Origin of the sequence: Paenibacillus montaniterrae (assembly GCF_018403185.1) — a bacterium.
In the GTDB taxonomy this organism is placed as follows: domain Bacteria; phylum Bacillota; class Bacilli; order Paenibacillales; family Paenibacillaceae; genus Pristimantibacillus; species Pristimantibacillus montaniterrae.
In genome coordinates this window covers 57672-115342 of the sequence record NZ_BOSE01000003.1, presented here as the reverse complement: position 1 = coordinate 115342, position 57671 = coordinate 57672, and the positions used below count along the sequence as shown (strand labels likewise).

The window sequence follows — 57671 nt, the reverse complement described above, 5'->3', positions numbered from 1 at the left end:
ATGGCCGCGCTCGATCATGTTGTGCGCCAAGGCAAAGCGCTATATGTAGGCTTATCCAACTACAGCGCTGAGCAAACCGCAGCTGCCTCCAAACTATTAAAGCAGCTAGGTACTCCATGCCTGATACATCAGCCAAGCTACTCGATCATCAATCGCTGGATCGAAAACGGGCTGCAGGACGTGCTTGCCGAGGAAGGCATTGGCACGATTGGCTTCCTTCCGCTCGCTCAAGGCATTTTGACCAATAAATATTTAAACGGCATTCCGGCCGATTCACGCGCTGCCGGGCATTCCGTCTTCCTGAATGAAAACAACATCACAGACAAGCATGTGCTCACAGCCAAAGCGCTTAACGAGCTTGCTGCCGAGCGTAGACAAAGCTTGGCGCAAATGGCGCTAGCGTGGGTGCTGCGTGACGGCAAGGTGACCTCCGCTCTAATTGGCGCCAGCCGTGTTAGCCAAATTGAAGAGAATGTTGCTGCGCTGCAAAATTTAAGCTTTACAAGCGATGAATTAGCCCGTATCGACCAAATCGTTGCCGAGCATCTTGGCAATAACTAATGAAGGAGCATAAAGGTGGATAAATTTATAGAATTTCTGCCGCAGCATCTTCACCAGCTTGATCTTTATCTCATCCAATATGGCCGTGAGGCTTGCGAGCCCGGGCATTCCTTCGGGCCGGCCATGCGCGAATATTATAAGTTTCATTATATATTGGACGGGAAAGGAATTTATGAAACAAATGGACAGCGCTACGAGCTTCATAAAGGCCAAGGCTTTCTCGTTACGCCGGGCACGATTTGCTACTACGAGGCGGACGCCAACGAGCCCTGGACATATTGCTGGGTTGGCTTTGATGGCATTAAAGCATCTGCTCTGATCAGACAAGCACAGCTGTCGGACGAATCGCCAATTTATACGTGGGAGAAAAGCGAGTTTTTCGAGCATAGCATTCAGCAGATGAAGCAGTCGAAGGCAATGAAGGCAGGGCGTGAATTAAAGCTGACTGGCCTGCTCTATTTATGGCTGTCAGCGATGATCGATTGCCGCGGCTCAGAGCTGAAGGATAAGGCGAAGGAAAACAGCAAGGAGCATTATATTGCGCAGGTCGTGCATTTTATTGAAGTCAACTACGCCAATAAAATTACGGTGCAGTCAATTTCACAATTCGTCGGCTTGCAGCGCAGCTACTTGAGCGCTTTATTTAAAGAGGTAATGGGCATCAGCCTGCAGGATTATCTTATCTCCTACCGCATGCGCAAAGCATGCGAGCTGCTGAGTGGAACCACGCTGATGGTTGGCGATATCGCCCGCTCCGTAGGCTATGAAGACCCGCTGCTGTTCTCAAAAATGTTCAAAAAGTCGATGCAGCTTTCACCTACCCAATATCGTGAACAGAAATTGACTTAGCTGAATAAAGAAGCATCCAGCTCCACCCGCTAGCGAGTGGTCTGGATGCTTCTTTTCGTACATGTTCGTTCGATATCGTACAACCTACTTATGCTTTAGTCGATGCAGCCATAGACGGTGTTGCGTACGCGAAGATGATGCTCGCGCTCCAGGTTAGGCAGCCGTTGATGCATATATACGATGGAAAGCTGCTCTTCTGGATCAATCGAGGCATAAGTGCCGCTCATGCCTGACCAGCCAAATTCACCTAATGAGCTATTGCCGTTAGAGGGACCGAGATTTAACAAGGTACGCACGCCTAATCCGTACCCATAGCCTTCCGAATACGGTCCGGTAAACTGGGCAAGCTGTTGTTCGTTCAGCTGATTGGCGCGCATCAGATCAATCGTCTTGCGCCCGATGATGTGGTTGCCCTCATGCTTGCCGCCATTGGCGAGCATTTGAGCAAAAACTGAATAATCGCGCGGCGTTGAGAACAGACCTATGCCGCCGCCGCGATATGTAACGCCTGGCTCAAACATTTCGTCGCCAAGTCCTGGAATCATCGGCTTAATGCCGCCTTGACCATCCTCTACGTACAAGGTCGCCATGCGCGCTTTCTGATCGCCTTTAAAGGTAAAGCCAGTATTGTTCATGCCTAGTGGCTCAAACAGCTCCTTATGCAGAAACTGCTCAATGCTCATGCCGCTAACCACTTCAATCAGCCTCGCCAAAATATCATGCCCGTAGCCGTAATTCCAATTGCTGCCTGGCTCAAACAGCAGCGGCACGCCGGCGATCTTCTTAATTAACTGCTCCAAGGTGTAGTTGCCCTGTGCCTTGAGCTCTTCATTAATTTGCTTCAACGCTTTTTCCGTCGGCGAAATGCCAAAATCGTAAGGAATGCCCGCCGTCATCGAAAATAAATGCTTAATCAAAATTGGAGATTTGGCCGGTCTGATCGAAAAGTGTCCATTGCTTTCAGTATGAGCGACCTCCATATCGCGAAATTCTGGCAAGTACTCGTCAAGCCGATCATTAAGCAAAAAGTGTCCACGCTCAAAAAGCAGCAAGGCTGCGGTGCATACAATAATTTTAGTCGTTGAAAACAGGCGGTGAATGCTGTTCTCGTCCATGACCCGCTTGCTTTCCCGATCCGCGTAGCCATAATACCCTTCGTAAATAATTGTACCGCGTTGTGCCACCACACAGCCGCAGCCAACAATTTGCTTTTCAACAAAGCCTGCCAACAGCTCGTCCAAATGTTTAAATGCACTCATGCGCGCTTACCTCCAATATATTTGGTCTACTATTATGCTTTTGTTTTTAGACACACCCTAGCTTTAGTATAATATACGTACCACGCACAAGCCTACGGTATAAATTATAGATAAAATCCTCTCATCATCCGTTTTTTCGAGTTATTAAACCTGCACAGCTCTACGATGCCAGGATGCTAATCAGCTAAAAGTCTGGCAGCGCTTGTTATCCAGGAGCTTAACTCATTTACATCCAGAGTAGTTGGAAACTGCTGCAACATATCATCAACCTCAACGATGACTTCATCCTCCAATTGCTCCGTCTCTTTCAGCATTACCAGCTCGTCTCGCTTCAATAATGCATTATGCAACGCAAAGCCCATTTGAATAATTAGATGATCCTCATTATGTCGCGCGAACTGTCCTTTAAACTGTTTAACGAGCGGGTGGTCGGCATATGTGTTTAGATCCAGGTTCAGCGTCTGCTTCGTCCGCAGCTCGAGCAGCTTTCTTTCTCGGGCACTTTTAACTCGCGCTTCCTGTTCGATTCTACGGCGAATAAGGCCAGTATTGACTTTCGCTTTCTTGAAGCCAAACTCGGTATAGGTCCCGCCAAGCTCTTGAATCCCGCCTTTTATCGCCTGATTTTTGTTTCTAATGCTTTCCAACTCATCCCCCATAATGCCTGTAAAAAAATTCGTTGTCAGCTGCTCGCGTTTTTTCATGCCGCCTTTCAAGGTGCTTGGCATATGCTTATCCCCGTATCGGCGCAGCTTTTGGCTCCAGCTATTTTTTACACGAGTTTTCTCATTGGCAAAGATGCTTCTCTCGTTTTTCAAATAGCCGCCATACTCGCTAAAGTAAGGATTGTCCGAGCCGCTCATCACTTCAAGCGGGTCAAGTGAATCATACAGCACCTCGTAAACAAACAGCTTCGTTTCCCAGCCGCTGCCGTCCTTATCATAGATATGAGTCTCTGAGCCATCGCTCGTAATATCGATCCAGGCAATTTCCTGAAAATTGTTAAACACTACAATATCAGGTCGAGTATGCCCATGCGAAATCTGAAAATTGACGTTATAAGGCATAAATGAATACTTGGCAAGCGCTTCGCAGGCTAAAGTCTCTACGGCATAGCCAAAATTCGCCCAAAAATATGATGGCAAATTGCTTTGGTCCTCACAGTAGGCTCTGGCTGTTCCATACCATTGCTGCAAATGCCCTGAATCCTGCCTGCTTTCAAGGTCGCTCCATTGCAGTGCCTGCTGTCTGGACTGCTCAACTATAGTGACAATCGTATCTACAATTCTTGTAATGGCATCATTATGCCTTTTACGCTCTTCTTTGTCTTTGTTTTTGGAATAGTTCTCCGTTTTTCTTGCCAATTGTGTGGCGGAGTTAGAAGGGAATGATGAGAAACCAGTTTGCGAGGGGAGGTACTGGTTTTCAAGCTGTTGATTGCTTGCTGCCAAGCTTCCCATTGTCGTCGCTTCATGCTCCAAATGGGATTGGTCATTGATCTTGATATCGCCAAGCTGGGAGGTTGGTTGTACTCGGCCTTGCCGCTGTTGAACAATATGCCAGGCTTCATGCGGAAGATGCCTTTCCTGACTTGGCGCAAGATGAATTTGGTTGCCTTGCGCAAACGCATGGGCGCCAAGCTGATCGGGCTTGTTGGAGCCATAAAATACTTGCACATCGTCAAGCGAAAAGCCTGAAATCCTTTCAATTCGCTGCATTAAAGGCTCTGGCAATGCGGTAGATCGTTCATAATGCGGTTCGTTGGTGCTGTCCTTGGCAAGCCCCGCCTGCATAAGCTGAGCGGTAGCCTGATTGCCTATCGTTTGCTGCAAAAGCTGACCGGGCGTTTGCCGCAGCTGGACCGTAGGGCGAACACGCTTTGGCGTGCTATTTACCATCTGTGATGAAGCAGCCTGTTGATATTTGTGCATAATCAACCACCTATTTTTTTGGATTACTATAATGATAGCCCTGAGCGAAATGATCGTCAATCTTTTCCAGCACTCTGCATCATATTTTGGGACATGGGCGTATTGCCGTTACCGAATGTCCTGTACTGCTCATAGTATAAAGTGCAGCCAAAGCTTTCGAGTCATCCTGAAAAATGACGAAGCGGCGGCGAAATACATGATGTAATGTTGTAGGAGGTGAAGACGATCACTTATAACAGCTCATCCCACAAAAATAAATGGGTAAAAACAAAGTGGCTAATGAAAGATGAGCGTGTGAAACGTTATATTCCGCAAACGAGACCATTTAATAAAAAAAATCTATCTCTTATGCTTAAACGCTACAAAACTGTTTTTTTCAAGCCAACTGACGGCTCTGGCGGCGCAAAAATTGTGAAAATTACGAAGCAGGATAAGCAATTTATCGTAAGGCATGCAGCTAGAAAAAAAGTATTTTCAAGCAAAAAAGCGTTGTACCAATGGATGCGATCGTTTGCAGGCAAACGCTCCTTCATTTTGCAAAAAGGTGTTGCGCTTGCCAAGTCTAATGGCAAGCCATTTGATATTCGCGTCATGGTGCAGAAAACGAAGGACGGCAGCTGGAAGCCTACTGCACTATTTTGCAAGGTAGGCCATTCAGGCAAAGTAACGACCAACTACAATCAGGGAGGCTCATTGCAGTTTATTAACTCGACCTTAGAGGGAGCTGGCTTTGATGCTTCCAAACGCACAAAAATTAAAGCTGACCTTCGTAAGCTGGGACTGTTTGTCGCAAAGGTATTCAACAAGCGCAGCAAGGGCTTTAAGGAGCTTGGCCTTGACGTTGCAATTGACTCCAAGGCCAGATTATGGATTCTTGAGGTGAACACACGGCCACAATTTTACCCGTTGAAGGACATGAAAAACAAAGGTCTGTATCTTAAAATTTTATCCTACGCCAAGCAGTATGGACGCAAAAAATAGCATGGCAGCATAGAAGCAAAGCGGAAATACAGCTGTCTGCTAAGCTTGACTGGCTGTGCTGGCATAAGCAGCTGCAGCTAGGGCGTGTCTGAGAACTCCGAGGACACGCCCTAGTCAAGCTTCAAGCTGCCACTTTTCCATAGCTAGGCATAGCTAGGCTTGCCGTACAGGGTAGCCCATCGTTGACATTAGTGCATTTTCCGCTTGTGTGGAATCAAGTCTGCTGTACTGGACTACAACCGGAATATCGCTTTCAATATAGATCGCATACGGTACGCCTGTCGGGATATGCTCGCCATCTCGCTCCAATGATGATGTGCGAATATGCTTAGTCCGTTGCCCAGGCACCACATATGTAATATTGCTAAGCGGGTCGCGATCCTCGAAATAAATTGAAATTGTTAACGTCGCGTCCTCCGCTGAACAGTTCAGCACGCAAATGGATTCATGGCTAAGCAGACTGCCCGAGCTTTCCGGCGGAATATAGCCGTCTGGTATAACCCAATTTGTTTCACCGATTGCCTTGTTCATTAACATTCCCCTCCATGCTTCTGGTTCGATTTGAAAAGCACGATGATGTCAGCATATGCATGATGTAGATATATTGATTATACCGTATGTTTGGCAATAATTGATGACGCTTAACTCAAAAAAAATTGGACGGAAACATCTCCGCCCAACTTGTTTCTTACCTATGAATTTTACTCTTCCCCCGTTGCCACAGGATTGTCAGGATTCGCGCTCCATTCGCTCCAGGATCCTGCGTATAGCCGCACATTGCGGTAGCCAGCCTCCTGCAAGGCAAAAACATTAGGCGTCGCTGTGACACCTGAGCCGCAATAAACGATAATGCTGGCGTTTTTATCAATGCCCGCAAAACGCTCTGCCTGCTGCTCTGCCGATTTCCACGTTCCGTCGGCATTTTTGCCTTCCTGCCAGAAATGATTGATTGCTGTAGGGATATGCCCTGCTGCGCGATCAATCGGTTCAAGCTCGCCGCGGTAGCGTGCGCCATCACGCGAGTCGATAATGATTGTGCCTCCCTCGGCAATCGCTTGCTTGACCTGCTCTTGCGCAACAACCATATTATGCTGCAGCTTTACAGGCAATATCGCATCCTCGAGCCGCTGCGGAATATTAACAGATATCGGCAATTGAGCCTCTACCCAGCCCTTGTAGCCGCCTTCGAGCACATAAGCCTCGCCTTCAAAGCCGATCCATTGCAGCAGCCAGCGCAATCTCGATGCCATCGCTCCTCCCTGGTCATCGTAAGCTACAACAGTCGCACCAGGACGAATGCCAATTGAAGCGAAAAACGCTGCTACGGACTCAGGGCTGGGCAGCGGATGGCGCCCGCCAACGCCATCGGGACGCTTGCCGCTCGATAAATGATGGCTGAGGCTTGCATAATGTGCGCCTGGAATGTGGCCTTCACGATATGCAAGCTCGCCCGCATCCGCATCCATCAAATCATAGCGTGCATCGACAATAACTAGTCTGCCCTGCTGCTCCTCTTCTTGCTGCATGCGCTGCAACAGCCATTTGTTCGAAACAAAGTACGACATCTGTATCCTCCTCTATATGCTGTCATTATCATTAGTTTACTCCAATACTGCAAAATGCACTAGCTTAGGCAAGGGCGCTGCTTATTCGCTTTTGCAACAAAGCATTAGTTTAATCTTCTAGTCGTCTACAGGCTTGGCAAGGCTTGATTTGACGTTAACAGTCTTAGCTATAAACGGCTTTGGTTCACTTGACCTTGCAGAATTGGCTTTAGCAATGCTCGCCTTGGCCTCGCTTGGCTTGGCTGGCTCGGATTTTCCGCTGCTAGCCTTGGCCTCGCCTGACTTTGTCTGGCTGGGCTTGCGGCTCCCGGAGCTTGCTTCACTTGACTTTGCCGGGCTGGATTTCGCTGTGCCGGTCTTTGCTACGCTTGGCTTTGCCGCAGTGCTTCTCGCGTTGCTTTGCTTGGCTGGCAAAGCAGTTAGCAGCAGCGGCTCGCCATTCGTTATCGCAATCGTATGTTCAAATTGCGCAGTTAACGCATGATCGACCGTAAGAGTTGTCCAGCCATCCTGTGCAGTGTAGATATTGGCTGAGCCGGCCGACAAAATCGGTTCTATCGTAATGACCATTCCTTCCTCGAGCATAATTCTTGGCTGAGGCTTCCCTGTATGCAGCACCTGCGGTCTTTCATGCATTTGCCTGCCTATCCCATGACCGGCAAATGCCGATACAACCTTAAATCCATCCTGCGCCGCACTCTGCTCTATCGCTTGACCAATAGCAGAAAGCGCATTGCCAGCCTTGGCAGCTTTAATGCCGGCATTCATCGCCGCCTTTGCCGCGCGCACTAATTTGCGGGCCTCTTCAGAAACATTGCCAATCATGTACGTCCATGCCGAATCTGCTTTCCAGCCATTTAAATCCGCTACAATATCGACCGTAACAATATCGCCTTCCTTTAGCTCGTAGTCGTTAGGAAAGCCGTGACAAGCTACCTCATTGATCGAAATGCAGCTCGTATAAGGATACCCCTTGTATCCTTTTTGCGCAGAAGTAGCTCCACGCTCAGTCAAATACCAATCAATAAAACGGTCGATGTCCTTTGTTTTCTTGCCAGGAACAAGACGCTTGCGCAATTCCTGATGGCAGCCTGCCACAATTCGCCCCGCTCGCTGAATGAGCTTTATTTCCTCCGCTGTTTTCGTTAATGCTGATGGCATCACGCTCACCTCCTAAAAATATGATCGAGAAGATCAAGCAATAGTCTAATACACGTCACATTAAATGTATTCAGCTGCAACACGTCCAATACGTGCCGCATGACACGACAAAGAAAAAAAGCCTGATGGAATCATAAATTCCATCAGACTTTTAGATAAGCTGATCTACACCGCAGAGGAGTTAATCCTTCCAAGCTCATCCTCTACAAGAGAGGTTAGTTCATCCTCATAGCCGCCAGTAATTCGATACTTGCGAACATAATCCTTCACAAATTTCCTCGGATCCTTAGGTTGGAAAATTCTCGTCAATTCCCTTAAACTTTCCTTGACTTCATTCTGGCTGTGCTTTGCCATGAAATCGCCTCCCTTACACTACGGATGGTATCCCTATAGATAACTCGAGCGCATCAGCATATTCAGCTGCTGCCGATACTCCCTTTTGGCCAATACTCTGCGAGGCAGATCAAATGTTATAAATTTTCTTACTATTATAACATTTCAGATAAGAATATAAAAGTGCGGGCAACATTAGAATATTTTATTTTTCGCCCTATCAATGGTCAGGGGGTGAATCCTGTGACTGCGACTGATTTTGCTGTTGCTGCTTGCGATACATTCGCAAATAGACAACTACACCTACAACCGCAACAATAATGCCGAAACCTAATAATATCGCGGCAGCTACGCCTTGCCACACCTTGGATCCCTCCCTACAACATTGATAGCGCGTCTAAGTTAATAAGCGATATGAACCGCTTGCATAGGCAAGACGCTCATTGCTGTCATCATAAATTGACGCCGTCATTGTTATAGTACGTTTTGTCCTATGCAAAAGTTCCGCTTTACAGTAAATTGTTCCTTTTGAAATATTAGTTAAAAAATATGTGTTCATTGTAGCCGTCACGGCACGCAAGGTTGGATCATGCATAATGACAAGACCCATTGCATTATCCAGCATCGTCATAAATACACCGCCATGTACGATGCCCAGCAGGTTTAGATGATGCGGCTGCAGCTGCAGCGATATCGTTGCTGAAGCTTCGGATAGCTGCTCCAGCTCAAAGCCGACATATCCCCAAAACGTTGCTTGCGCTTGCTCAGCAAGCTCTTCAAAGGAATTACTCATGCTGCTGCTCCTCTTCTTCCAATAGCTGACGCTTCAGTACCTTGCCGACCATCGTTTTCGGCAAGGAATCGCGAAACGTATAGATATGCGGTACCTTGTAGGCAGCCAATCGCTCGCGGCACCACAAATTGAGCTGCTCCTCCGTCACCGCCACCTTATCCTTCAGCACGATATAGGCTTTCACCGTTTCTCCGCGATATGGATCCTTGACGCCTACTACCGCCGCCTCGACGATGGCAGGATGCTCATACAACACTTCCTCGATTTCACGCGGGTAAATATTAAAGCCGCCTGCAATAATAACATCCTTGATGCGATCCTTAATAATGAAATAGCCATCCTCATCCATTAGCGCAAGATCGCCTGTGCGCAGCCAGCCTTGATGAAATGCAGCCTCCGTTGCCGCTTCATTGTTCCAGTAGCCTTTCATCACCTGCGGTCCTTTGACGACTAGCTCGCCGATTTCTCCAGGCGGCAAAAACTGACCCGTCTCGGGAGAAAGTATTGCTGCCTCTGTATCGGGAAAAGGAAGGCCGATCGTTCCAATTTTGCGCTTGCCCCAAATCGGATTGGCATGCGTGACCGGCGAGGCCTCCGTCAAGCCATAGCCTTCAATCAGCCTGCCGCCTGTCAGCTTCTCAAATGTTTCCTGCACCTCTAAAGGCAGCGCTGCAGAGCCGCTTATGCAAATTTCAATGGATGACAGCTCAAGCGGCTTTGCCAGCTTGCTCGCCGCATTAATGAGCGCAATATACATCGTTGGCGCGCCAGGGAAAATCGTTGGCTTCATCCTGTCGATCGTGCGCAGCACCTCCTGCACCTCGAATTTGGGCAGCAGCACAAGACAGCCGCCTGAGCAAACCGACATATTCATTAGCACCGTTAAGCCAAAAACATGAAACAGCGGCAGCGCGGCCAAATATTTTTCCTCGCCCAGCCGTACTCGCTCAAACCATTCCATGCTTTGCAGCGTATTGCTGACCAGATTGCGATGCGTTAGCATCACTCCTTTAGGCGTGCCTGTTGTGCCGCCAGTATATTGCAATGCGGCAATATCCTCATGAAGCGGCAGTGTAGGCCGTTCAAACGATAGCGCCGTTCGACTTTGCAGCGATTTCCACGAAATATAGCCGTGCATGCCATAAGGGATATTGGCCTTGAAGCCTTCTCGGCGCTGCTTGATTGGATACAGCATGCTTTTCGGAAACGGCAGCCCATCCTTAATCGAGGTAATGACGACCGTACGCAGCTTCGGCACCGGACCTTCCTCCGGATTTTCTCCGCGCAGCTTGGCAATTCGCGGATACAGCATATCCAGCGTAATAAGCGCGATAGCGCCGCTGTCTCTTATTTGATGCTTCAGCTCCCGCTCCACATATAGCGGGTTGGTTTGAACGACAATCGCTCCTGCGAGCAATACACCGTAATAGGAAATGACCGCCTGCGGGCAGTTGGGCAGCATAATCGCTACACGGTCTCCCTTTTTCACCCCCAATCTGCCCAGCCCCCGTGCCAGCAAATCGGCCGACGCATAAAGCTGCTCATAGGTGATCGTTTTGCCCATAAAGTACAGCGCTGGTTTTTTCGGGTAGTTTGTTGCGGCATCAATTAAAAATTGTGCGATATTAATTTCAGGATAGTCCAGCGTGTGCCTGATCTGCTCGGGGTAATGGTTCAACCATCTTTTTTCTGACAAATCTACTAGTTGTTCAGTTTCGCTTTGCACTGTTTCTTGCTCGTTGGTCGGCTGTTGATTAGGTGTCTCCATAACCCAATCACGCTCCTTTATACAGAATAGTGCTCACTTCCGATAACCTTTGCAGCGATTTGTCGTTTCAATGTAATGACATCTGTGAGTGTTGCCTTCATCAGCTTTTTGACGATTGACAGCTGCATACGCTGCATATCGCCAGTTTCCATGCGAACGACTACCTGACGCGCATCGCCTTCGAGCTGCTCCATCGCCTCCTGCACATATACTTTGGTCATCATCGAAGCCAGGCTGCGCTCATCTGTATCGAGACCGAGTGCAAGTCGCTTTTGTGCTCGCAAATAGGCGCTCTCCATGGCAAAGATGGCAATCATCATGTTGGCAAGCAAAACCAATATTTCCTGCTCCGCTTCCAGCTTCGTGCCATAGCGCTGCACTGCGGCGCCGCCCAGCATTAAAAACAGCTTTTTTGCCTGCTCAATGCGGTACCCCTCCAGCGCCAGCGGCGCATCAAGAGCTGGCGGCAGCTGCGGCTCAAGCAGCGTAGCTTGAAGCTCCTCAATCTTCTCAAGCAGCGGCAGATCTCCCTTAAGCGCCTTTTTCACCAAAGTACCAGGGATAAGCAATCGATTGATCTCGTTCGTTCCTTCAAAGATCCGATTGATTCGCGAGTCGCGGTAAATGCGCTCGACTTTGTATTCCTTAATAAAGCCATAGCCTCCGTGAATTTGCACAGCTTCATCGCTAACAAGATCAAGCGCCTCAGAAGCGAATACTTTAACCATCGAGCATTCCATCGCATATTCGCCAATCGCCTTCGCTGCTTGACGACCCGCTTCTACATCGCCGGTATCGGTAATCGTAGACAGCTTCTCATCCATCCAGCCGGCCGTGCGGTACACAATGCTTTCCGTTACGTAGGTGTGCACATTCATATCGGCGAGCTTGCCTGCTATAAGCGGGAAGGAAGAGAGCGGCGCATTGAACTGCTTACGCACATTGCTGTAGGAAGCAGCCAGCCCAATCGCTTCCTTGCAGGTGCCAAGACAAGCGGCACCAAGCTTGAAGCGACCAATATTTAATATATTGAAGGCGATCAGATGCCCTTTGCCGATCTCGCCAAGCACGTTCTCAACGGGCACATGCACATCCTCAAAATAAAGCGGGCAGGTAGAAGAGCCTTTAATGCCCATCTTATGCTCCTCTGGCCCGACGCTAAAGCCTTCCATCTCGCGTTCCACAATAAAAGCGGTAAATTTGTCGCCATCCACCTTGGCATACACGATGAAAAGATCAGCAAAGCCTGCATTAGTAATAAAAATTTTCGAGCCATTTAATATATAGTGCTTCCCATCCTCGCTCAGCCTCGCTGTACTTTTGGCGCCTAGCGCATCGGAGCCTGAAGCCGGCTCTGTTAAACAGTAGGCGGCGATTTTCTCGCCAGTAGCAAGCAGCGGCAAATATTTCTCCTTCTGCTTGCTGCTGCCGAAAAAGACGATTGGCAGCGTGCCAATTCCCGTATGGGCGCCTACCGACAAAGCAAAGGATGAGCTTCTGGCCAGCGTCTCTGCCAGCAGCGTTGTGCTAACCTTGTCTAGCCCCAGCCCGCCATATTCCGCTGGAATATCGGCTGCCAAAAATCCCTGCTCTCCTGCCTTGCGCATCAGTTCCACAGTGAGCTCATAATTTAGCGCTTCTATGTCGGCATCCTTGGGCAATAGCTCTGCTGCAATAAACTGCTCTGCCGACTCCAGCATTAAACGCTGCTCACTGTTAAAATCTTCAGGAATACAGATTGCTTGCGGATCACTTCTTTCTATAATAAAGCGACCACCTACCGCAGATGCTGCTGACATATGCTTCACTCCCTATCTTCAATAAACTTCGATCAGTCCTGCTGCTCCCATACCGCCGCCTACGCACATCGTAACGATGCCAAGGCCGCCGCCGCGCCGCATAAGCTCATGAATAAGCGTTACTGACAGCTTCGAGCCTGTGCAGCCAAGCGGATGACCGAGCGCGATCGCGCCTCCGTTCACATTTACCCGCTCCAGCGGCAGCTTAAGCTCCCGAATAATGGGCACGCATTGCGCAGCAAACGCCTCATTCAGCTCGATCAGATCGATTTGCTCCAGGCTGAGTCCAGCCTTGGCAAGCAGCTTTGGAATCGCGTGGATTGGCCCTACGCCCATAATTTCCGGAGCAACTCCAGCTACAGCATAGTGACGGAACGCAGCTAGCGGCTTTAAGCCCAGCTCATTGGCCTTGGCGCGGCTCATCAGCATAAGCGCAGCGGCGCCATCGCTCATTTGCGAGGCGTTGCCTGCTGTTACCGTGCCGCGCTGCGCAAATGCCGGCTTAAGCTTGCTTAATGCTTCCAGCGAGGTTGTTACCCGCACGCCTTCGTCCTGCTTGAATTCGAAGCTTCGCTCATCGAATCTTCCCTGCCCGTCAGGCACAGAGCGCGTTACAACGAGTGGAACAATTTCATCCTCAAATGCGCCTGAGGCAATCGCCCAAGCAGCCTTCTGATGGCTGGCTACGGCAAACTCATCCTGCTCCTCGCGCGATACATTGTAGCGCCGCGCCACTTCCTCAGCTGTATGACCCATGCTCATATAAACCTCGGGCATTTGCTCGACGATGTCCGGATGTGGAGACAAGCGCCAGCCCGTCATCGGCACGTGGCTCATGCTCTCTACCCCACCCGCAATAATAACATCGTCCTCGCCTAGCCTGATTCGCTCGGCTGCATAAGCGATCGACTGCAAACCTGAAGCGCAAAAGCGGTTTATTGTTACAGCCGGCACAGTGTTCGGCAGACCGGCATAGAGGGCAATCGCTCTTGCCATATTAAGCCCCTGCTCCCCTTCCGGCATGGCGCAGCCGATAATGACATCGTCTATACTGCTTGCATCAAAGCCAGGCAGCCTGGCAAGCAAGCCTTCGATGACGGCCTTGCCCATGTCTTCAGCCCTCACCTCAGCCAAGCTTCCTTTATTCGCTTTGCCTACAGCAGTGCGTACGGCGGCCACAATTACTGCATCCCGCGGATGCTGTTCAAAATATTCGCTCATGTTTACCCTCCCTTCCGTTGTTCGCTAATTGCGAAGCGGCTTGCCATGACTAAGCATATAGCTCATGCGCTGCTGTGTTTTCGGCTCGCCGCACAAGCTTAAAAATGCCTCGCATTCAAGCTGCAGCAAATATTGCTCGCTAACGAGCGAGCCTGAAGGCACATCCCCGCCGCATAGCACATGCGCCAGCTTGCCTGCGATTTTCTCATCGTGCTCACTAATATAGCCGCCCAGCTTCATGCTTTGTATCGCCAGCTTGAGCACCGCCTTGCCCTCCCTGCCTGCTACAACGACCAGCTCCTCCTCTGGTGGCTGATAGCCGGCTGCATCGAGCCTGAGCACCTCCTGCTTCGCCTCGTATATTCTCGCTTGATCGCGCGCAAGCACACGATCCCGCGGCCTTGCATAGCCAAGCCGGGCAATTTCATGGCCGCTGTTTGAGGTTTTGCCGAGTGCAATGCTTTCAAACAACGTGTTCAAATGCGGCTGCAAATCGCCGGCGAGCAGCTTTTTCTCAAGGCGTAAGCTAGGTCCCGCGCCAAATGCTGCTCGCTGCATCGCCAAAACAGCCGCCTCCTTGCTGCCGCCTCCCGCTGGAATCAAGCCGACGCCTGTTTCCACCAGACCAAAGTATGTCTCAGGCGAAGCAACGATGACATCTGCAGGCAGGCAGGCCTCCACCCCGCCTCCCAGCGTCATGCCGTGAGGAGCGGCAACGACTGGCCGCGGCAGCACTTTTAGCTGCTTCATCGTTTGCTGGAATAAGCGAATGATATCTTCAACCTCGTCCCATTCCTCATTCATCGCCTCCATAAGCAGCAGCATCAGATTGGCTCCAACAGAGAAATGCTTGCCTTCATTGGCAATGACAAGCCCGCGCCATTGACGCGCCGTCTCATGACAGGCATAGCGGATCGCCGCCAGCACCTCCGAGCCGATTGCATTGCTCTTGGAATGAAATTCAAGCGCCAGCACCTCATCCCCGATATCTATCAGGCTTGCATCTCGATTGCTCCATACTGTGCCTTTCTCTTCCTTTACTCTCGCCAGCTCTATCACGTTCTGCTCCTCTTCCTGTTCAACAAAGCGTTGGCTATGAACAAAGAAGCGCTTGCCCTGCTCCTTCTTGTAGAAGCTTTCATGACCAGCAGCAAGCCAGGCTTCAACCCATTGGGGCAGCTGCTCGCCCTCAGCTCTCATTCGCTCAGCTGTTGCTGCCACACCGATTGTGTCCCATAGCTGAAATGGCCCCAGCTCCCAGTTGAAGCCAAGCCGCATCGCTTTGTCGATGTCGGCGATATGGTCAGCTATAACACCTGTCAAGGATGCCGCATACAGCAGCGTCGCTTTTAATGTTTGCCAGACGAATTGAGTATGCGGATGCTCAGGGGCCGCAGTTAGCAGCGCATGCAGCTTCGCTTGTGTGCCTTTGGCTTGCTTTGCCGCTTCAATGACTGGCGAGCTGGCTTTAATAGACGGTGCATACGTTAAGCTGTCAAGCTGCAGCGCTTCAATTACCGTTTGGCCTTGCTCGTTTTTCAGCTTGCGGTAAAAGCCGGCTCCGCTCTTTTGACCGAGTGCGCCACGCTGCACAAGCTGCTCAAGCTGGGCCGGGCGCGCAAACATCGCCTGCTCGGCCGGGTCCTCGCTGCGCGCACGAACATTGTCTACGACGTGAAGCAGTGTATCGAGTCCGACCAGATCGAGCATGCGGAAGGTTGCTGTTTTCGGTCGTCCCATTGCCGGGCCGGTTAAAGCATCAACCTCATCAATCGACAGCCCGTAATCGAGCGTCGCCTGCAGCGTGGCCAGCATACCGAAGGTGCCGATGCGGTTGGCGATAAAGTTGGGGGTATCCTTGGCCAGCACAACGCCTTTGCCAAGCCGCTGCTCGCAAAGCGCTCTGAGCGTGTCCAGCACGTCAGGCAAGGTTTCATCCGTTGCTACCAGCTCAACAAGCTTCATATAGCGCGGCGGATTGAAAAAATGAGTGACGGCAAAATGCTGCCTCATATTTTTCGAGCAATGACGAATCATGTCCGCTGCCGACAAGCCTGATGTATTGGTGCTGACGAGCGAGCCTTGCCTGCGATGAGCATCGATCCAGCCCAGCACCTGCTGCTTAATATCAAGCCGCTCCACAACAGCCTCAACGATCCAGTCGCATTCATGCAGTAGCTTGGCGTCATCCTCCATATTGCAGGCATGAATGCGCTGGGCGAAGCTTGCCTCGTATAGCGGAGCGGGCTTTTGCTTCGGCATTGCCGCAATGGCCGCAAGCGGCAGTCGATTGCGCACTTCAGCCGATTTCAGCGTCAAGCTCTGGGCCTGCTCGCGCTCTGTTAACGTGCTCGGCACAACATCATACAGCGATACCTCATAGCCTGCGTTGGCCATATGCGCAGCAATGCCAGACCCCATCACGCCAGCACCGATTACTGCAACCTTGCGAATCGATTGCATGCTAATTTTGCGATCTGCTTCCAATTTCATCTCCCCTTTCCTTTTCACCGAGCACGCTGGCAGCGAGCAGCTCGGCAAAGTCACGCGTTGCTACTGTCCTGTCGTCTGCCAAAGCCCTTACGCCATCCTCAAGCATTGTCAGGCAATATGGGCAAGCGGTACTGATGATCGAGGCATTCGTTTCAAGCGCTTGCTGCGTCCGAGCATAATTGACTCTCGTTCCGCTTTGCTCCTCCATCCACATCATGCCTCCCCCGGCGCCGCAGCACATCGCATTTTCACGCGTTCTGCTCATCTCAACAAGCTGCAAGCCTGGAATGCTGGACAATATGTTCCTTGGCGCATCGTAGATGCCGTTGTATCTGCCCAGATAACACGAGTCATGCACGGTTACCTGCTCCGTCAATTGGAATTTCGGAACAAGCTGCTTTTCGGCGACAAGCCGCTCTAACAGCTCGGAATGGTGCAGCACTGTAATTTCACCAGGCAAGCCAAGCTCTATATATTCATTTTTGAACGTATGAAACGTATGCGGACAAGGTGTTACGATCGTTGACACGCCATAGCGCAGGATTGTCTCGATATTTTGGCTCGCCAGCTCCTGATACAGCATCTCGTTGCCAACGCGTCTGGCTGTATCGCCAGAGCTGAGCTCCTCTGCTCCAAGCACTGCAAAGTCCTGTTGCGCATGGTCAAGCAAGCGGACGAGATCATAGAGCAGCTTGCGGCTGCGATTGTCGTAGGAGGCCATTGAGCCAGCCCACAGCAGCAGTGATGGCGTCGTTCCCTGATCGGCGCATTCCTTCATCGTCCGCACCTTGATTCCTGTGCGCTCGTAGCAATCTGCAATCCAGTCGCCTCGCTGACTGCGGCTAATGCCCCATGGATTGCTCTGCCGCTCAATATTTTGCAAGGCGCGCTTGGCTTCGCTTGGCAGGCTGCCTTCCATCAGAACGAGATGCCGCCGCATGTCTACTATTTTGTCAACATGCTCATTGCCGACCGGGCATTGCTCTTCGCAATTGCGGCAGGTCGTACAGGACCACAGCTCCTCCTCGGTTATGACGTCGCCAATGAGCGACATATCGGCAAGCTTTTGCTGCGGCTCCCATTGCCAGCGCTCTGCCTGCATTTGCATCGTCAAGGAAATATCTGTGCAATGCTGATCGCTGGCGTTGCGGGAAGCGTTTCCACTTGATTTCATTGCTGTAATTTGCTGCTGCGCCTCCTGCCTCTCATCATGCTTGACGCTAGCGGCAGTGCCTGCAGCCGTCATGACATGCGCGCCAGCTGAAAAGTCACCCACGCCCCATGGCGGCTTCTCCCATATCCCTTTCGGCAGCCAAGGCGATTTGGAGGTTAGCGCAGCTCCTTGCTCGGTCAGGTGATCGCGCAGCTTGACAATCAAGTGCATCGGCGACAGCAGCTTGCCTGTACTTGCGGCTGGGCAAACCTGAGTGCAGCGCCCGCACTCTACGCAGGCATACAGATCGAGCAATTGCTTTTGATTGAAATGATGGATATGTCCTGCGCCGAACCGCTCCGCCTCCTCGTCCTCCAGGTTCAGCGTAGACAGCCTGTGAGCGGGCTCTTCACGACGCAGCCACAGATTGACAGGCGCCACGATCAAATGAAAATGCTTGGACTGCGGCACATAAACGAGGAAGCTGAGCAAAATGAGCAAATGCAGCCACCAGCTGATTTCATAGCCAACAGCAGCCGCTTGACTGCCTGATTCGATGCCGAAATAGCTCCAAGCGGCAGCCAGCGATGAGCTGACCGGGGTATACTGCGAGGCCAGGCCGCTATCGTTATGTAATAATCGTTCAAAGCTTAAGGTGAACAGCACGGACAGCATTAGCGAGCCGATAAACCAATAGACAATCGACGACTTGAGTCCTCGCTTCAGACGCTTCAGCTTCTCGCCGTATCTGCGAATGGCACCCAGCGCTACTGCAAGCAGTACAGCTACAACGATCCATTCCTGCGACCAGCTGAAGTAGCCGTACCAAGGCTGCCACGGGATTAGCGCAATTTCCCACAAGCCCTGCAGCATAATATCAATCGCGCCAAGCTGCAGCATAATAAAGCCGTAAAAGTAGACGAGATGCAGCAGTCCGCTGCGCATATCATTCAGCAGCCGCTCATGCAGCAGCATCTCCCTGCCCAGCGTCGCCATTCGCAAACGCTTGGACCGCTTCCAGCTTGTCTGCGTGCCCAATGACAGATAAGCCAGCCGTCGCCTCACTACCTCAACAAACATCCAGATCGCTGCTCCTGTCACGATAACGGTAATCAGCAGCTTGATCGATAAAGCAGCAGCCATGCCCTCTCTCCTTTCTTGTATTCCTACTTTCCCTGGTTCATTTATATGTAGCTCAGCAGATGTTCATGCTTCTTGAAAAGGAAGTTCAAAAAGCTCGACTTTGATGACGATGTAATTGCGTTGTTGTGTATTCGACGGCGAATATGTCACGCTACCGAAAGGTTATGCTTCCGAGGCATGTTTCCTGCGGAAACATTTGAGGTGCTCACGTAGCTTTTGCCTACGCTGCGCTCCTCGCCTTCTAGTATCGTGCCATCTTCTTGGTCCTGAAAGCCAAGCTTTTTGAACACTCATTTGACTCACGGTCTAATTTGGGCGAAATAATCATATGGTAGCACTAGCTATTTGTGACTTCGAGAAGAAAGAATACAAAGAAGGCAAAGAAGACAAAGAGTAGAAAGGAGCTGCATAACGTTGAAAATCGTTGTTCTTCTTAAGCAAACATTCGATACAGAGGAAAAAATTGATATTGCAGATGGACGCATAGAAGAGTATGGCGTGAAGTTTGTCATTAACCCCTACGATGAATTCGCATTGGAGGAAGCGCTGCGGCTGAAGGAAGCCAACGATGCAGAGGTGATCGCGATTACTGCAGGTCCAGAGCGAAGCAGCATCGCACTGCGCACTGCGCTGGCACTTGGCGTGGACCAGGCGATTCTCGTTTCGGAAACCGAGCAATTGGATCATAGCTATCATATTGCCGCCTTGCTTGCAGAAACGATACGACCGCTAAAGCCGGATCTTATTCTGGCAGGCCTGTTTGCTATAGATTCCGGCAGCGGCAGCGTAGCACTGCAGGTTGCAGAGCTGCTCGATCTGCCGCATGCGTCTGCCGCCGTTAAGCTTCAGCTTGGCACAGCTGACGAGCTTGCGCTTGAGCAGGCGCCATGGAACGGACAGCTTGCGCTCGTCGAGCGCGACGTTGAAGGAGATAGCGAAATAGTGCTGCTGCCTCTGCCCGCGCTTATTACGGCGCAGCAAGGCTTGAACGAGCCGCGCTATCCTTCCTTGCCTGGCATAATGAAGGCGAAGAAAAAAGCGATTATTGAGCGCTTCCCTGCCGATTTGCTTAACGAACCGCTGCAAGCGAGCATTGCCTCCAGCGCTACGGTTCGTACTGCCATTACTCCTCCTCCAGCTCGTCAGACTGGAAGACTGCTGCAGGGCAGCAGTGAGCAGCAAACAAAGGAGCTGCTGCATATTTTACAGCAGCTAAATCTTGTAGAAAGCGAGGAGAGCTAATATGAGCCAACCGATTCTCGTTGTAGCAGAGTGCAAGGGGTCGTCTATTCGCCGCGTTACCTTTGAAGCGATTGCAGTAGCACAGAAGCTGTTGCAGCAGCGAGCCGGAGCTGTTCATTGTTTTTTGGCAGGTCCAGGCGAAGGCGCAGAGCTGCAGCAGGCAGCACGGGAGCTGCTGACCTATGGCGCTAGCGAGGTACATCTGGCAAGCAGCAGCGAGCAGACTGAATCTAATGCACTAGCCTCGCTTAAGCCGTTGCAAAGTCTTGTTCAGCAGCTTCAGCCCCAATTCGTCATAGCTGGACATACAGCTTACGGACGCGAGCTGGCTCCTCGCCTCGCTGCTTCACTCGCTTCTGGCTATATCGCCGATGCAACCGCGGTTGAGCTGCTTGATGACGGCTTTGCTTTTACTCGTCCGCTTTATGCCGGCAAGGCGTTTGAAACGAGAAGCTTTACAGGCGCAGCGCCGCATATCGTAACGATTCGTCCAAACAATCATGAGACTGCAGCACCGCTAGAAGCAGTTGCCGCTGCAAACGAATCCGCTATTAATACGCTGCCTGCCTCAGCTTCCCCGCTGCGTTCAATTGTGAGAGAGGTCGTATCGCGCGTAAGCAGCGGCATTGACTTAACAGAAGCCGACATCATTGTTGCCGGCGGACGCGGTGTACGTGGAAGCGAAGGCTTTCAGCTGCTGCAGCAGCTTGCCGATCAGCTGGGAGGGGCAGTTGGTGCATCGCGCGCTGCCTGCGATGCTGGCTATTGCGATTACAGTCTGCAAATTGGCCAAACAGGCAAGGTCGTGACGCCGCAGCTTTACATTGCCTGCGGCATTAGTGGAGCAATTCAGCATCTCGCTGGCATGAGTCAGTCGCGCACCATTATTGCGATTAATAAGGACCCTGAAGCTCCGATCTTCTCTATTGCCGATTATGGTATCGTCGGCGATCTGTTCGAAATCGTGCCGCTGCTTACAGATGAGCTGAAAAAGCTGGGCAGGCAAGCGTAAAAAAGTAGTTGCGCGGTTTAAATAGGTTGTGGTATTATATTCCTTGTCTCTCGCGGACAATGAATATGGAGCTGTGGTGTAGAGGCCTAACATGCCTGCCTGTCACGCAGGAGAACGCGAGTTCGAATCTCGTCAGCTCCGCCATCATATTTCAACACAAGTCGATTGCTGCTGCAATCGGCTTTTTTTGGTCTTATCAATGAGTAAAGCGCCGCACGGAGCAAATCTGGCAGAGCATATCGCTTCTGCTCTTGATTTGCACCGTTGCGGCGCTTTAGCTTTATATGCTGTTTATTACAGCATCAGCGGCGTTAACCGATTAAATTTTGAAGCGAGAAATCCGTTCCATCAGCTCCTGCACCATCGACGATAGTGATTCTGAAGAAGTGGCAACCTCCTGCATCGATGCCAGCTGCTCCTCGGATGCTGCGGCAACCTCGGCAGCGTCCGTCATCGTTCTGCTTGCATTGCTGGAGAACTTCTCTACTGTAGCAGCGACACCGATGGAGCTGGCATGCAGCTGTTCAGCAGCCGCTGAAACCTCGGAAATTTGTTCATTTACGCGCTGTACTTCAGCATTAATAACAGAGAAAATCTGTCCCGCCTCGTGCACAGTCGTAATGCCCGTAGCCATCTGCTTCGTGCCTGCTTCCATCGCCTCAGAAGCAACCTGTGTGCCTTCATATACTTCTTCAATCAGCTCTGCGATATCAGCAGTTGCCTGCTTGGTTTGATCGGCCAGATTGCGAATTTCAGAAGCAACGACGGCAAAGCCCTTACCGTGCTCGCCAACACGCGAAGCTTCAATTGCCGCATTAAGCGCAAGCAAATTCGTTTGCTGACTGACCTTGGCAATAAGGTTTGTAATTTGCTTGATTTGATTCGATTTCGCAGCAAGCGACGTAATCGCTTGATTGGATTGGTCGACCGCATTTTTCAGCTCGCTCATTTGCTCGACAGTTTGCTGCATTTTTTCATGTCCGACAACTGTATTCTGCTCGGCAACCTGCGAGGAGCTTGCTGCAATGCTTGAAGATTCTGCGATTCGTTCAATGCCCTGCGCCATTTCCTTCATCTCGGCTGCAGTTGTGATCGCGTAATCATGCTGAGTTTCAGCACCGTTCGCAACACGTTCAATCGCGCTGGCGATATTTTCTGATGCAGTTGCCGTTTGCTGCGAGCTGGCCGACATCTGCTCAGACGTTGCGCTGACATTCAAGCTCAAATCAGTGACATGGCGGAACATATCACGCAAATGATCACCCATTGTATTAAAGTTGGTCGCCATTGCGCCAAACTCGTCCTTGCTTTTAATATCAAGCCGTTGAGTCAGATCACCGCTTGCCATATGACCTAGGCTGACATTCAGCTTATTAAGCGGAACAAGCACCCAACGACGAATCAATACGAAAATAATGACGATAAATACAATCGCTGAGCCAATCGAAACGATCAGTGTAACCATTCTACTGTTATAGTAGTCTTTCAATACGGTATCAATTGGGGTCATAACCTCTACATACCAAGTATCCTCAGCGCTTGCAAACGGAAGCGGGATAAAGTGATGCAGCGTGCTTTCTTCCCTGACTTCAACCGTTTCTCCCTGGGTCAGCTTGCCCATTACTTTTTCGTCAATACGCGAGTTTTCAATTTTCTGACCTAAGCTTTCACTGTTGATTCCATTCGCAACGTAATAGCCGCTTTGCGACAATAAGGCTACGCTGCTTGCTTCTGATGAATATTGAACTGCAATATCCTGCAGCGCATTTAATGAAATCATATAGCCGACCACGCCAATAAATTCATCTTGCTTATTATAAATCGGAGCATTGATCGACGTATAAAGCAGAGGATTATCCGTTGTCCCATAGTTTACAGGGTCCAGCCTCGTTAATTCTCCACGCTCTTTTGTTTTCACATAAAATTGGGCAATGTCGCCTTCCTCCAAATTAACAATCGGGGAACGAACAGTGCTTGAACCAGAGGCAATGATGCTGATTGCAAAGCGCCCTGGATCCTTCTCCTGGCTATACAGCTGCAAATTTTTATATTCAGCGTCCTTGTTGTCGAAAGCATTGGGGTCAAACGCAACATTTACATAAAAGACTTGATCGTTAGTATGCATGTAGGTTTCAACCATAGCGATTAATTCCTCACGCGTTACCTTTCCAGTTCCCTGCATTTCTTTAATCATGTTCGATAGTGTTAGCAGTGAACCAGACTGTTGATCAATTAACGTTTGAAAGGATGAAGTAAATTCTTTGCTGGCATCTACTGCCTCCAAGCTAGCCTTCTCGTAGCCCAAGTTCTCCAGCTGCGTAAGGTTAATCATCATTAACAGCAGGTTTGCAGCCAAATAAATCGAAATTAATGCTGCGATAAGTTTTTGCGATAGTTTCAGTTTCAAACTGGTTGCTCTCCTTTTCTGTGTTATAAAGCAATGTCTTAGATTATATCGACATAATGTTTCGTATTTGTTAGAAATTGTTTAGAATTAAAATAAAGGGAGTGCCAGGAAGGTCGATTCAAACTGACCTTCCTGGCACTCCCTTTTCATGCTATCTGCTTGCTTTTCCTGTTGAAGGGCGTTCTATTAATGTTGCTGAAAATTTCTTTTGTACATGGGTAACCTTTTTATGAATTAGATCAAACAGTATTTTAATCGCTTCCTCCGCCATCTCGGCAGCTGGCTGCTGGATCGTCGTAATTGAAGGATGGTAATAATACGCCATATCAAGCCCGTCAAAGCCCGCTACGGAGCAATCTTCAGGGATAGAGCGCCCCGATTCCAATAGAGCCTTGCTGGCTCCGATCGCCATCGAATCGGAAATGGCAAACAGCGCTGTAAAATCAATGCCCTGCTCCAGCATTTCCTTCGTAACCGCATAACCATTTTCCATCGAGTAGCTTTCGAGATGAGCCTTCATCGGCCGAACCAATTGTTCGTCCAGTGCAATGCCGTTATCCTCCAATGCCTGCTTGTAGCCCAGATAACGCAGCTGGCCAATGCTTCGATCACGCATTTTAGCAGAGATTAGCGCAATTTTTGTATGTCCCAGCTTGCATAAATAATCAACCATCTTATAGCTTTCAGCATAATCGTCAATCGACACATACGAGTAGTTGTAATGATCAAAATCGGAGGAAAGCCCGACTGTACATAGCACATAGGGGACAGTTAGCTGATCCAGCTTTTCCTTGGAATGCGAAAGATAGCCTCCGAGAAAAATAATTCCTTTCAGCTTCTTCTCTTTAATCAATTCATTCGCAACTTCAATCTCATCCTGATCCTCATAAACCTGATGCAAAATAAAAGAATACTTTTTATCCTTAATCCCTTTCTCAAACAGATCAATCATACGAATAAAAAAGGGGTTATTTAAGCCTTTAATCAAGACTGCGATTGTTTTGGAGGCAGTCCGCTTAAGATTGCGTGCATTGTTGTTCGGCACATAGTTATTTTCTCTGACAACCTTCATAATCATCTGCTTTGTTTCTTCACTAATATCAGGATGATTGTTAATGGCACGTGATACCGTAGTTACACCTACGCCACAAATTTTGGCTATGTCGATAATAGTAAGTGAAGCCATACGCACTCTTCCTTTTTACATTTAATGTAATGATGACAGCGTTTTTAAACGACTTACCTACTTTATTCGCCAACTTCTGTGCATTATCCTTTTACCGCTCCTGCAACAACGCCTTCAATAATATATTTTTGACAGAACAGATAGAACAGGACAATCGGTATAATTGCGAGTACAAGCATTGCCATCATTGCTCCCATATCAATCGAGCCGTAGCCGCCTTTTAAATACTGCACGGCAATCGGAATTGTCTGGTATTCTGTACCGATTACGAGATATGGCAGCAAATAATCATTCCAAACCCACATTACATTCAAGATCGCAACCGTAATTGCGATTGGCTTCAAAATTGGCAGAATGACCTTAAAGAACATATCGATCGGACTGCCGCCATCAATCATAACCGCTTCTTCAATTTCAAGCGGAACGGATTTGACAAAGCCGCTGAACAAAAAGACCGACAAGCCTGAGCCAAAGCCCAAATATATCACTAATAGTCCAACCGGATTGTCGAGCCCGACCACGTTCGCTGTTTGCGTCATTGTAAACATTACCATTTGAAACGGCACGACCATCGAAAATACAAACATAAAGAACAAGGCGCTCGACCATTTCGTTTTCACACGCGTCAAGTACCAGCCTGTCATTGACGTAAAAAAGACGATAGCTGCAACCGAGAACACGGTAATGAATAAGGACATGCCAAAGGCAGAGAAAAAGCCGATTTTCTGAATGCCGCTCGTGTAATTTTCCAAGCCGACAAATGTATCGCCGCCAGGAAAAACAAACGGCTCGTCACTAATAAAAAATTTCCCTTTAAATGAATTCATGAACACAATAAAAATCGGCAGCAGAAAGGCGATCGCCAGCACAAGAAGCAGGAGGAACAGCAGCGGTCTGCTTTTTTGAGAATCTCCGAGCATTAGCTTTCAATCTCCCTTCTTCGAGTAATGCCAAGCTGCACTACGACAATTAACGCTACCATCACAAAGAACATTACCGCTTTCGCTTGACCTCCCCCTTCAAACCCAGCCTTGCTATAGAACGTATTGAAAATATCGAGCGCCAGCATCGCCGTTTGCTTGGAGGGCGCTCCTGCTGTAAGCGCCAGGTTTTGATCAAACAGCTTAAAGGAGTTTGAAATCGTTAAAAACAAGCATATCGTGATCGAAGGCATCACAAGCGGCAGTATAATTTTGCGCAAAATGATTCCATTTGAAGCGCCATCAATTTTAGCTGCTTCCAGCTGCTCCTTCGGAACGTTCTGAATTCCAGCAATATAAATAACCATCATATATCCGATCAGCTGCCAGTTCATAAGAATGACCAATCCCCAAAATCCGTACTTGGCGCTTGAGGTGAGCGTAACTTCGAATTGATAAAGCACCCCATTAATCATTAGCTGCCAAATATAACCGAGTACGATACCGCCAATTAGATTGGGCATAAAAAACACTGTACGAAATACGTTTCTGCCCAAAACCTTTTGCGTGAGCAGCAAGGCCAGCAAAAAAGCTAGCACATTGATGGAAATAACCGATACAATCGTAAATTTAGCTGTAAACCATAGAGCATTTACAAAATCCTGATCCTGAAATGCTTTGACATAATTGCTCAAGCCTATCCATTTCGCATCTGTTACAGTTGTAAATTCGGTAAATGATAAATAAATACCGAGAACAAATGGCACGACGAAAGCTACTATAAATGCAAGTAATGTCGGCAATGCAAAGAGGGCAAAATATTTTTTTATCATTTTCTGCATAGCTTTGTCTCCTGTCCTGCTTTTAAGTGCAATAGCATATGCCGCTATACAGCATGTATAGCGACATATGCACAAACACCTTATAATTACTTCGCTTTTTCCTTTTTCCAAGACTCGACTACGATTGTTTTAACCTCATCCCAGGTTTTCGTGCCTTGGGCATATTCAAGCAACGCGTCGCCGAAATCATTTTTAAAATCTTCACTCGGGAAGGCTGCAAATGTCCACGCGATTGCAATCGTGTCTTTGTTCATCCAGTTCAGCACTTCAGCTGCAAGCGGATCAGCTGGCTTTTCATCTTCGGTAAAGGTGTTGAACGGTGCAATGAAGCCCAAATCATTCGTTACATACGCTTTCCCTTTGTCACTGCTGAACAGCCACTCAAGGAATGCAATCGATGCTTGTTGTTTGGCTTCTGATACTTTGTTATTAATCGCTAAGTAGTTCTCCGTTCCGATTGCAAGGCCTTGCTTTTCTTCTCCAGCTACACCCGTGTAAATTGGAAGAAATTTAATATCCTCTTGATTAACGACGTTGCCACCTACATTTGCAATCTCATTCCAGGCCCAGTTGCCGTTTTGCACCATTGCCGCTTGACCTAGCGCGAACTCAGCCATCGAGTCTGCCACTGATTTGGAGCCGAGCAGCGTCGGTTTAACAGTTGAATTGTTGATGTAGAGGTCAAAAATGTTTTTAAAGTTGTTGCCGTACGTAAATTGAATTTCATTGGCGTCTAGACCGGCAAGCACCGTGCTTTCATACCCTTCAGCATCATTGAACTCATAGAATAACGGCAAATTGGCCAAATGCGTTTGCCATCTCCACTGCTCGCCTGCGCTAAGCGAGGTAGAGGCAAATACTCCTTTAATGCCAAGTGTTTCGGCATTGGCCTGCATATCTTCAACTACCGCTTTTAAGGTATCGAAATTATTCACTTCTTCCATAGAGCTAACATTTGTCGCCTTATTAGGCAGCGCAAAATACTTTTCCATAATCGCATTGTTGTAAATGATGCCGTAGCCTTCCACAACATACGGGATGCCGTACACGCCATCACCCTCTGTTACGGCCAAGCTTTTGTCTGACAAGTAGCTGTACAGCTTCGTATCCTTCAAATCAAGCGTATAATCCTTCCAGGCATTATAGCCAATTGGGCCGTTGATTTGGAAAATCGTTGGCGGCTCTGATTTTGCAATTTCGGATTTCAATCTTGTTTCATAAGTGCCGGCAGCAGCCGTTACGACTTTAACCTTGACGCCAGTTTCAGCTTCATAATCCTTGGCAATTTGCTCATAGACCTCAGCAATTTCAGGCTTAAAGTTTAAAAAGTAAATCGATTCTGCTCCACCTGAAGTGCTGCCTCCTTTAGTGCCTCCATTGTTGGAGCAAGCTGCAACAAAAACTAGAGCTGCAATAAGCAGCAGGCTTAACATTTTGTTTCGCATTTTCATTTCAAATCCCCCTAAGTAATTGAAGTAAATGGCAAGATAGATGGACATCAACATGATGAAAGCGTTGTCTGAAAAGCTTTTCGGTAACGTTACCGAAAACGTTTTCGAGATTCATAGTAACATAGCTTTTAGTAGTTGGCAATTACTTTTTTATGAAATTATTAGGATGAATATGGAAATTCCAGTGCCAGTATGGACTTTTGTCTTGGTAGAGTACCCGCGATTTTCCCTTTCTATGCAAAAAAATGAAACGAAAAAAAGCCGCATTCGTATATAGATACGATGCGACTTTTTGGAAGGCTGGCTATACGTTAATCCCTTCATTTATATCTTTGACGTAATCGTCTTTTACCCTGACTTCAATCATTTCTTCATCCTTGAGGAATTTGAATAAGCCGTTGTTAAAATCCGTACCAACCTCTTTATAAAATATGCCTTCGTAAATGGCATGCTGAGTATGATTGAAGCATAATTTATAGCCTTCATCTGTATGCAATAAGTAGGCGCGAATGCCCTTTTCATAAAATTCATCTACATTTTTAATATCACGAGAAACAGAAATGATATGCAAATCCACGAACGGAATCTCATTAAGCAACACGTTAATAAAAGACCCTTTAGTAATCTCTTCCCAACGGTTTTGAGCAGTTTGACCAAGCACGACTTGGGTAATCTTTTTCGATACAGCTACTTCTCCGATTACTTTTGCAACAGGTCTTTTCTCGTTGTATTTAATGATAAACTCTGCGCCATGCTCGCGAGCAAGGTTTTTCCAAGCAGCGATGTAATGAATTTTCTCGATATCCCACTCATCCTCAGGTTGAGAATCAACGGTTAACACGTAAAGCGGACATTCCAGCATTGCAGCAAGCTTACCGCCTCGTCGAATAAGTCGCTCGCCGTTTGGTCCATAATAAACACAGACCAGAATGCATTCATTCACACCTGTAGTCTTCATGATTTTTAATTCACCTCATCCTAATAATAGCTTAAGCCTACATAACCGGGGTGCTCTTGTCAATGAAGTTATAGTATAATTAATATAAATTAATGCAAGGAGGAAACGATTTGTCGAGTTTACATCTAGCGATTTTACTGCCCTTTGTATTTGTCGTAATAATCCCATTATTATACAAGTACACACGAGCTATACATACGGGATGGATAGCGTTATCAGTGCCAGTTGCTCTTTTCGTCTATTTCATTCAGTATTTCTCCATTCATGAGGCAGTCGAGCCAATTACCGTCTCCTTTCCGTGGATTCCTTCTATCGGTATTCATTTTTCACTTTATTTGGACAGTTTGTCTTTGCTGTTTGCCTTGCTCATTACAGGCATCGGCTCACTCGTTGTACTCTATTCCATTTTTTACTTGTCAAAGGATCGCGAGCGGTTAAACTTTTTCTACGCCTACCTAATGCTGTTTATGGGGGCAATGCTCGGCTCGGTGCTATCCGACAACTTAATGGTGCTATACAGCTTCTGGGAGCTAACAAGTGTTTCTTCTTTCTTATTGATCGCATACTGGTACCAGCGCAAAAGATCACGCTATGGCGCGCAAAAGGCGATGTACATTACAATGATGGGCGGATTCTCCATGCTGCTCGGCTTCATCATCTTGTATGTGATTTCTGGCACATTCAGCATTCGCGAAATTATTGCGGCAGGAGACAGTTTAACCTCGCATTCGCTGTTTATCCCTGCTATGTTTTTTATCCTGTTAGGAGCATTTACGAAATCAGCACAGTTTCCGTTTCATATTTGGCTGCCTGATGCGATGGAAGCTCCAACGCCAATTAGCGCATACTTGCATTCCGCTACCATGGTTAAAGCAGGCGTTTATCTCGTTGCAAGACTTACGCCGATCTTCGGCGCACAGCTGGAATGGTCATGGACGATCATTATTGTCGGTATTATTACGCTAACGATGGGGTCCTTCAATGCCTTAAAGCAGTATGATTTGAAGGCATTGCTCGCATTTTCCACCATCAGTCAGCTTGGCCTAATTATGAGCTTACTCGGTGTTGGCTCGCTCGCGCTTAACAAGGGCTACGCAGAGCACAGTCTTGTCTTTGTCGGCGCGCTGGTTGCAGGTATATTCCATCTGATTAACCACTCTGTATTTAAAGGAAGCTTGTTCATGATGGTCGGTATTCTTGACCATGAAACAGGTACGCGCGATATCCGCAAGCTTGGAGGCATTATTCATTTGATGCCGATTTCGTTCACGCTAACGATGATTGGCGCTTTCTCAATGGCCGGTTTGCCGCCATTCAGCGGGTTTATCAGTAAAGAGATGTTCTTTATCAGCTTGATTGAGCTAACAGAAAACACCAGCTCTTGGGCTGCTATCATCCCGGTAATCGCCTGGATCGCCAGCATCTTTACTTTTATTTATTGTATGATTATTATTTTCAAATCGTTCACAGGAACCTATCATGCAGATCGTCTGGAGCGCAAGCCGCATGAAGCGCCGTTCGGCATGCTCGCATCGCCGGCAATCTTGTCACTGCTGGCAATCGCCTTGTTCTTTTTCCCTGGCCTGGTCGTAACATCCATACTGGAGCCGACTGTTAAAGGCATGGCGCCGCAAGTATTTGCCGTTCATCCCGACTGGCATACGCATGTTACCGCTTGGCATGGCTTTAGCTTGGAGCTAGTCATGACAATCGCAATTGTCATTATCGGAACCTTCCTATATCGCAGAATCGAAAAATGGAAGGGCCCTGTGTTCGAGCTGCTGCCTAAGCGTCTTAATTTGTTCACGCTATACGATAAATCGCTTATTACGATGGAGAAAACCGCAACCTCGATTACGAAATCCTATATGACAGGCTCAACTACCCATTATTTAAGCTATATTTTCGGCTTTTTAATCGTAATCGTGCTTGCAACACTGTTCGGTACAGGTGCATTCAGGCTGGATACCTCGCAGGACTCGCCGATTGAGTGGTATGAGCTGATGATCGGAATTGCTACTGTTATTGCAGCAGTATTCATTCTGTTCTCCACGTCGCGCTTAATGTCCATTATGGGCGTTGGAGTCGTTGGCTTTACGGTATCACTGTACTTTGTTATTTTCCGCGCGCCGGATCTTGCGCTGACACAGCTCGTTGTCGAAACGATCTCTACAACGCTATTCCTGCTATGCTTCTACTTCCTGCCTAAAATGAAGGCAAATGTGGAGTCCATTCGATTCAAGCTTAGCAATGCGATTATTGCAATTGGTGTTGGCTTGACCTTAACGCTGATGGGCTTGTCTGCTTACGGTTACCGTTTATTCGAGCCAATTGCTGAATATTTCACAAATTCGTATGAGCTGGCAGGGGCAAAAAATATCGTCAACTCTCTCCTTGTTGACTTCCGCGCCTTTGATACGATGCTGGAAATTGTCGTATTGTTCTCTGCGGGTATCGGCATTTATACCTTTATTAAGCTTCGTTATGCAGGGAGGAATGAATAACATATGAAATTTACCGATGTCTATTTACAAACTGCAACGAAAATTTTAGTTTTCCTTATTATGACGTTTTCTATTTATGTATTGTTTGCAGGCCATCATAATCCAGGCGGCGGCTTTATTGGCGGACTTATTACCGCATCTGCGCTTGTGCTGTTGTATGTTGCATTTGACCTGCAAACAGTGCGTGAGGTCATACCGGTTGACTTCAAGAAGCTGGCTGCTGCTGGCGTGCTGATCTCTGTGTTGACAGGCGTCGGCTCGCTCGTTCTAGGCGTGCCTTTTCTGTCGCAAACCTTCCGCTACTTCGATCTTCCGTTTCTTGGAAAGACGGAGCTGGCTACCGCTTTAATTTTTGATTTAGGCGTATATATGTGTGTAGTTGGCACAACGCTAACGATTATTACGAGCATAAGTGAGGACGACATCTGATGGAAACATTTATGATTATTATTTCAGGCATTTTGTTCACTATCGCTACGTACCTCATTTTGAATAAAAACTTTTTGCGAATTGTGTTAGGCTTGACGCTGTTTAGCCATGCGACACATATCATGCTGATTTCGATTAATGGACTGAAGCGAGGCTCCGCACCGCTTTTGGGAGAGCATGCTGAAAGCTATACGGATCCGATTCCTCAGGCACTCATCCTGACCTCAATCGTTATTAGCTTCGCACTAACTGCACTGCTGCTTGTACTTGGATACCGTACGTACATCGAGCTGGGCACAGACAACATGAAAAAACTGAGAGGAGAATCGCATGAGTAATATTCTAATATATCCGATTATTATTCCATTGTTGACTGCGATGGTGCTTGTGTTTATACGCGATCGCATCAAGCTGCAGCAATGGCTTACCGTGCTGAGCCTTCTCGCAACGATCGCGATATCGCTTTATACGATCTATTATGTATCGACCGAGCAAATTGTTGTGCTTGAGCTGGGCGGCTGGTCAGCTCCCTACGGTATTGTACTGGTCGGCGATATGCTGGCAGTAATCCTTGTTGCAGTCGCCAGCTTTGTCAGCCTGATGTGTCTTCTCTACGGCTTTCAATCTATCGAACTAGGCCATAAAAAGCATTTTGTCTATCCGATGATTCTTATTCTAGTTACAGGGGTCAACGGCAGCTTTTTAACTGGCGATATATTCAATCTATTTGTCTTTTTCGAGGTTATGCTGATTGCCTCCTACGTATTGATTGCGCTTGGCGGCAAAAAAATTCAGCTGCGCGAATCGATCAAGTATGTCCTTATTAATGTTATTTCCTCTACGCTGTTTGTCATCGCTACAGCTTACTTGTACGCTGCTACAGGAACCTTGAATATGGCTCATCTATCCGAGCGAATTGCATTAGCTGGACAAGAAGGCCTGCTTACATCAATCAGCTTCCTGTACTTAATTGTGTTCGGCTTGAAATCAGGCTTGCTGCTGTTTTTCTGGCTGCCTGGCTCATACAGTGCGCCGCCGCCGCCGATCGCTGCGCTCTTTGCCGCATTATTGACAAAGGTCGGCGTTTATACGGTTATTCGCACCTTTACATTACTGTTCTATCATAAACCGGAGATTACCCATACCGTAATGCTCTGGATGGCCGCTCTTACGATGATTTTAGGAGCATTAGGTGCAGTATCGCATTGGGAAATTAAAAAGATTCTTGCCTATAATGTCATTATCTCGGTCGGCTTTATACTATTCGGGGTAGCGGTAGGAACCGAGCAATCGCTGAATGGTTCTTTCTTTTACTTGATTCATGATATGCTTTCCAAAGCTCTCATTTTTATTACAGGCGGAGCAATCATCAATATATTTGGCACAGATAAGCTGAAGGAATTTAGCGGTCTTATTCTGTTCAGACCTCTGCTGGGCTGGCTGTTCTTTATCGGTGTACTGGCTTTGGCCGGTGTTCCGCCATTAAGCGGCTTTGTCGGCAAAGTGGCCATTTTGCAAGGTGCGTTATCTGCCGGTGAGCTTGCCGTATCGATTATCGGTCTGATTACGAGCTTGATGGTGCTGTATTCTGTGTTAAAAATCTTTATTCATAGCTTCTGGGGAGAAACATTAATGAGTGAAGGTCAAGAGTATTCTACAGGCAAGCACGCCCTGCTTCCAGGCACGATTCTTGTAGTCTGCATCTTTGCCATGGGTATTGGCGCTGAGTGGGTTAATACTTACATTGCTCAAGCTACCGAGGTTATGGTTAATCCTAACCTGTATATCGAGGCTGTTCTTAAGCAAATTAGTCCTTGATTCAACCTAATTACAAGGGAAGTGTAAATCAATGACCGGACAGATTTTAATTAACCTGTTAATTGCGATAACATGGATGCTGCTAAATGAAAGTTGGGATATCGTAAGCTTTGCAGTAGGGTATTTTATCGGCTATCTCATTATTTTCTCGATGAGACGCTTTTTCCCTGTTCCGTTTTACGGTCGTAAAACGATTGCCATTATAAAGCTGTTCCTGCTTTTTGTTATTGAGTTATTCAAGTCAAGCATTATTGTCTTGAAGGAAATTATGCGACCAAAGCTGCAAATTAAACCAGGCATCTATCGCTCTGAGACAATTTTGGAAACGGATTTTGAAATATCTTTGCTTGTTACATTATTAACATTAACGCCTGGTTCGGTCGTGATGGAGATTGATCCGAAGGCCAAAGTCATGTTTATACACGCTATGGACGCGGATGATTTTCATAACAACATTCGCAAAACGAAGCGTAGATTTGAAAATGCGATTATTGAGGTGATGAGATAATGCTGGATACTATAATGCTAATCGCGATGTTTTTGCTGTCTCTTTCACTGCTCCTCACGCTTTATCGGATAATTAAAGGCCCAACAGTGCATGATCGCATATTGGCACTTGATTCTGTAGGCTATATTGTGATCGGGATTGTTGCCGTCCTTTCCATCCATCTTGATTCTCATGCTTATTTGGAGACGATATTGTTAATCGGCATACTGGCGTTTTTAAGCACAATTGCTTTGAGCCGTTACATGGAAAGGGGTGTCGTCATTGGACGGAAACGTAGTGATTGAGTGGATAGTCGCTATACTCGTACTGTTTGGCACTGCGATGAGCTTGTTAAGCTCCTTTGGACTGCTGCGCCTGCCAGATGTATACAATCGTGCGCATGCTACGACAAAGGCTGCAACCTTGGGAATATTAGCGATTCTTTTAGGCGCCTTTATTTACTTTTTCTTTTCCCATGGCGTATCCAGTATTCGTCTGCTGCTCGGGATTGTGTTTGTTTTTCTTACTGCACCTGTTGCGGGCCATCTTATCATCCGTTCGGCCCACCGCTACGGATCTCCGCTAGCACCAATCAGCGTACAGGATGATTTGCAGGAGCTGCAAAAAAATCAAAAGGAAGTCGATGATGAAAAGGTGCGTCCTGTAGAAGCAGAAAGCTGATGCAGCGCATGTAATTTACAAAGACATAATACCTGGATAAAACGAGCCATATGACATAGCTGCCGTCATATGGCTCGTTTTCACTGAACTAATTAATAATTATATGATTATGCAACCTTCACCATCTAAAGCGCGTCAATTCTTTATCTAAAGAATAGGGGGCATGATATGAGAATAGTAACCATTATATGCTTCATATCTTTGATATTTTTGCTTTCAAGTTGTGAAACAGGACCGCAGAACACTATCTCGAGCAATGAATTGAATGGCTTCTCAGACAAGCTTGAATTAACATACGGCAACGGTCATACAAAAGTGATTGAAGATTTAGCTACAAGAGAAAATCTTATTGAATTGATAAAAAGCAACCAGTATAAACGTGTAAATAAGCCGGATAGTGTAGGTCAGTCCTTTACAATACAATTGCAGCAAAATCTGAGGTACACTAGCCCTGGCTACTTGCACAATGGCACAGAAATATATAAGGCAACAGATATTGATATAGTGACTAAAATCCAAAAGCTGATTTCCGAGCTTAAATAAAAACGAGCCATATGACATAGCTGCCGTCATATGGCTCGTTTTTTATCTTCATTTAAAATCTGCAATAGCTGTGCCTTGCAAGCTTTGCTTAAGCAAAGCGTAGTTGATGCTTCCGTCAAACGGAAATTGCCCGCTTGCAACGACCTGCTGCAGCGTCTGCAGGCCTTGCTCCGCTTGCTCCACCAGCTCTGCCGGATAACTATACTGCTGCTGATGCCTTTCAAACTCCTCACGATCAACTACCTTCCAGTCTTCATCCGGCTCCTTTAAATAATCAAGATCCAGATCGACAAAGCTCAGCACATCGTTTTGCAGCTTGACTGGCATCGCAATATTGCAATAATACATCAGACGTTCCTCAGCTTGAAATGAAATAGCAGCCGTGTACCATTGGTCAAAATAAAACACTTCAAGTGAAGGGTAAGGAATCGTGAAGGTCGTTCCTTTCGTGTGATGAATAAAAGTACGGTTTGCCTGGCAAAGCACCATCACGTATTGCTCTGTTTGCTGAACGATTTCAGCCTGCCATTCGTAATGCAACCGCCCTCCGAATTTGTACGCTTGTATGGTAACTGGCTTGTTCATACAAATTTATAGCTCCAGAAACGTTCTTTGCCAAAGCGCTGCTTAACCTCGTCGGAATGAATATCCTCGTTGCCAAACATTTCACTAACTTGAAATTGCGTAGCATGTGCTGCAATCGAGTTGCGCTTTTGCACGAGAAAATCCGAAATATCGATCTCGATATCAGGCTCGCCATTATCCTCCACCATATTGTGGGCAAAACCTACACACCAAGCAGCTGGACGTTGATCCTCCGGCAGCTCACTCAGCACGCGAATAACGGACGCGCCAGTTGCATCATGGTCAGGATGCACGCTATAGCCAGGGAAAAACGTAAAGACTAGCGTTGGCTTAACTTCATGAATGATGCTGCGAATGGCCGCATCTACTATTTCTTTCGGTTCAAACTCTATCGTTTTATCAAGAAAGCCAAGCATCCGCAAATCTTGAATGCCAATCGCTTGGCATGATTGAATTAGCTCCTGCTTGCGAATATGTGGCAGCGTCAGGCGATTAGCGATTGGAGGCTTACCCAATCCCCGCCCCATCTCACCTAATGTCAAGCAGGCATAGGTAACATGAGCTCCCTCTGCGATCATTTTTGCTAGCGTACCCGATATTCCGAATGCTTCATCGTCAGGATGAGGCAGTACGACAACTATTTTTTCTGACATTTCGCATTCCTCCAAATCTATTATCTAACAGTATTTAAAACGGCTGCGTGCTCAGCTGCAGCGCAACAACAAGCTTGCCTTCCGAATTGATTCCTGCCAGCACAATGCGCCCATACTCATCTTCAACAGCATGAGTCAAGCCCTCCGTGTAAACCCAGCCATGCTCCAGCTTCAAGCCTACTCGGTATGGGCCATCCCCTTCAATTGAGCCATGCGAATACTGAATGACCGCATTGCGAATAAAATTGGCGGCCGGATGCTTGCTGCTGTCAAAGTGCGCGGCATATGCGCCCATGGTCAGCTCAAGATGAATATATAAAGGCGTGTTTTTCCAGGCGTCGATCTGCTCCTGAATCAAGCTTTTCTCTATCGGAATCATAACGTTCATCCCTTTCTGTTGCTTCGATTTTCAATCCGCACTACTCCATTATACGCCTTTCCCTTCAGATTACATAGAACCAGATATAAACAAGCTCTCTTCCTATGAGATACGAAGCGCTGTATTCCAGTCTGGTTGGGTCCCTTCCTGATAAAATTGATCGCTTGCAAAGAAATACAGCTTTGCCGCAAGATCATAGCGATTCCGCTTAACGACGTAGACAAAGCCTTCTCTAGCATCGTAGAAGCGCCCGCTGCGGTAGTCGTCAATCGCTTTTTCAAATACTTTTTTCGTCTCTATTTTTAGCTGGCGGATATGCGGCTCATCCGCTTCATACCAATCGTACAGTTGAACAGGCTCCTTGCTTGCGGGAAGCTGTATCCAGCCCAAATGGCGGCAATGCTCAGCACGAGCCAGCTCAAGCGCATTTCTAGCCTGTGCCGTAAGCAGAACAGAAACGCCAAGCTGCTCGCTCAAACGCTCCAAATCCAACGTCAGCTGCACCTGGTTGGAAATGACACTGCCCTCCAGGCGCTGCTCCTCGCCAATAATGCCTAGCATAACATCTCCCGCATCGATCGCAATACCAAGCTCGATTGGCGGCAGCCCTTGCTGAGCGCGCTGCGCATTATAACTGTTCAAGGACAAGCGCAGATGAAATGCCGCACGTATCGCATAATTGGTATGGTTAGGAAACATCGTCAGCATTCCAGGACCGAGGTAGCGGCTAATAAAGCCGCCATGCTCGCGAATAACCGGCCCCAGCTGCTTCAATAACGAGTTAATAAAGGCGAAATTGTCCTTGGTGCTCATCGTTGCCGACAGCTCATGAAAGCGGCGCATATTGCAAACCAAAATCGTCATATGCTTGGTCTGCTGCTCACCAAGCTCCACATCCGACATATTGCTTTTGCCGAGCACTTTTAGAAACTGCTGTGGAACAAAACGGAAATAAGCGCTGCTTAACCGTGTTACTTCAAGCACATAGTTTTTGATTGCAGTCGCCATCATATTAAACCGCTCGCCAAGTTCCTCGATCTCATCGCGCGTACGAATCTCGACTTCAATATCCCACTCGCCTCCAGCAATTTGATTAACACTGCGGCGCAGCTTGCGGATCGAGGACAAGAAGTAAATCGTCATAATCGTAATGACGATGCCGAGCACTAGGCTAATCCATAGCACTATTTTAATAATATCGTGCAGCAAGGCGATATTGCTGCTCGTAATCGCCACCATATCTTTGCCTGTTTCATAGATGCCGACCAATTCTCCGCTGCTGTTATAGATTGGGCCAAGCGCAAACAGCCAATTGCCCGTTTCATCCGACAGCTCGCCGAGCTCGACCGTCCCTCTTTCGATAACGAGCTTGTCGCTTTCTGTCGGTTCTATCGGCTGAAACATCGTTACGCTGTCGTCATCATCCATCACGACATAAATTTGTCCGTTCATATAACGGTAAATGGTGTTGTACAGCCCGTCATGATCGCTTCTCGAGCGCGGGAACACCTCATTCAGCTGCTCCTTGATTGTGGCATAAGCCGAGCCCCGATAGTCGCGCGGCGAATTGATCTGCTGCAGCATATCGCCATCAATCAAATATTTTCCGTTGGCTGCCAAAATTTTGAGCTGATTAAAGGTATCCTTCTTATTCTCCTCAGAAACCGAATGATAGACGGTATAGCTAAGCCACGTCATGGAAGCAGCCAGCAATGGAATAACGAGCAGAAGCTGCTTAAGCAGCAAATAAAGCTTTCGCTGCAGCATCACAACATAAATATAACGAACAGTATAAGCCGTCAGCAGAGCAAGGCCAACTACAATAAGCCAGAATAGCACGCGCATGGCAAGCTGGTTCATGCTGTAGGTGTAGCCCGCTACTACGGTTTGCAGCTCGCCTGCTGGATTCAGCACCGCTACTGCGCCCAAAGCAGTTACAACAATTTGCTCGCCCTGCAGGGAAACATGATTCAGGCTTTGCCAATCTATATCCTCTCTTGCCTGTGAAAGCTGCTGAAGGGTAACGACATTTTCTATCGTGGCGCCATTGTCCTGTGGAATGAGGCGTTTAATGGCTGCTTCATGTGCGTCAATATAATAAATGTGCTGTTTGCCGCCTATTTCAATTTCAACTTCAATTGGAAAATGTAAAGTAGGTTCATCGTTGTTCGGGAATAGCTGTTGGAGCTGGTCCTCCTGTACGAGATACAGGTAGCCTTGCTTCGTAGTCATAATTGTAGGAGTAATACCCGTCACTTCTTTAAGATATCGATCGGAAGGAAGCTCGAAGGAAGCGAGGTGTGTAGGGAATTGCTGAAGCTGATTGCTGGTGCTGATGCTTTGCAGTGAAGCTGATTGTCTCGATCGGCTGAAAAAATGCAGCTCTGTTCCAACGACTTGCAAGCTTTGAATACGGCCTACTCGCATCAGATTGTCATCTTCTGAGGCAAGTGCTGTATAGAGCATTGTTTTTTGCCTGCCATTTCGGCTAATTTTCAAAATATGCTCGCCGGAAACTTTAAGTCCGTATTGATCCAGCACAGTAATGAGCACATACGCATTGCCTTGCGAATCTGTCGTTACATCATTGAATAGAAATGTGTTGGTGGAGCTAGAATCAAGCTTGCTGGATACCGAATAAACAAGCCTTCCATCTGCATCAATTTTTTGCAGCGTTTTTTTGGAATCGGCGATCAAGTAGACCGCTTGCTGCTCGTCAATGACAGCCTGTGAAAGCATATTAACACTTTCTTCACGCTTCAATGGACTAAGCGTTGCCCAGTCCCGCAGCATAATTAGCGAAATGCCGCATACGGCAATCGTCAAAAGCAGCAGCATTAATTTAGTTTTCATGTGAACTCTCCAATAGATTCTAATATAGATTTGGGAGATATATGTACGGTTATGTACAGTGGTACTTACGCTACTATTTTACTATATTCATGTTCATTTGTGTAAAGAAAGGTAATATTATTGCTGCATTTGTAGATAAATAGTACAATATTGATAGATTCCCCTCCTCTTATGTTACGTTTAAATAACCTCTCAATCGACATACCAATTTAATGTAAATAAGGTGATCACGATCGGACAGCTCGTTTGTGGTGGAGCAAGTCTTCAATGCTCGTTTGGCACAGCGCCAAACGTCTTAACCGTAGCACCGAGTAAAGGAGTATTGACCGGCCTCCCAGCCGCTACTATTATGGATCATATTCCGATGGCGAACATTGCGCCATTTGCTCTTTGCAACTCCATGTCGAATCCTGCTGTTGCAAGCGCTACGGCGGCAAAATTCGGCACATTGACACCAATGCCCTGTGTACCAGTTACTTCAGCTCCATGGATTCCCGGCTCTCCTACTGTTTTAATTGGGAATCTTCCCGCACTAAACAGCAATTCCAAATGCATGTGCGCCTACGGCGGCGTCATCTCAATAACAACTCCAGGTCAATTTACTGTTCAAGTTCCATAAGCGCTAGGGCGTGTATACAAAGGAGCTATTGCGCGTGATTGAAAAAATTATAATGCCGTTTATTAATCCGATTAAAAAGCGTGTCATTATGCCATTAAAGCGGCTTAAAAACTGGCCGAAGCTGCTGGCAAAATGGATTAAGCGCAAATTTAAGGAAATACTCGGGCAAAAGGAAACGACGAAAGAAAGCTATTTTTTAATAGGAAACTACTATATTTCAAAAAAGCTGGTCGTCATCATCATCATCGTACTACTGCTCTTATATTTCTTTATCTTTATCAAGCCACCCAAATTCGTCAACAAATGGCTTAATCGCACGCCTTCGATTACTGTGGCTCAGGATGGAACCGCAGCAAGCTATACCGGCAAAGCCAGGCTGCGCAGCGCAGATAAAAAGCTTATATACGAGGGCGAGCTGGCCAATGGCCTGTACGAAGGAAAAGGCAAGCTGTATGACGAGCAGGGCAAGGTGCATTATGAGGGAGACTTTGCGCAAGGCTTGTTCCATGGAAATGGCAAGCTCTACGATGTGAGCGACAAGCTCCTGTATGAAGGCGGCTTTGCTGCTGGGCTCTATGAGGGTGAAGGCAAGCTGTACAGCGAGGATGGCGTGCTGCTGGAGCAGGGCAGCTTCCAGCAAGGGCAGCTTGTAGCAGGCGATCAGTATACACGCTCTGGTCAGCTGCAATATAGCGGCGGATTTGCTGCTGGACTATATGAAGGCGAAGGCAGTCTGTACAGCAGCGGAGGCGAGCTAAGCCATCAAGGCAGCTTTAAAGCCGGCGTTCCGCACGGCCCGGGAAGAAGCTACGACAAGCAAGGCAAGCTGCAGTATGAAGGTGAATTCAGCAACGGCATTTATACGGGCAGCGGCACCCTATATAAAGCAGACGGCACGATCATGTACCAGGGGCAGTTTCTTAACGGCAATTTCCACGGCACAGGCAAAATGCTGCACGCCAACGGCTTTATTAGCTACGAGGGAGAATTCAGCAACGGCAAGCGAGCAGGGCAAGGCACCGAGTACTTTGAGGATGGCAATGTGAAATACGAGGGACAATTTCTCTCTGACAGCTATCACGGACAAGGCACGCTGTTTGATCGAAGCGGCAAAACGATTTATACGGGCAGCTTCCAGACCAATCAATATCATGGCAGCGGACAAAAATTCAACAAGGACGGCCTGCTGGAATATGAGGGCAGCTTTAAGTATGGCAAGCTCAATGGGGCTGGCAAATGGTATGAGGATGGTACGAAAATCATTTATATCGGCTATTTCGAAAACGATTATATGCAATTTAATGAGCTGATCAAGCTTAGCTATAGCCAGCGCGAGGAGCTGCTGGGCAAGCCTGCCTCTGTGCAAAGCCTGCCTGATCCACTGCCTTTCCAGACCCAAGCTTCGACCCAAACGAACGTACTAGCGGCAGTGAGCGGAAACCGCATTGTGCAGCTGTCGGGAACGGTGCTCGATGAAATCACTGCCAACGATCAAGCTCAGCAGGGTGCAGCAAATGGTACCGGGACTACAGCTACGCCTGACGCTGCAACAGAGCCAGACACTACTACTGTCGGACCTGATGCCACTGCTGGACCTGACAGCAGTGTCGATCCCGGGGCTACAGCCGGACCTGACGACACTGCTGGACCTGACACTACAGCTGAGCCAGACACTACAGCAGCGCCTAACGCTGCAGCTAAACCTGATACTGCTGACTCAGGCGAGATCCGCGGTCAAACTGTAACCTTAAGCTATCCGCAGCTTAGCCTTGATCTTACCTACTATCAAGCAGATATGTCGGTAGAGGAATATCAGCTCCTGCAGGTAGTGATTCGACAAGGTAAGGTGCTGGAGCAGTTCTTCGCAGAGCTGAAAGCAAGAGCGGTCAATGAGCCAGAGCGCGTTAAGCTGCAGGCTCAGGCAATGACATATCGCTTTACAGTTGACGGAATGCTGTATCAAATTCGTTTGGATCGAAATGAGAAGCCAGTTGAAGCTGTTGTCTCTCTTGAAAATAATGACAGCTTGTAGAACGCTGTGCCGGCACTGTTTCAATACGCAGACCAACGAATAAAAGTAACACAAAGCAAAGCCGCAGCGACTCTTCTACATCTAAGTAGAGTCACTGCGGCTTTCTGCACCTACTAACATTCTTCCCATACAATCCCCATCGCCCAGCCCATTTTATGAAAGCTGCAGCCAATATATCGCATATATGACATATGAGCTTACTCGCGAGCCGAAGCTGCGCGCTGCATGCTTTCCTCCAGCTGCTCGGCAGCTGAGCTGACCGCCTCCTGAGCTGCTGCCTTTGCAGCCCACCAGCGTACTCTTAGCCGCAAGCGCTCTGTTTTTTGCAGCAGCTTCAAGCCAATGACAAACGTGCCTCTGCGCGGATATTGAATATGCGCAAGCGAGACGCGCGGATATTGCAGCGCATGCTCGCTGCGGTTGAATATCGTAATATCGCCGGCAACAATTGCGTCGCTCCGCTTCCACATTTCAGGCACGGGAACGTCTGTAAGGATGTCCTCATCCGAAATCGAAAGGCTGATTAGTACAGGAAGGTCCTGCGGCAAGCCATGCTCGATTTCATCAGAATAGAAGGTGCGCTGCTTGCGGTGATACCATTTTTTCTTCTTTTCCGGCACAATCGATATATCGACCACGCCAGTTACTACCTCTGGTTGTTCCAGCTCTTCCTCTGGCTCCGGCATTAAACGGGCAAATTCCTCTTCGATGCTGGGAAAAGAAATCGCACTGCTTGCATCTGCTTCCTCATCTCCATCAGCTTCATCAGCCAGCTGCTTCTGGCTGCTCCACTGCAAAGCTTCCTTTTTCAACAGCTTGTAGAGCAGGCTTGCATTTATAATATAATCGTCAAAAGGCTGTGGAATGACGCGGTCTATGACATAGCTTGCACCCATTTGCAGCATATTGATTTGCGCAATATAAATTGCCGGCTCGCTTGGCGCTGCCAGCGCTTGATCTAGCGAACGTGAATAATAGGCATCCATAATTCGTTCGATTGGCGGCTGCTCGCTAACAGCAATTTGCTGCTTCAGCAGCGACAAATCATAAATGGTGCGATCGCCAATCGTCAGCTTCGCACTGCCGGACACGACGCCAAGACCGATGCTCTGATAATCCGCATCGTCGCTTGAGGCTGCTTTAAGCGTAATGGTTTTGACATAATGACTTTCACTGCCCTCGCTCGGCTCATGAAATTGAATGATGCCATCAATCGCTCCCTCAATCAGCTCAACATTGTCGAGTTCAGGCACATATTGAAAGGAAATGGGCGGAGTTTGCAGCGTTTTTTCAATCATCAACGTAATTTGAAAGACTTGGCCATAGGAAACATAGCGTGGAGCCTGCTGATAAATCCGCACCTGTCCGTCGTCATACCAAACCCAGCGCTCCTCCATCAACTGCTCCAGCTCTTGATATGCCGGAGCTGGCGGCTGATCGGTAAGATAGAGACGATATGTCTCAAGAATGCGATTGTTCTCACTCACTTCCTCTGTCCCGCCGACTCCGCCAGCGACCGTATGAACAGGCTCCTTGCCTTTTTCATCATACGCAATGCACAGGTACACATTTTTCGCATAGTCGTTATTCATAAAGCCATCGATATTGGACAGCTTTGCTGTAATTGGCGAAGCGACGACAATTTCTCTGCCAAGCGCATCCAAGGCGACGCCAGTACCAATTGAAATGGATTTGTCATCGACAGCCACAACCTGCAAGCCAACTGCTACACCGCTGCCATGAAGCAAGCGATTTACTAATCTGCGCTTGTCGCTGTTATAGGTTTGCTCAGACATAAAGTCCCGCACAGTCAACAGCTTCCCGTAGAAGTAACGGTTTCTTTCAAACGGCACATACCTGGCACGATTCATCCTCTCATCCCTCTTTCAACATTATTCCAATCGCGAATTCAGCCCCAGCCTCGTATGCTTGTCGATGCGATTGTCTTGTCCAACATCAATCGTTATCGTATGGTGCGGCATTGACGAGCGTCCATCAAGCTTTAATAGAGTCGGCTCTGAAAGCACAGTATTCATACCCAGATAAGAATGCAGATCCATATAGACCCACGGCTGCAAAATAACCAGCTTGCATATCGAGAAAACAGGCTTGAAGCGATCCAGTATATGCTGCAACGTTACCCGCTTCAGCTCGGTATCGACATGCTCCGCCTTAACTAATACGTTGAACGCGTGCGGGTCCGCAGCATAGAGCCTTTCAACCACCTCTCCCAGCTCCGCATTTTCCTTCAGCGGCTTAATATCCTCATATTCGAGAATGATCGGCGGGTGCCCCGTATAAATCGTAACTACGGTTTCAATCGCATAGCGCGTGCCTCGCTGACTGTACAGCTTTGGCGCAACAAGCAGCAGCTGCTTAAGCTGCTCCTCTGACCAGTAATCATCCGCTTCTATGCCAAGCCAGCTGCACAGCCAGCGCAAGGAGTCTCCTGCAACCTGACGCGGCTCCAACGTGCGCGGTGCGGACGCAATGCGCAAATCTGTTTCCTCCAGCATGCTTTGAAACATGCTGAGATAGCGCGACAGAAAGTCTTTAGAAGCAGCATCACGCAAATAGATGGCAGGCAGTTCATCGATAAATGAGCTGTGAGGAAAGTAAATCTCCATGCCTTCAATGACTGGCGAATGCTGCGCTGTACCGATCAGCTCGAGATTGATCCATAAATATTTGCCGACTGCGCCGTGCAGCAACGAATCCTCTGGGTCAAGCAGCGTATGCTGCCAGATGCCTTCAAGCTCTCCCAGCTTTTCCATCATCGAAATGCTGGAATCAGCCAGGTAATGATCGAGCTGCACAATGCCATGCGGCAAGCTGATCTCCAAGGAATCGGAGGCAAAATATCTAACATTCCAGCTAGTATCATCAGCATTTTTCAGCTGCAGCTTTAGCTTATGCCACACTGTACCGAGCAGCTTGCTGTCCAGACTGCGACTGATCCATACCCCGGTATGCCCAAGCTGGTCCTTCCAGTACGCGGTTTCCAAACGTGGAGTAATCGTATAGATGTCATGCTTTTCTCCATTCCATATAAAAAGCTGATTGTGACTGCCGCATAAATAACGGCCTGCTGCCAGCTCAAGCTCACCCTTGCGCAGCACAGCTCCCTGCTGATTAAAAGCGATCAGCTCGGAGCCTTTGCCTGAGGCATGGCGCAGCAGCAGCCAATAGCTGCCATGCGCATAGGCTAAAGCCAATAAAGCCTCATAGCGGATTGCAAGCGGAACAAGCGTAAACTGATTGCTCAGCATATCCCAGCTCAACAGACGCCTGCCTTTTCGATCAGCTATAAGCACATGCTGGGCATTGCCTTGCACAATAAAAAAGTTGGCGGCTTGCAGCGTAGACTCCAGAACAATAGGCGCATGCTCAGGCGGCTTAGGCAATTCGATATTGAGAATCGGCATGCCGATTGCATCAAAACGCAGCAGCTGAAGCAGCTCGCGATGTGGAAGCTTGCCGATGATGACAACCTCCTCATTGTCCAGCACCAGCAGCTCATAGCCTTCAAAGCTCGCTTCATACCATTGAGTCGTACTCCATTTCAACTGCCCGTGATCCAGCACAAAGCATTGCAGCAAGCTTCCCTGCTCTCCTTGCGAAAGAACAATCATACGCTCGTGCTGCACAGCCAGCTTGGAGGGAACATACTGTTTATGGTCCAGCTTCATAACAAGCTCAATATGCTTGCTGACCAGATCAGTTCTCCAAATAGAGCCTAAAGAATCAAGCGCATACCATCTCCCATCAGCAGCACACACCATATCAATAATTTGAGCCTGCTCATTGGAAAAAGGAATCGTCGTCCGCTTTACTTGCCGATATTTGCGTTCACGTATAATTTGCAGACCATCCTGCTCTGCTTGAAGATGATAGCTCGTTCCACTGCTCCAATCAGCAGGCTTGCGGAATGAAAAAAAGGCGCGCTGATTCATATGACCCTCCTAACACATTTAGCTATTTGCAGTGCTCCGGAGCAATGCATCCTTCAGTCGCTTTTTAAATCAGCGCTCCGGAGTAAAGTATCCTACAGTCGCTTTTTAAATCGTAATGCTCTCTATTTAATTTTTAAAGGTAGCATTACGATGTTAAAGGCGACTCACTTCGTTTTTCGGATGCTTTGCTCCTCCGCTGTAGCATTTTTTCTTGATTGTTAAACTTCGATGCCGAATAAACCTCAAAGTTCTTTCAGCGCTCCGGAGCAATGCATCCTACAGTCGCTTTTTAAATCGTAATGCTTCTCTTATTTAATTTTTAAAGGTAGCATTACGATGTTAAAGGCGACTCACTTCGTTTTTCGGATGCTTTGCTCCTCCGCTGTAGCATTTTTTGAGTGCAAGACCAAGAAGCTTGGACGCTAGTAGAAAGCAAGGAGCGCAGCGTAGGCACTTACTACGTGAGCACCGAAGCTTTCGGTAGCGTGACATATTCGACGTCGAGTACGCTACAAAGCGACGCATCGTCATCAAAGTCCAGCTTTTTAAACCACCTCTTCCAATAAAGACTCAAAAAGCTCGGATTTCAGGACCAAGAAGATAGCATGAAGCTAGGGAATGAGGAGCGCAGCGTACGGTTTTGGTACGTGAGCACCGCAGGCTCCCGATGAATGCTATATTCGCCGTCGACTAATCTACGAAGCATCGCATCGTCATCAAAGCCGAGCTTTTTGAGTTTCCTCTTCCAATGAGAGTTTAAAAAGCTGGGCTTTCAGGACCTAGAAGATGGCACGATACTAGAAGGAGAGGAGCGCAGCGTAGGCAAAAAGCTACGTGAGCACCGAAGCCTTCGGTAGCGTGACATATTCGACGTGACTACGCTACGAAGCGACGCATCGTCATCAAAGTCCTGCTTTTTAAACCACCTCTACAATGAACTCGATTTCATGTGGTCCTGAGTGGGCTAGTCCATTTGGCGGTAGAATAATGTCTCCTCCGGCTTCCTGGATTACATTTTTGCCTTCTGCCCGGATCCAGGCATCCTGTATGTATTGCACGCCAGCGATTGTATGAATGTAATCGTACAGATCGCATTTATAGATTGGCTTGCCGAACTCCCAGCCTATCTCGCTTTGCGAGGCGTCAGGCTTCAGCCATTGATTAAGTGCTTGTACTACGGCTTGCTCCCCGCCTTCATATTGCGGATCAACGACTATTATCGCGCGAATTGTAATTTCCACGTATTCCGGCGGAATGATATGCAGCTTGGTCGTAAGCAGGCGGTACGGCTCCAAATGAGCGGCAATCGTTCGGCACAAGCCTTCGCTTGGCAGCGGAAATGGTCGGCGGCTGCGCGGAACAACAACGATCGCTACATGGCCCATTGCACGCTCTTCAGGATAGCGCGCAAGCTTTGTATGATAGCCCGCAATAGCTTTGACTCTGGCAATGCGGATTCCTGGAATTTCACGTACTCTTTGCTCAAGATCGGCTGCGGTAACGCCGCATTTCGGAGATAGAATGTCCAGCTTGGTGCGAGCAAGCGCTTCGCTGACTGATTCCGCTTCAGCGCCGCCATAGGCCGGGAACAAATTCGTCAGCTTGACATCATTGCGCCATAGCGCCATTCGCCTGATCGTATCCTCCTTTACATTGCCGCTAGCCCCTTCACCGGTACGGTAGCTAATAACTCGAATATTGGGCGTACTGCAAAGCGGCGGCGCCATTCCCTGAATGCCATCGGAAAATACTATGCTGTCCCCCTCAATGACATAGTGCGGCGAGAGAGGATCTGAGTCGTCGAAATCAAGTACCCGCTGCCAATCCTGCCACACCATAGCGCCACGCTCGGCATCAAAGGAGCCGACTTGAAGCCGCAGGCTGCTCTCATATAAGGACGGCAAAGGAAGCTGGCAGCGTTGGCCTGAAATCCCACTGCCTGTAGCAATATATTGCTTGCCCACAAATTCGGGATGATGCGCAATGACCCGAATCGCCTGCTCGCCAACCGCCAAGTCTGCCGCAGGCTGTACAACTACCTCAAGCATTGACGAACTTCGCTTGAGCTCGTATAGATGGCTGGGCAGTTCAATCCAGCCTTCCCGAACCCGAATTTGCACCTCTATATGTCCATGTATATAAAGCGCGTGGTACAAATAAATATGAATCGGCTCCAGCGAGCCTAGCAGCGCATCCTGCTCAGACCAGCCAGCGAAGGCTTGCTCCATACACCAGGTCCTCCCCTGTGAGGCGAACACCTCATTCCACATTAAGCGCTTGATGCGCGGCACATCATCGTATTTCCCCTGCACCAGCTCCGCCTTGATGAGCTTTACCTCGCCGGCTCCCTCTGGAATTTCGAATAAAACAGGACCGCTTTGATGTAAGCAATAGGTTTCGTCTCGCTCCAAATTGAGCGGCTGCCATCTGCCTTGCTCTCGATTCTCTTGATCCTGCTCCTCTTGCCCCTCCTGCTGCCAATAGCTCCATTGAACGAGCGCCGAGGGAATGAACTGCTTGTATCGCGCTGGAATGCGAATGTCCGGGTCCTGCTGATCAAGCTCAATCCAAAGCGATAGCGGCAACCCTCTCGGCAGCGGCTGAACCATGCTGATCGTCATCGTGGCATGCAGCTCCCCGTCCTCGCCAAAAGGATAGATCGCCGTTCTTCCCGACGACATATCTTGGGTAACCGCCGCCAGCTCATCGCTGCGCTGCAGCGTAATCATCGCAGTTGTATCCGGAATGATGGCGATCGAACGCACCGTTTCAAAATGAAGCTTGCCTACTGTTAACTCCGTACCAAAAGGGAGATACGTCACCTCGCTGGCATGCGAAAAGCTTACCGAGGTAGCAGCCGGCTGTCGGTCACGGGGCGCTCCGCCAAGCAGCTTAAGAAATTTGCGCTCAAATTCGATAGACAAGCGATTAAGCTGATACTGCTGCAGCTCAAGATGCCATGCCAGCAGCTCCAGCAGCGTGATGCCCGGATCATGCTCATTTACATCCGTCCACTGCGGGGCAAGCCGCGGAATCATATCCTTTGCCTCGCGAACAAGCTGCTCAAACGTACGATCATCCAAATTCGGCACTGGCAGCATAGGCAGTTCTCCTTTCCACTAACTTGTTCATAATTGCATTTACTAACCTCGTTAAGTCTGATGAACCTCAACAACAATGCGGTGCTGACCCGGCGTAATCATGCTGTGCGGCAGCTCGCTTAAACGCTCGGGATTCCATTCCACTTTCTTCCCTTGCTCCAGTCTGCAGGCCTCGAGCAGCAATTGCGGAATATGCATAACCGGCCCGACCGATTTAATTAAGGCATAAAACATGGACGGATGAATGCGGCTGCCTATTTCCCAACCATGCCCGTCGTTATTGCCGTGAATCGGATCCAGATAAGCCTCCAGCTTCTGCTGAATTTCACGCTCAACATGGACAACTTCATCCATATTGCGCACCCAGACTGTAGCCCTTACTCCAATCTCTACATAAACAGGCTCTATAACCTGCAAACGGTTAGGAAATGCGATGCCAGCCGCTGTCGCTTGAAGCAAACGCTCCTCTACCGTGCGCTTTAGCTCAAGGAACTGCGCGCCTTGCCCGCGCCCATTTTTCGGCAGCACGACAACCGTTAACGCGCCTATTTCCTTTTCCAGCTTGACATTGTAGTTCGGCAGACATCTTACCTTAGCAATGTTCGGATGAGCCTCGCGAGTTATCCATGCAAAATCATCGGCAATTACTGCGCGGTGGCGATGCGCCAGCGCTTTTGTCCCTTTCTGGATGGCCTCCCGCATCGTACCCGCATCGCAGCCGCCTGCCGCTGGCGCAACATTGCTGATCTGCTCGACAAATGCGATCGAGGTCTGCATCGTCGCAATCGCTCCTTTGCCAACATTGCCGCGTGCGCCGCCGCCGCTCACGTAGCTGACCTTAACCTGATCGGCGCCGTATTGCGCCAGTGCTTTGCCGTGCAAGCCGTCGCCAAACATTAGCTTGCCTGTGGCGCGCTCAATACAGTAATGGCGATCCTCGCTCGAGGAGTGCAAAAAATGCTCAACCCGCTCATACTCCACCCACACCTTCATTAGCTGCTGCTCGGAATCGAGCAGCAGCTGCAGCCGTTCAGGGCAGCGCAGCCGCAGCTGCTCCAGCTCATGCGAGCTGATCGTCTCTGTTTCATCAACCCAGACACGCTCCTGCAGCACGGGCTTTGAAGCTAGCGAATAGTAGCTGGCATGAACATCCTGCTCCAAATGATAGCCATCGACATATACGGGCAGCTCCTGCACAATCGTTTGCCGCTGCAGCACCTTAATCGTGTTGAGCGACATAAAACGCACCAGCGGCTCATACGCCTCCTCATTGCTCATATAGAAGCGAGTGTCCCGATTTACAGCGCGAATCCAGTACCCCGTTCTGCCCAGCTCAGCACTTCTTGCAAAATCCTGCGGTCCGACAAATTGAATCGTGCCGCTCTGTGTAAAGCCTTGCGTGCCGTCCGCAACCTGAAGCTTGCTCCAAACAAAGCTGCCGCCGGATGCGCGCAAATATTCCCACTCTACATGGGGAATTTCCTCCGCAGTCCAATATTTGCTTGCGAGCTCGACGTACATATGAATCGGGCCCCGCTCTGGCGGCTTGTCAAAGCCGAGCCAAACCGCTGGCTGAAAGCCGCTTAGCGGCTGAAATGGACGAAACGCCATACCCCCACTTAAAATTTCGGCGGTACGCTCCCTTACCTCTAAATTGTTGCAGGTTACAAAATGATGCGGTTGTTTGCAAGGCGCCTCGTAATGGTAGGCCATGCGCATACCAGAAACGTAAGGAGCATAGTAGATTGCATCAATCGAATAGGCATGATCAACAGCAACAATCCGTGCTCGAATCCAGCAGCTTGCTTCGGCGTTCACCTCTGTTTGCTCAATATCCTCGGGGATTGTAAATTGCAGCTGGCAAGCTCTGCGCCCGTCCCACACCAGCTTGAACATGGCACCGGCACTGTCCTGCAGCGGAAGCATCGCCCAGGAGCGCCCATTCCAATACTCCCATTGCACGCGCGTAATCGTTACCGGATCAGGCTGCTCAGCTCGATCAACAAGCTCGCGGCGCATAATCGGCTTCCAGTTGATCGGCTTCGGCTTGTCAGGATAGAGGCGATGTGCCGTATATTCAAGCTCAAAGCTTAATGTCAGCATAGCGCCGCGCTTCGATAATACTTCGCTGCTGCCGATATAGAAGCAGCTATAGGGCGTAAAAAAATCACCAAACGGCTCACAGCCCGCCTGCACCGATACTGGCAGATCGTTGAAAAAAGCCAGCTGCGGCATGATGCCGCTCTTTTCATTGGCCTTTGCATAATCTGTTTTCAGCAGCAGCCGTTCAAACTGCAGCTTGCTTAAGGCAATTCCTTCATCCAATGCAGACAAGGAAAAGGCACGGCAGCGGATCCAGTAGCTTTCTTTGCCAAACAGCTCCGTTAGCTGCAGCCGATGCTTATGCAGCTTCAGCAGTCGTATCGTCGCATCATGGCAGTGCACAGCATCAAAGGCTTGCCACCCGCCATCGCTGTAGAACTCCCATATGACGAGCTGCTGATCGGACAGCAAATGCATAGCATCCATTAGCGCCGCTTCATGCTGCGGATGGATAAAGGTCAGCTCGATAGAGCTTGAATGCTCAATCTGAAATAAATATTGATGAGCGATGTAAAAGGTATGCTCTTGTACGTTAACGCCACTGCTGCCGTATAATGCAAAGGGAGGCGGCTGGTCGTCAGCATGCTGTTGTTCATGAGCAGCATCAAGCGACAATAGCTGACCATCAACCATATGCTGAACGATGCGATCCTTGCGCGGATAAACTGCAACGAGCTGCTGCAGCTTTGCCGTTGTAAGCAGCGCTGTACGCTCCGTTTCAAATACAATCGGCTCCGCTCCATCCTCAGCGTTTGTAGCGAGCTGCAGACCTGCGTCAATTAGTACAGGCTCTGGCGTACCGTCAGCCAGCTTGAAATGCACCTGTGCTACTGCAGGCGTAGCAGGAGAAAGCTCAACGTTGAAATGATTCAAGAAGGCGATGAGGCTTTTGCCCGGCAGCCGATTGAGTCGCGAAATATTCCCTTCCAGCAGATGGATGAACATTAGTGCCAATGCACTGCCTACATCCGGCTCCTGCTCATTAAAGGTCCATTCCGAGGCGTAATAGGGAACCATTTTATTTAGTTGTTCGATCAATTGCTGATGCTTGCGGCTATCAATCAATGGTGATTGCAGTTCCATCCCTAAGCTCCTCATTATTCTTCATCGCTCCGATAGCTAATTTGCGGCTCCTTCATACAGATAGAACGGATAAACCTGATTGTATAAATTATTCGTTGTCCGCACCGTATACTGAACGTGGATATTAAGCTTATTGTCCATTTGGGGATCAGACTTAACCTCAACTTCAACCTCATGCACCCTTGGCTCCCACTGGATAATGGCGCTGAGCACTTCATTTTTAATAAATTGCAGCGTCAAGGCATCGTTGTTTTCAAAAATATAACGCTCAATGCCACTACCGAAGTCAGGATGCATGATGCGCTCTCCCTTTACTGTCCAAATAATGATAGAAATTGCTTCGGCAATATCGTCCTCATACTCAACGGTACGAATTTTGCCTGTCAGCGGATCGACTTCTATCGGAAATTTCCAGCCACGCCCCATAAAATCTTTTGACATGCTCTGCCCGCCCTTCACTCATTAGCTCCAAAGTCGACTAATTAATTTTGACCATGCTGCCCTTCAGCTCAAGAATGCCCGCAGCCTGGATCGACAGATTGGCATTTGCTTTAAGCGACATCATCGCGTTCGATTCCAGCTTGATCTGTGTGCCTTTTATCGTAATCGTGTTGTTGCCCTGCAGCGTAATATCGCCTGTTTTGTTCAGCTTCACCTCAGTTGTTCCGCTCGTAATGGCAATGCTGCCTTTCGTTTCATCCAGCTCCAGCTTTTGCGTGCCTCCAGACGTTTTCAAGGTGATTGTTTTCGATTGGTCGGCCAGCTCAAGCTGATGACCGGCTTTTGTCTTAATCGTGATTTTGCCATCGCTGTCGGCATCATTGAAAATAATTTCATGGCCGGCTCTTGTTTTAAGCTTGCGGATATCGTTGCGCTCATTTTTGCCCTCTGGTGGCTTGTCCGTATCGTTCCATAAGGAGCCAATAACGATAGGAGCCCGTATATCGCCCAAAACAAAGGCGATCAAAACCTCGTCTCCGACTTCTGGTATAAACAGCGCGCCGCGATTGCTGCCGCCCATCGGGGTGGTCATTCTTGCCCAGTCAAATTCCTTTTGGTCATCGATAACCGGAATTTTCACCTTTAGCCTGCCAAGATTTTTAGGGTCCTTATTGTCTGTTACGATGCCGCAGTAAACGCCATGCATCGGCTGCGGGCCATTGTCCTGCGCAATTGTCGGAAACCAATCAAACATATCTACACCGCATTTCCTTGTAAAGTAAAGGTCGTTTTGTAGCCTGATCCGTCAAGCTGATGCTGCGCCTTCTCAATATAATAGGTTGTGTTCAGACTGCCGCCGAGGCCGCCTAGCGTAATGTATCGGCCAGCCCGCAGCTCAGGCAAGCCGATGCTGGCCCCTCTTGCCGTCACAAGCTTGACGCTGTGCTCCTGCATGCGCGATTCTGCCAGCTGCTTCGCTTCTGCCAGATCCTTTACAGGTCGTTGAATCACTTCTATAAAATCCCCCAAGCGCGATAGCAGATTAGGTCCCGTCTTGCTGTTGCTGCCGATTTTTTTCACCGTCGACGCTGTTGCTTCAACAATTTTCTTGGAGGTGCCGAGCGTACCTATAACGACAACCTTCGTCACTTGATCAGCAATATCGTGTTCAACGCGAAAGCTGGTTAGCTGCTTACCCCATTCCAGCTTCATAACAGGCACAGAATTTTCTTCCTTGCCGCGAAAAAACAGCTTTTTGCCTACTACGAAAAAATTGTAGTTCAGCTTTTCAGCCTGAGCCTTAATAAAGGCGTGATCGGACTCGGCATTTTTTACGATGATTTCTTCTGTTTTGCCAGTCGGCTTTATCGAGTAGCTCGTTATCCCATACTTGCCGGCAATCTCTCGCACGACTTTATCAATTGAGGTGTTCGACCATATTTGCGGCTGCCCGCCTCGCATCATATAAAATGAAATGTCCATCGCAGTAACGGAAATGGTCGGCGCATCACCTGTTGAAAAATCAAACTCAATATTGCTGATGTAGCCGAAAAAAATCGGCGTCATCCGATCCGTGTAGCCCATATGCACTTCCACGGGGTTGCCAAGCTGCAGCTGATCCTGCCAGGCAAAACTCCGTTTGATCAAATCATAGCCGTTCGTAATGGTGAAGCTTGCCATATCGGAGCTTTTGCCTGTCGTCGTATCAACCGACACGTTGGAGATCGCCATCCCCTGCTTGATGGCATCCTTGTTATTGACTAAAATTTTCGAGGCGGGAGCCATGAAGTTGCGATATTTTTGCTCTAGCTGCTCGAAGGTAGTCTTAGTGCTGTCCAGCTGTACAGTCGTCATCTGCTTATGCCTCCTCTAGCCGTACAAGCGAGGGATCGTCAGCAGCCTGCCTGGCTCAAGATTTCCCGGGTCAGCAATATCGTTGGCGCGAGCGATCGCTCTCCATAGCGCAGGGTCCTCATATTCCTCTGCTGCAATTTGCCAAAGCTTGTCTCCCTGCTTGACGATGCGCTGCTTGGTTCGGTCTGCCGACTGGCGCGGAATATGCTTTAGCTGATCCTTCATCGACTGAATCGCCTTAAAGGTCACATTCAATGTTGCGCGAATTGGCTTGCCATCGCTGCCAAACATCGTAAACCGCTGACTTATTTTTTCAATGACACCCGTAAAATTCAGCGAGCCCCACATAAAGGTACAGGTAGGCGGCGCATGCAAATCCTTGTCAATATCGAGCGCGGCTACAACCTTTTTCGTATAGTCGCGGACATCTACCTTTTGTTTTGTCGCTTCATCAATTTCTTCCGATGTATCGAAAAACAGCTCCATGCTGAGCGTTGTTGCTTCTCCTGCTACAAACTGCGCCAAAGGCTGCGACAAGCCAGGAATGCTCTGCCATGAATATTGATTGCCTGATTCCATGCTGTATTCAGTAGGATTAAACTTAACCTTCACACGGTCTTCCTTCTTGGCAAACTTAATTACGATAATCGCCTTTTCCAATCCGCTATCCAACAGCCTTAAGCCTCCCTTCAACCTATGTGCTAGCGTCCGATGCGCTTCGCTTCCATCCGAAGCTTGCGCGACAGTTCTTCATACAATTGATCAACTAATTGACGCGTTGAGCTTTGCGTTTCCTTCTTGACGAGCTCAGCCTGTTGCTCCTGCAGCTGCTGTTCCAGACGCTGCACCGTTTGCTGCAATTGCTTTACGCCATGCGGCTCAGCCTGCTTTGCCGCTTCCTTCTTCACATCAAGCCTTGCCAGAGGGTGACGCTGCTCGCTGACCTTAAAAGCGAATTGCTGCCTTGCCTGCAGTGGTGCTTGTCCACTGCGAGCAGCAGCGGGCTGATCCAGCGCATGTGCAGCTTGCGTCGCCGGGGCTTGGACTTGTACTGCCGGGCCGCGTGATGCTGGGTTATGCTGGGCCAAGACTTGCACTGCTAGATCAGGTGCCGCCAGGCCGCGTAATACTGGGCTGTGCGGTGCCAGGCCTTGTGTTGCTTGAATACGTAGCGCTAAACCTTCTACTGCCAGACCGCGTGATGCCGGGCTGTGCAATGCTATGCTTTGCAGTGCTTGACTACGTAGCGCTAAACCTTCTGCTGCCAGGCCACGTGATGCCAGGCCGCGTGATTCTGGGCTGTGCAATGCTATGCTTTGCAGTGCTTGACTACGTAGCGCTAAACCTTCTGCTGCCAGGCCGCGTGATGCCAGATCGTACGTTGCTGAGCTAGGCGCTGCCACAATTTGCGTTGCCTGGTTGCGTATTGCTGGGCCATACATTGCTTGGTCAGTTGCTGTGCCTTGTATTGCTCGGCCTTGCCGCATGGCCTGCAACAAACGATCTGGCAATACAGTCAACATTTGAGATTGAATAGCATTTAATTTTGCCATCGTTGCTAGTGCTGGCGCTGGCGCCAGTCTGCTTTTCCGTGGGATTGCCTCAACTGTCCGCCACCTGTTCGCAGTGCTCCCGCTTCGATCATTGCGAAGGACTCTGTTGCGCTCAACGTTATATACAATATTCATTTGCATAGTAGACACTGACGCATTGCGCTGAGCTGGGAGCAGCAGCTGCGGCAGTTGACCTGCGAACGTGCTGGCCCTGAGCTGATTATGCTGAGGCTGCCCGAAAAGCTGCTCCCAGGCTATTTGTCCTCGTACAAGTTGTGGGTTATATAATGCTGCCATAATCCGCAGACCGGCTATAGTTTGCAGGCTGGCCTGTTTATTAGATGAAATCTTAGGAGCCGTCACGCTTTGTACTAAACGCCGATAGTAGTGCTGCCCAATGCTGTTACCTGCATCCTCAAGTTTTTGCATTACAGCGTCTGCTGCTTGCTCCACAGCATGTGCGGACTGAACTCGCATGAGCTCCTGTTCCAGTTGTTTACTTGCATATTGAGCTGAAGCAGCCTCTCGTTTTTGAACATGCTCCAGCATGGCTCGATTAGCAGCTGGTCGTCTTTCTAATTGACCTTGTCTACCCGCAAGCAAACGGCTTAAAAATTCGCTTCTTGCCTGCCTTACTGCTGGCATGCTTCCAGCTTGGAGAGTCTGCCCTGGTTTGTAATAAAGCCTTGCTTTATCTCGCTGCTGCATCGGTCTGATGTCCAGCTGATTGTTGAGCGCAGCCACCATACTTGCTTGAGTTTGCTTAAAGCGTTTCCTCTCGAGGTCTGGCTGACTTGCTGTTAACGAGCTGGCGGAATATAATCTTCGCGCCAACAGCGTTTGCTGCTCTATACGCTGCACTAGCGTTAGCAGCTTAAGCTGCTTTTGCTCATTACGCTGCCCGCTGTATAATTCCCGATCAGGCTGTGCCGTTGAACTCTGTGCTTCCACAGCATTTACAGAATGAAACAC

At 48.6% G+C, this 57671-nt stretch carries 46 protein-coding genes, 1 tRNA gene and 1 pseudogene (2 of these 48 cut by a window edge); 16 read left to right on the top strand and 32 right to left on the bottom strand.

Annotated elements, in window-relative coordinates; translation table 11 throughout:
- Positions 1–561, top strand: the 3' portion of a protein-coding gene (gene mgrA / locus KJS52_RS09625) for an L-glyceraldehyde 3-phosphate reductase (RefSeq protein WP_213514557.1). It extends 447 nt beyond the left edge of the window; 561 of the gene's 1008 nt are visible here — the last part of the coding sequence; the start codon falls outside the window, past its left edge; its stop codon occupies positions 559–561.
- A gap of 15 nt (positions 562–576) precedes the next feature.
- Positions 577–1410 carry an AraC family transcriptional regulator gene (locus KJS52_RS09620; protein WP_246563382.1) on the top strand — a complete coding sequence of 278 codons (834 nt, stop codon included), beginning with the start codon at positions 577–579 and terminating at the stop codon, positions 1408–1410.
- Between the two features lie 95 nt (positions 1411–1505).
- Here the strand turns inward: KJS52_RS09620 and KJS52_RS09615 are convergent, their stop codons facing one another.
- Together KJS52_RS09615 and KJS52_RS09610 are read right to left on the bottom strand one after the other, a co-directional pair.
- Entirely contained in the window at positions 1506–2669 is a 1164-nt protein-coding gene (locus KJS52_RS09615; RefSeq protein ID WP_213514556.1) for a serine hydrolase domain-containing protein, read from the bottom strand.
- 176 nt (positions 2670–2845) lie between these two features.
- Positions 2846–4600 (bottom strand): eCIS core domain-containing protein, encoded by a 1755-nt coding sequence (locus KJS52_RS09610; protein WP_213514555.1) that lies wholly within the window; start codon positions 4598–4600, stop codon positions 2846–2848.
- Between the two features lie 216 nt (positions 4601–4816).
- Between KJS52_RS09610 and KJS52_RS09605 the strand changes: the two genes are divergently transcribed.
- Positions 4817–5581, top strand: a complete 765-nt coding sequence (locus KJS52_RS09605) for a YheC/YheD family protein (protein WP_281425577.1) — start codon at positions 4817–4819, stop codon at positions 5579–5581.
- A gap of 153 nt (positions 5582–5734) precedes the next feature.
- Here the strand turns inward: KJS52_RS09605 and KJS52_RS09600 are convergent, their stop codons facing one another.
- From KJS52_RS09600 to KJS52_RS09550, 11 genes and pseudogenes are all read right to left on the bottom strand, one after another.
- On the bottom strand, positions 5735–6112 hold the full coding sequence (locus KJS52_RS09600) for a sensory rhodopsin transducer (protein WP_213514554.1): 378 nt from the start codon (positions 6110–6112) through the stop codon (positions 5735–5737).
- A gap of 170 nt (positions 6113–6282) precedes the next feature.
- Positions 6283–7146 (bottom strand): sulfurtransferase, encoded by an 864-nt coding sequence (locus KJS52_RS09595; protein ID WP_213514553.1) that lies wholly within the window; start codon positions 7144–7146, stop codon positions 6283–6285.
- A gap of 411 nt (positions 7147–7557) precedes the next feature.
- Positions 7558–8307, bottom strand: a pseudogene (gene map / locus KJS52_RS09590) (type I methionyl aminopeptidase); the annotation flags it as partial.
- Positions 8308–8472: 165 nt separating this feature from the next.
- Positions 8473–8661 (bottom strand): hypothetical protein, encoded by a 189-nt coding sequence (locus KJS52_RS09585; protein WP_213514551.1) that lies wholly within the window; start codon positions 8659–8661, stop codon positions 8473–8475.
- Positions 8662–8860: 199 nt separating this feature from the next.
- Positions 8861–9004 (bottom strand): hypothetical protein, encoded by a 144-nt coding sequence (locus KJS52_RS09580; protein ID WP_213514550.1) that lies wholly within the window; start codon positions 9002–9004, stop codon positions 8861–8863.
- A gap of 33 nt (positions 9005–9037) precedes the next feature.
- Positions 9038–9433 (bottom strand): PaaI family thioesterase, encoded by a 396-nt coding sequence (locus tag KJS52_RS09575; RefSeq protein ID WP_213514549.1) that lies wholly within the window; start codon positions 9431–9433, stop codon positions 9038–9040.
- Positions 9426–11201, bottom strand: coding sequence for a long-chain-fatty-acid--CoA ligase (locus KJS52_RS09570; RefSeq protein ID WP_213514548.1), 1776 nt, complete (start codon positions 11199–11201; stop codon positions 9426–9428). The genes KJS52_RS09575 and KJS52_RS09570 overlap by 8 nt, the downstream gene beginning before the upstream one ends.
- A 17-nt stretch (positions 11202–11218) precedes the next feature.
- Entirely contained in the window at positions 11219–13000 is a 1782-nt protein-coding gene (locus KJS52_RS09565) for an acyl-CoA dehydrogenase FadE (RefSeq protein ID WP_213514547.1), read from the bottom strand.
- Between the two features lie 18 nt (positions 13001–13018).
- Positions 13019–14221: an acetyl-CoA C-acyltransferase gene (locus KJS52_RS09560; RefSeq protein ID WP_213514546.1), complete on the bottom strand. Its 1203-nt coding sequence runs from the start codon at positions 14219–14221 to the stop codon at positions 13019–13021.
- A 24-nt stretch (positions 14222–14245) separates the two neighbouring features.
- Positions 14246–16714, bottom strand: a complete 2469-nt coding sequence (locus KJS52_RS09555) for a 3-hydroxyacyl-CoA dehydrogenase/enoyl-CoA hydratase family protein (RefSeq protein ID WP_246563377.1) — start codon at positions 16712–16714, stop codon at positions 14246–14248.
- Positions 16686–19010: a (Fe-S)-binding protein gene (locus KJS52_RS09550; RefSeq protein ID WP_213514545.1), complete on the bottom strand. Its 2325-nt coding sequence runs from the start codon at positions 19008–19010 to the stop codon at positions 16686–16688. The genes KJS52_RS09555 and KJS52_RS09550 overlap by 29 nt, the downstream gene beginning before the upstream one ends.
- A 414-nt stretch (positions 19011–19424) precedes the next feature.
- Between KJS52_RS09550 and KJS52_RS09545 the strand changes: the two genes are divergently transcribed.
- From KJS52_RS09545 to KJS52_RS09535, 3 genes are all read left to right on the top strand, one after another.
- Positions 19425–20252 carry an electron transfer flavoprotein subunit beta/FixA family protein gene (locus tag KJS52_RS09545; RefSeq protein WP_213514544.1) on the top strand — a complete coding sequence of 276 codons (828 nt, stop codon included), beginning with the start codon at positions 19425–19427 and terminating at the stop codon, positions 20250–20252.
- Position 20253: 1 nt separating this feature from the next.
- Positions 20254–21264, top strand: a complete 1011-nt coding sequence (locus tag KJS52_RS09540; protein WP_213514543.1) for an electron transfer flavoprotein subunit alpha/FixB family protein — start codon at positions 20254–20256, stop codon at positions 21262–21264.
- A 67-nt stretch (positions 21265–21331) separates the two neighbouring features.
- Positions 21332–21408: transfer RNA gene (locus KJS52_RS09535), tRNA-Asp, on the top strand.
- Between the two features lie 175 nt (positions 21409–21583).
- Here KJS52_RS09535 and KJS52_RS09530 read toward each other — a convergent pair.
- The 6 genes from KJS52_RS09530 to KJS52_RS09505 all read right to left on the bottom strand — a co-directional run bounded on the left by KJS52_RS09530 (position 21584) and on the right by KJS52_RS09505 (position 29028).
- A complete protein-coding gene (locus tag KJS52_RS09530; protein ID WP_213514542.1) occupies positions 21584–23671 on the bottom strand; it encodes a methyl-accepting chemotaxis protein in 2088 nt (695 codons plus the stop codon).
- A 151-nt stretch (positions 23672–23822) separates the two neighbouring features.
- Positions 23823–24857 (bottom strand): LacI family DNA-binding transcriptional regulator, encoded by a 1035-nt coding sequence (locus KJS52_RS09525; RefSeq protein ID WP_213514541.1) that lies wholly within the window; start codon positions 24855–24857, stop codon positions 23823–23825.
- Positions 24858–24940: 83 nt separating this feature from the next.
- On the bottom strand, positions 24941–25777 hold the full coding sequence (locus KJS52_RS09520) for a carbohydrate ABC transporter permease (RefSeq protein ID WP_213514540.1): 837 nt from the start codon (positions 25775–25777) through the stop codon (positions 24941–24943).
- Positions 25777–26619, bottom strand: coding sequence for a carbohydrate ABC transporter permease (locus KJS52_RS09515; RefSeq protein ID WP_213514539.1), 843 nt, complete (start codon positions 26617–26619; stop codon positions 25777–25779). The genes KJS52_RS09520 and KJS52_RS09515 overlap by 1 nt, the downstream gene beginning before the upstream one ends.
- Positions 26620–26705: 86 nt before the next feature.
- Entirely contained in the window at positions 26706–28070 is a 1365-nt protein-coding gene (locus KJS52_RS09510; RefSeq protein ID WP_213514538.1) for an ABC transporter substrate-binding protein, read from the bottom strand.
- 304 nt (positions 28071–28374) lie between these two features.
- The gene (locus tag KJS52_RS09505; protein ID WP_213514537.1) at positions 28375–29028 is read right to left on the bottom strand and encodes an adenine nucleotide alpha hydrolase family protein; all 654 of its coding nucleotides are present in this window, start codon (positions 29026–29028) and stop codon (positions 28375–28377) included.
- Positions 29029–29138: 110 nt separating this feature from the next.
- Here KJS52_RS09505 and KJS52_RS09500 point away from each other — a divergent pair, with 110 nt between their 5' ends.
- The 8 genes from KJS52_RS09500 (at position 29139) to KJS52_RS09465 (ending at position 35490) form a co-directional block, all read left to right on the top strand.
- On the top strand, positions 29139–31532 hold the full coding sequence (locus KJS52_RS09500) for a Na+/H+ antiporter subunit A (protein ID WP_213514536.1): 2394 nt from the start codon (positions 29139–29141) through the stop codon (positions 31530–31532).
- 3 nt (positions 31533–31535) lie between these two features.
- Positions 31536–31961 (top strand): Na(+)/H(+) antiporter subunit B, encoded by a 426-nt coding sequence (locus KJS52_RS09495; RefSeq protein WP_213514535.1) that lies wholly within the window; start codon positions 31536–31538, stop codon positions 31959–31961.
- Positions 31961–32299, top strand: coding sequence for a Na(+)/H(+) antiporter subunit C (locus KJS52_RS09490; RefSeq protein WP_213514534.1), 339 nt, complete (start codon positions 31961–31963; stop codon positions 32297–32299). Before KJS52_RS09495 ends, KJS52_RS09490 begins: the two co-directional genes overlap by 1 nt.
- Positions 32292–33779, top strand: a complete 1488-nt coding sequence (locus KJS52_RS09485) for a Na+/H+ antiporter subunit D (RefSeq protein WP_213514533.1) — start codon at positions 32292–32294, stop codon at positions 33777–33779. Before KJS52_RS09490 ends, KJS52_RS09485 begins: the two co-directional genes overlap by 8 nt.
- A gap of 31 nt (positions 33780–33810) precedes the next feature.
- Positions 33811–34287, top strand: coding sequence for a Na+/H+ antiporter subunit E (locus KJS52_RS09480; protein WP_213514532.1), 477 nt, complete (start codon positions 33811–33813; stop codon positions 34285–34287).
- Positions 34287–34571: a Na(+)/H(+) antiporter subunit F1 gene (locus tag KJS52_RS09475; protein ID WP_213514531.1), complete on the top strand. Its 285-nt coding sequence runs from the start codon at positions 34287–34289 to the stop codon at positions 34569–34571. Before KJS52_RS09480 ends, KJS52_RS09475 begins: the two co-directional genes overlap by 1 nt.
- Positions 34549–34947 (top strand): monovalent cation/H(+) antiporter subunit G, encoded by a 399-nt coding sequence (mnhG, locus tag KJS52_RS09470; protein ID WP_213514530.1) that lies wholly within the window; start codon positions 34549–34551, stop codon positions 34945–34947. Before KJS52_RS09475 ends, mnhG begins: the two co-directional genes overlap by 23 nt.
- 168 nt (positions 34948–35115) lie before the next feature.
- Positions 35116–35490, top strand: coding sequence for a hypothetical protein (locus KJS52_RS09465; RefSeq protein ID WP_213514529.1), 375 nt, complete (start codon positions 35116–35118; stop codon positions 35488–35490).
- A 48-nt stretch (positions 35491–35538) separates the two neighbouring features.
- Here the strand turns inward: KJS52_RS09465 and KJS52_RS09460 are convergent, their stop codons facing one another.
- From KJS52_RS09460 to KJS52_RS09445, 4 genes are all read right to left on the bottom strand, one after another.
- Positions 35539–36075 (bottom strand): DUF402 domain-containing protein, encoded by a 537-nt coding sequence (locus KJS52_RS09460; RefSeq protein WP_213514528.1) that lies wholly within the window; start codon positions 36073–36075, stop codon positions 35539–35541.
- Positions 36072–36728, bottom strand: a complete 657-nt coding sequence (bshB2, locus tag KJS52_RS09455; protein ID WP_213514527.1) for a bacillithiol biosynthesis deacetylase BshB2 — start codon at positions 36726–36728, stop codon at positions 36072–36074. The genes KJS52_RS09460 and bshB2 overlap by 4 nt, the downstream gene beginning before the upstream one ends.
- A 34-nt stretch (positions 36729–36762) precedes the next feature.
- The gene (locus KJS52_RS09450; RefSeq protein WP_213515123.1) at positions 36763–37107 is read right to left on the bottom strand and encodes a YojF family protein; all 345 of its coding nucleotides are present in this window, start codon (positions 37105–37107) and stop codon (positions 36763–36765) included.
- A 102-nt stretch (positions 37108–37209) separates the two neighbouring features.
- Positions 37210–39960 carry an adenylate/guanylate cyclase domain-containing protein gene (locus KJS52_RS09445; protein WP_213514526.1) on the bottom strand — a complete coding sequence of 917 codons (2751 nt, stop codon included), beginning with the start codon at positions 39958–39960 and terminating at the stop codon, positions 37210–37212.
- A gap of 223 nt (positions 39961–40183) precedes the next feature.
- Between KJS52_RS09445 and KJS52_RS09440 the strand changes: the two genes are divergently transcribed.
- Entirely contained in the window at positions 40184–40579 is a 396-nt protein-coding gene (locus KJS52_RS09440) for a DUF4280 domain-containing protein (RefSeq protein WP_246563375.1), read from the top strand.
- A gap of 34 nt (positions 40580–40613) precedes the next feature.
- A complete protein-coding gene (locus tag KJS52_RS09435; RefSeq protein ID WP_213514525.1) occupies positions 40614–42611 on the top strand; it encodes a hypothetical protein in 1998 nt (665 codons plus the stop codon).
- A gap of 197 nt (positions 42612–42808) precedes the next feature.
- On the opposite strand, the gene KJS52_RS09430 is transcribed toward KJS52_RS09435, so the two are convergent.
- The 9 genes from KJS52_RS09430 to KJS52_RS09390 all read right to left on the bottom strand — a co-directional run.
- Positions 42809–44482, bottom strand: coding sequence for a hypothetical protein (locus KJS52_RS09430; RefSeq protein ID WP_213514524.1), 1674 nt, complete (start codon positions 44480–44482; stop codon positions 42809–42811).
- A 21-nt stretch (positions 44483–44503) separates the two neighbouring features.
- On the bottom strand, positions 44504–46564 hold the full coding sequence (locus KJS52_RS09425) for a phage tail protein (RefSeq protein WP_213514523.1): 2061 nt from the start codon (positions 46562–46564) through the stop codon (positions 44504–44506).
- A gap of 917 nt (positions 46565–47481) precedes the next feature.
- The gene (locus tag KJS52_RS09420; protein WP_213514522.1) at positions 47482–49665 is read right to left on the bottom strand and encodes a baseplate J/gp47 family protein; all 2184 of its coding nucleotides are present in this window, start codon (positions 49663–49665) and stop codon (positions 47482–47484) included.
- A 51-nt stretch (positions 49666–49716) separates the two neighbouring features.
- A complete protein-coding gene (locus KJS52_RS09415) occupies positions 49717–52851 on the bottom strand; it encodes a baseplate J/gp47 family protein (RefSeq protein WP_213514521.1) in 3135 nt (1044 codons plus the stop codon).
- A gap of 36 nt (positions 52852–52887) precedes the next feature.
- Positions 52888–53292: a GPW/gp25 family protein gene (locus tag KJS52_RS09410; RefSeq protein ID WP_213514520.1), complete on the bottom strand. Its 405-nt coding sequence runs from the start codon at positions 53290–53292 to the stop codon at positions 52888–52890.
- Between the two features lie 37 nt (positions 53293–53329).
- Positions 53330–54046, bottom strand: a complete 717-nt coding sequence (locus KJS52_RS09405; protein WP_213514519.1) for a phage baseplate assembly protein V — start codon at positions 54044–54046, stop codon at positions 53330–53332.
- Between the two features lie 2 nt (positions 54047–54048).
- Positions 54049–55146, bottom strand: a complete 1098-nt coding sequence (locus KJS52_RS09400) for a phage late control D family protein (protein ID WP_213514518.1) — start codon at positions 55144–55146, stop codon at positions 54049–54051.
- Positions 55147–55161: 15 nt separating this feature from the next.
- Positions 55162–55818 carry a CIS tube protein gene (locus KJS52_RS09395; protein WP_246563373.1) on the bottom strand — a complete coding sequence of 219 codons (657 nt, stop codon included), beginning with the start codon at positions 55816–55818 and terminating at the stop codon, positions 55162–55164.
- Between the two features lie 29 nt (positions 55819–55847).
- Positions 55848–57671 carry the 3' portion of a hypothetical protein gene (locus tag KJS52_RS09390; RefSeq protein WP_213514517.1) on the bottom strand. 2187 nt of this gene lie beyond the right edge of the window, so 1824 of the gene's 4011 nt are visible here — the last part of the coding sequence; its start codon lies off the right edge, out of view; the stop codon is at positions 55848–55850.

Excerpts from the sequence above, each read along its gene's own strand:
- KJS52_RS09615 (WP_213514556.1), bottom strand. The coding sequence starts at position 2,669 with ATGAGTGCATTTAAACATTTGGACGAGCTGTTGGCAGGCTTTGTTGAA.
- KJS52_RS09610 (WP_213514555.1), bottom strand. The coding sequence starts at position 4,600 with ATGCACAAATATCAACAGGCTGCTTCATCACAGATGGTAAATAGCACG.
- KJS52_RS09600 (WP_213514554.1), bottom strand. The coding sequence starts at position 6,112 with ATGAACAAGGCAATCGGTGAAACAAATTGGGTTATACCAGACGGCTAT.
- KJS52_RS09595 (WP_213514553.1), bottom strand. The coding sequence starts at position 7,146 with ATGTCGTACTTTGTTTCGAACAAATGGCTGTTGCAGCGCATGCAGCAA.
- KJS52_RS09585 (WP_213514551.1), bottom strand. The coding sequence starts at position 8,661 with ATGGCAAAGCACAGCCAGAATGAAGTCAAGGAAAGTTTAAGGGAATTG.
- KJS52_RS09575 (WP_213514549.1), bottom strand. The coding sequence starts at position 9,433 with ATGAGTAATTCCTTTGAAGAGCTTGCTGAGCAAGCGCAAGCAACGTTT.
- KJS52_RS09570 (WP_213514548.1), bottom strand. The coding sequence starts at position 11,201 with ATGGAGACACCTAATCAACAGCCGACCAACGAGCAAGAAACAGTGCAA.
- KJS52_RS09565 (WP_213514547.1), bottom strand. The coding sequence starts at position 13,000 with ATGTCAGCAGCATCTGCGGTAGGTGGTCGCTTTATTATAGAAAGAAGT.
- KJS52_RS09560 (WP_213514546.1), bottom strand. The coding sequence starts at position 14,221 with ATGAGCGAATATTTTGAACAGCATCCGCGGGATGCAGTAATTGTGGCC.
- KJS52_RS09555 (WP_246563377.1), bottom strand. The coding sequence starts at position 16,714 with ATGAAATTGGAAGCAGATCGCAAAATTAGCATGCAATCGATTCGCAAG.
- KJS52_RS09550 (WP_213514545.1), bottom strand. The coding sequence starts at position 19,010 with ATGGCTGCTGCTTTATCGATCAAGCTGCTGATTACCGTTATCGTGACA.
- KJS52_RS09540 (WP_213514543.1), top strand. The coding sequence starts at position 20,254 with ATGAGCCAACCGATTCTCGTTGTAGCAGAGTGCAAGGGGTCGTCTATT.
- KJS52_RS09525 (WP_213514541.1), bottom strand. The coding sequence starts at position 24,857 with ATGGCTTCACTTACTATTATCGACATAGCCAAAATTTGTGGCGTAGGT.
- KJS52_RS09520 (WP_213514540.1), bottom strand. The coding sequence starts at position 25,777 with ATGCTCGGAGATTCTCAAAAAAGCAGACCGCTGCTGTTCCTCCTGCTT.
- KJS52_RS09515 (WP_213514539.1), bottom strand. The coding sequence starts at position 26,619 with ATGCAGAAAATGATAAAAAAATATTTTGCCCTCTTTGCATTGCCGACA.
- KJS52_RS09510 (WP_213514538.1), bottom strand. The coding sequence starts at position 28,070 with ATGAAAATGCGAAACAAAATGTTAAGCCTGCTGCTTATTGCAGCTCTA.
- KJS52_RS09505 (WP_213514537.1), bottom strand. The coding sequence starts at position 29,028 with ATGAAGACTACAGGTGTGAATGAATGCATTCTGGTCTGTGTTTATTAT.
- KJS52_RS09495 (WP_213514535.1), top strand. The coding sequence starts at position 31,536 with ATGAAATTTACCGATGTCTATTTACAAACTGCAACGAAAATTTTAGTT.
- KJS52_RS09490 (WP_213514534.1), top strand. The coding sequence starts at position 31,961 with ATGGAAACATTTATGATTATTATTTCAGGCATTTTGTTCACTATCGCT.
- KJS52_RS09485 (WP_213514533.1), top strand. The coding sequence starts at position 32,292 with ATGAGTAATATTCTAATATATCCGATTATTATTCCATTGTTGACTGCG.
- KJS52_RS09480 (WP_213514532.1), top strand. The coding sequence starts at position 33,811 with ATGACCGGACAGATTTTAATTAACCTGTTAATTGCGATAACATGGATG.
- KJS52_RS09475 (WP_213514531.1), top strand. The coding sequence starts at position 34,287 with ATGCTGGATACTATAATGCTAATCGCGATGTTTTTGCTGTCTCTTTCA.
- KJS52_RS09465 (WP_213514529.1), top strand. The coding sequence starts at position 35,116 with ATGAGAATAGTAACCATTATATGCTTCATATCTTTGATATTTTTGCTT.
- KJS52_RS09460 (WP_213514528.1), bottom strand. The coding sequence starts at position 36,075 with ATGAACAAGCCAGTTACCATACAAGCGTACAAATTCGGAGGGCGGTTG.
- bshB2 (WP_213514527.1), bottom strand. The coding sequence starts at position 36,728 with ATGTCAGAAAAAATAGTTGTCGTACTGCCTCATCCTGACGATGAAGCA.
- KJS52_RS09450 (WP_213515123.1), bottom strand. The coding sequence starts at position 37,107 with ATGATTCCGATAGAGAAAAGCTTGATTCAGGAGCAGATCGACGCCTGG.
- KJS52_RS09445 (WP_213514526.1), bottom strand. The coding sequence starts at position 39,960 with ATGAAAACTAAATTAATGCTGCTGCTTTTGACGATTGCCGTATGCGGC.
- KJS52_RS09430 (WP_213514524.1), bottom strand. The coding sequence starts at position 44,482 with ATGAATCGTGCCAGGTATGTGCCGTTTGAAAGAAACCGTTACTTCTAC.
- KJS52_RS09425 (WP_213514523.1), bottom strand. The coding sequence starts at position 46,564 with ATGAATCAGCGCGCCTTTTTTTCATTCCGCAAGCCTGCTGATTGGAGC.
- KJS52_RS09420 (WP_213514522.1), bottom strand. The coding sequence starts at position 49,665 with ATGCTGCCAGTGCCGAATTTGGATGATCGTACGTTTGAGCAGCTTGTT.
- KJS52_RS09415 (WP_213514521.1), bottom strand. The coding sequence starts at position 52,851 with ATGGAACTGCAATCACCATTGATTGATAGCCGCAAGCATCAGCAATTG.
- KJS52_RS09410 (WP_213514520.1), bottom strand. The coding sequence starts at position 53,292 with ATGTCAAAAGATTTTATGGGGCGTGGCTGGAAATTTCCGATAGAAGTC.
- KJS52_RS09405 (WP_213514519.1), bottom strand. The coding sequence starts at position 54,046 with ATGTTTGATTGGTTTCCGACAATTGCGCAGGACAATGGCCCGCAGCCG.
- KJS52_RS09400 (WP_213514518.1), bottom strand. The coding sequence starts at position 55,146 with ATGACGACTGTACAGCTGGACAGCACTAAGACTACCTTCGAGCAGCTA.